General features: G+C 63.8%; 56 protein-coding genes, 2 tRNA genes, 3 pseudogenes and 1 riboswitch (2 of these 62 running past the window's edge). Of the genes and pseudogenes, 29 read left to right on the forward strand and 32 right to left on the reverse strand.

The window, feature by feature from the left end; genetic code table 11:
* The 4 genes from R2N03_RS14540 to R2N03_RS14555 form a co-directional block, all read left to right on the forward strand.
* On the forward strand, window positions 1–792 hold the end of the coding sequence (locus tag R2N03_RS14540; RefSeq protein WP_316658283.1) for a glutamine--tRNA ligase/YqeY domain fusion protein. Its footprint begins 957 nt before the window's first position; 792 of the gene's 1749 nt are visible here — the last part of the coding sequence; its start codon lies beyond the left edge, outside the window; its stop codon occupies window positions 790–792.
* 44 nt (window positions 793–836) lie between these two features.
* Window positions 837–1400 carry a YceI family protein gene (locus tag R2N03_RS14545; protein ID WP_316658284.1) on the forward strand — a complete coding sequence of 188 codons (564 nt, stop codon included), beginning with the start codon at window positions 837–839 and terminating at the stop codon, window positions 1398–1400.
* 28 nt (window positions 1401–1428) lie between these two features.
* On the forward strand, window positions 1429–1650 hold the full coding sequence (locus R2N03_RS14550; protein WP_316658285.1) for an RNA-binding S4 domain-containing protein: 222 nt from the start codon (window positions 1429–1431) through the stop codon (window positions 1648–1650).
* Window positions 1651–1720: 70 nt separating this feature from the next.
* Window positions 1721–2104 (forward strand): MAPEG family protein, encoded by a 384-nt coding sequence (locus tag R2N03_RS14555; RefSeq protein ID WP_316658286.1) that lies wholly within the window; start codon window positions 1721–1723, stop codon window positions 2102–2104.
* A gap of 57 nt (window positions 2105–2161) precedes the next feature.
* On the opposite strand, the gene R2N03_RS14560 is transcribed toward R2N03_RS14555, so the two are convergent.
* Both R2N03_RS14560 and R2N03_RS14565 read right to left on the reverse strand, forming a co-directional pair.
* Complete coding sequence (locus R2N03_RS14560) at window positions 2162–3484, reverse strand: DUF3999 domain-containing protein (RefSeq protein ID WP_316658287.1); 1323 nt, start codon at window positions 3482–3484, stop codon at window positions 2162–2164.
* On the reverse strand, window positions 3481–6279 hold the full coding sequence (locus tag R2N03_RS14565) for a DUF2339 domain-containing protein (RefSeq protein WP_316658288.1): 2799 nt from the start codon (window positions 6277–6279) through the stop codon (window positions 3481–3483). Before R2N03_RS14565 ends, R2N03_RS14560 begins: the two co-directional genes overlap by 4 nt.
* Window positions 6280–6443: 164 nt before the next feature.
* Between R2N03_RS14565 and R2N03_RS14570 the strand changes: the two genes are divergently transcribed.
* From R2N03_RS14570 to R2N03_RS14590, 5 genes are all read left to right on the forward strand, one after another.
* Window positions 6444–6992 carry a YaeQ family protein gene (locus tag R2N03_RS14570; RefSeq protein ID WP_316658289.1) on the forward strand — a complete coding sequence of 183 codons (549 nt, stop codon included), beginning with the start codon at window positions 6444–6446 and terminating at the stop codon, window positions 6990–6992.
* Between the two features lie 39 nt (window positions 6993–7031).
* The gene (locus tag R2N03_RS14575; protein WP_316658290.1) at window positions 7032–7385 is read left to right on the forward strand and encodes an FKBP-type peptidyl-prolyl cis-trans isomerase; all 354 of its coding nucleotides are present in this window, start codon (window positions 7032–7034) and stop codon (window positions 7383–7385) included.
* A 63-nt stretch (window positions 7386–7448) separates the two neighbouring features.
* Window positions 7449–7524 (forward strand) — tRNA-Cys (locus tag R2N03_RS14580).
* Window positions 7525–7660: 136 nt separating this feature from the next.
* Entirely contained in the window at window positions 7661–8392 is a 732-nt protein-coding gene (locus tag R2N03_RS14585; RefSeq protein ID WP_316658291.1) for a gamma-glutamylcyclotransferase, read from the forward strand.
* A gap of 13 nt (window positions 8393–8405) precedes the next feature.
* A complete protein-coding gene (locus R2N03_RS14590) occupies window positions 8406–9200 on the forward strand; it encodes an ankyrin repeat domain-containing protein (RefSeq protein ID WP_316658292.1) in 795 nt (264 codons plus the stop codon).
* Between the two features lie 27 nt (window positions 9201–9227).
* On the opposite strand, the gene R2N03_RS14595 is transcribed toward R2N03_RS14590, so the two are convergent.
* Window positions 9228–10934 (reverse strand): long-chain fatty acid--CoA ligase, encoded by a 1707-nt coding sequence (locus R2N03_RS14595; protein ID WP_316658293.1) that lies wholly within the window; start codon window positions 10932–10934, stop codon window positions 9228–9230.
* Window positions 10935–11128: 194 nt separating this feature from the next.
* Here R2N03_RS14595 and trxA point away from each other — a divergent pair, with 194 nt between their 5' ends.
* From trxA to R2N03_RS14610, 3 genes are all read left to right on the forward strand, one after another.
* Entirely contained in the window at window positions 11129–11974 is an 846-nt protein-coding gene (gene trxA, locus R2N03_RS14600; protein ID WP_316658294.1) for a thioredoxin, read from the forward strand.
* A 2-nt stretch (window positions 11975–11976) separates the two neighbouring features.
* The gene (locus R2N03_RS14605) at window positions 11977–12642 is read left to right on the forward strand and encodes a DsbA family protein (protein ID WP_316658295.1); all 666 of its coding nucleotides are present in this window, start codon (window positions 11977–11979) and stop codon (window positions 12640–12642) included.
* An 80-nt stretch (window positions 12643–12722) separates the two neighbouring features.
* On the forward strand, window positions 12723–13127 hold the full coding sequence (locus R2N03_RS14610; protein ID WP_316658296.1) for a bacteriohemerythrin: 405 nt from the start codon (window positions 12723–12725) through the stop codon (window positions 13125–13127).
* A 67-nt stretch (window positions 13128–13194) separates the two neighbouring features.
* Here R2N03_RS14610 and R2N03_RS14615 read toward each other — a convergent pair whose 3' ends face one another.
* Window positions 13195–14097 carry a tRNA threonylcarbamoyladenosine dehydratase gene (locus R2N03_RS14615; protein ID WP_316658297.1) on the reverse strand — a complete coding sequence of 301 codons (903 nt, stop codon included), beginning with the start codon at window positions 14095–14097 and terminating at the stop codon, window positions 13195–13197.
* Window positions 14098–14181: 84 nt separating this feature from the next.
* Between R2N03_RS14615 and R2N03_RS14620 the strand changes: the two genes are divergently transcribed.
* Complete coding sequence (locus R2N03_RS14620; protein ID WP_316658298.1) at window positions 14182–16464, forward strand: AsmA family protein; 2283 nt, start codon at window positions 14182–14184, stop codon at window positions 16462–16464.
* 7 nt (window positions 16465–16471) lie between these two features.
* On the opposite strand, the gene R2N03_RS14625 is transcribed toward R2N03_RS14620, so the two are convergent.
* The 3 genes from R2N03_RS14625 to R2N03_RS14635 are packed head-to-tail and all read right to left on the reverse strand — an operon-like array spanning window position 16472 to window position 19852.
* Complete coding sequence (locus R2N03_RS14625) at window positions 16472–17755, reverse strand: c-type cytochrome (RefSeq protein ID WP_316658299.1); 1284 nt, start codon at window positions 17753–17755, stop codon at window positions 16472–16474.
* A 1-nt stretch (window position 17756) separates the two neighbouring features.
* On the reverse strand, window positions 17757–19367 hold the full coding sequence (locus R2N03_RS14630; RefSeq protein ID WP_316658300.1) for a GMC family oxidoreductase: 1611 nt from the start codon (window positions 19365–19367) through the stop codon (window positions 17757–17759).
* Window positions 19367–19852, reverse strand: coding sequence for a sugar dehydrogenase complex small subunit (locus R2N03_RS14635; protein ID WP_316658301.1), 486 nt, complete (start codon window positions 19850–19852; stop codon window positions 19367–19369). Before R2N03_RS14635 ends, R2N03_RS14630 begins: the two co-directional genes overlap by 1 nt.
* A gap of 208 nt (window positions 19853–20060) precedes the next feature.
* Here R2N03_RS14635 and pdxH point away from each other — a divergent pair, with 208 nt between their 5' ends.
* The 3 genes and pseudogenes from pdxH to R2N03_RS14650 all read left to right on the forward strand — a co-directional run bounded on the left by pdxH (window position 20061) and on the right by R2N03_RS14650 (window position 23213).
* Entirely contained in the window at window positions 20061–20699 is a 639-nt protein-coding gene (pdxH, locus tag R2N03_RS14640; RefSeq protein ID WP_316658302.1) for a pyridoxamine 5'-phosphate oxidase, read from the forward strand.
* A 203-nt stretch (window positions 20700–20902) separates the two neighbouring features.
* Window positions 20903–22123: a class I SAM-dependent methyltransferase gene (locus tag R2N03_RS14645; protein ID WP_316658303.1), complete on the forward strand. Its 1221-nt coding sequence runs from the start codon at window positions 20903–20905 to the stop codon at window positions 22121–22123.
* 4 nt (window positions 22124–22127) lie between these two features.
* Window positions 22128–23213: pseudogene (locus tag R2N03_RS14650) on the forward strand (DUF72 domain-containing protein).
* A gap of 7 nt (window positions 23214–23220) precedes the next feature.
* On the opposite strand, the gene msrA reads toward R2N03_RS14650, so the two are convergent.
* Window positions 23221–23781, reverse strand: coding sequence for a peptide-methionine (S)-S-oxide reductase MsrA (msrA, locus tag R2N03_RS14655; RefSeq protein ID WP_316658304.1), 561 nt, complete (start codon window positions 23779–23781; stop codon window positions 23221–23223).
* 184 nt (window positions 23782–23965) lie between these two features.
* On the opposite strand from msrA, the gene R2N03_RS14660 reads away from it, so the two are divergent.
* Entirely contained in the window at window positions 23966–24532 is a 567-nt protein-coding gene (locus R2N03_RS14660; protein WP_316658597.1) for a flavin reductase family protein, read from the forward strand.
* 9 nt (window positions 24533–24541) lie between these two features.
* On the opposite strand, the gene R2N03_RS14665 is transcribed toward R2N03_RS14660, so the two are convergent.
* Together R2N03_RS14665 and R2N03_RS14670 are read right to left on the reverse strand one after the other, a co-directional pair.
* The gene (locus R2N03_RS14665; protein ID WP_316658305.1) at window positions 24542–24748 is read right to left on the reverse strand and encodes a DUF3079 domain-containing protein; all 207 of its coding nucleotides are present in this window, start codon (window positions 24746–24748) and stop codon (window positions 24542–24544) included.
* Between the two features lie 74 nt (window positions 24749–24822).
* Entirely contained in the window at window positions 24823–25347 is a 525-nt protein-coding gene (locus R2N03_RS14670) for an Lrp/AsnC family transcriptional regulator (RefSeq protein ID WP_316658306.1), read from the reverse strand.
* Window positions 25348–25505: 158 nt separating this feature from the next.
* Between R2N03_RS14670 and kynB the strand changes: the two genes are divergently transcribed.
* The 3 genes from kynB to kynA are packed head-to-tail and all read left to right on the forward strand — an operon-like array spanning window position 25506 to window position 28314.
* A complete protein-coding gene (kynB, locus tag R2N03_RS14675; RefSeq protein WP_428984412.1) occupies window positions 25506–26135 on the forward strand; it encodes an arylformamidase in 630 nt (209 codons plus the stop codon).
* Between the two features lie 39 nt (window positions 26136–26174).
* Window positions 26175–27428, forward strand: coding sequence for a kynureninase (kynU, locus tag R2N03_RS14680; RefSeq protein ID WP_316658307.1), 1254 nt, complete (start codon window positions 26175–26177; stop codon window positions 27426–27428).
* 49 nt (window positions 27429–27477) lie between these two features.
* Window positions 27478–28314 (forward strand): tryptophan 2,3-dioxygenase, encoded by an 837-nt coding sequence (gene kynA / locus R2N03_RS14685; RefSeq protein WP_428984416.1) that lies wholly within the window; start codon window positions 27478–27480, stop codon window positions 28312–28314.
* Between the two features lie 10 nt (window positions 28315–28324).
* On the opposite strand, the gene R2N03_RS14690 is transcribed toward kynA, so the two are convergent.
* Complete coding sequence (locus R2N03_RS14690; RefSeq protein WP_316658309.1) at window positions 28325–29149, reverse strand: IclR family transcriptional regulator; 825 nt, start codon at window positions 29147–29149, stop codon at window positions 28325–28327.
* A gap of 103 nt (window positions 29150–29252) precedes the next feature.
* On the opposite strand from R2N03_RS14690, the gene R2N03_RS14695 reads away from it, so the two are divergent.
* Window positions 29253–30446: an acyl-CoA dehydrogenase gene (locus tag R2N03_RS14695; protein ID WP_316658310.1), complete on the forward strand. Its 1194-nt coding sequence runs from the start codon at window positions 29253–29255 to the stop codon at window positions 30444–30446.
* A gap of 473 nt (window positions 30447–30919) precedes the next feature.
* Window positions 30920–32239 (forward strand): annotated as a pseudogene (locus R2N03_RS14700) (NCS2 family permease); the annotation flags it as partial.
* Between the two features lie 148 nt (window positions 32240–32387).
* Here R2N03_RS14700 and R2N03_RS14705 read toward each other — a convergent pair.
* Window positions 32388–33026 (reverse strand): peroxiredoxin, encoded by a 639-nt coding sequence (locus tag R2N03_RS14705; RefSeq protein ID WP_316658312.1) that lies wholly within the window; start codon window positions 33024–33026, stop codon window positions 32388–32390.
* A 285-nt stretch (window positions 33027–33311) separates the two neighbouring features.
* Between R2N03_RS14705 and R2N03_RS14710 the strand changes: the two genes are divergently transcribed.
* From R2N03_RS14710 to R2N03_RS14720, 3 genes are all read left to right on the forward strand, one after another.
* Complete coding sequence (locus tag R2N03_RS14710; protein ID WP_316658313.1) at window positions 33312–33638, forward strand: ElaB/YgaM/YqjD family protein; 327 nt, start codon at window positions 33312–33314, stop codon at window positions 33636–33638.
* A 141-nt stretch (window positions 33639–33779) separates the two neighbouring features.
* Window positions 33780–34157 (forward strand): phage holin family protein, encoded by a 378-nt coding sequence (locus R2N03_RS14715; protein WP_316658314.1) that lies wholly within the window; start codon window positions 33780–33782, stop codon window positions 34155–34157.
* A complete protein-coding gene (locus R2N03_RS14720) occupies window positions 34154–34678 on the forward strand; it encodes a DUF3318 domain-containing protein (RefSeq protein WP_316658316.1) in 525 nt (174 codons plus the stop codon). The genes R2N03_RS14715 and R2N03_RS14720 overlap by 4 nt, the downstream gene beginning before the upstream one ends.
* Before the next feature lie 58 nt (window positions 34679–34736).
* Here the strand turns inward: R2N03_RS14720 and R2N03_RS14725 are convergent, their stop codons facing one another.
* A complete protein-coding gene (locus tag R2N03_RS14725; protein ID WP_316658317.1) occupies window positions 34737–35111 on the reverse strand; it encodes a hypothetical protein in 375 nt (124 codons plus the stop codon).
* 534 nt (window positions 35112–35645) lie between these two features.
* Between R2N03_RS14725 and R2N03_RS14730 the strand changes: the two genes are divergently transcribed.
* Entirely contained in the window at window positions 35646–36107 is a 462-nt protein-coding gene (locus tag R2N03_RS14730) for an NUDIX hydrolase (RefSeq protein ID WP_316658319.1), read from the forward strand.
* Here R2N03_RS14730 and R2N03_RS14735 read toward each other — a convergent pair.
* From R2N03_RS14735 to ydfG, 12 genes and pseudogenes are all read right to left on the reverse strand, one after another.
* Window positions 36104–36607 carry a nucleoside 2-deoxyribosyltransferase gene (locus tag R2N03_RS14735; RefSeq protein WP_316658320.1) on the reverse strand — a complete coding sequence of 168 codons (504 nt, stop codon included), beginning with the start codon at window positions 36605–36607 and terminating at the stop codon, window positions 36104–36106. The genes R2N03_RS14730 and R2N03_RS14735 overlap by 4 nt on opposite strands.
* Window positions 36608–36689: 82 nt before the next feature.
* Window positions 36690–36765: transfer RNA gene (locus R2N03_RS14740), tRNA-Lys, on the reverse strand.
* Window positions 36766–36811: 46 nt separating this feature from the next.
* Window positions 36812–37927: a YeeE/YedE family protein gene (locus R2N03_RS14745; protein WP_316658322.1), complete on the reverse strand. Its 1116-nt coding sequence runs from the start codon at window positions 37925–37927 to the stop codon at window positions 36812–36814.
* A 6-nt stretch (window positions 37928–37933) separates the two neighbouring features.
* Window positions 37934–38626 (reverse strand): annotated as a pseudogene (queC, locus tag R2N03_RS14750) (7-cyano-7-deazaguanine synthase QueC); the annotation flags it as partial.
* A gap of 145 nt (window positions 38627–38771) precedes the next feature.
* Window positions 38772–39545, reverse strand: coding sequence for a tol-pal system protein YbgF (ybgF, locus tag R2N03_RS14755; protein ID WP_316658323.1), 774 nt, complete (start codon window positions 39543–39545; stop codon window positions 38772–38774).
* A 68-nt stretch (window positions 39546–39613) separates the two neighbouring features.
* Complete coding sequence (gene pal, locus R2N03_RS14760; RefSeq protein ID WP_316658324.1) at window positions 39614–40132, reverse strand: peptidoglycan-associated lipoprotein Pal; 519 nt, start codon at window positions 40130–40132, stop codon at window positions 39614–39616.
* A 29-nt stretch (window positions 40133–40161) separates the two neighbouring features.
* Window positions 40162–41466 carry a Tol-Pal system beta propeller repeat protein TolB gene (tolB, locus tag R2N03_RS14765; protein WP_316658326.1) on the reverse strand — a complete coding sequence of 435 codons (1305 nt, stop codon included), beginning with the start codon at window positions 41464–41466 and terminating at the stop codon, window positions 40162–40164.
* Between the two features lie 55 nt (window positions 41467–41521).
* Window positions 41522–42529, reverse strand: coding sequence for a cell envelope integrity protein TolA (gene tolA / locus R2N03_RS14770; RefSeq protein WP_316658328.1), 1008 nt, complete (start codon window positions 42527–42529; stop codon window positions 41522–41524).
* A gap of 37 nt (window positions 42530–42566) precedes the next feature.
* The gene (tolR, locus tag R2N03_RS14775) at window positions 42567–43001 is read right to left on the reverse strand and encodes a protein TolR (RefSeq protein WP_316658329.1); all 435 of its coding nucleotides are present in this window, start codon (window positions 42999–43001) and stop codon (window positions 42567–42569) included.
* A gap of 12 nt (window positions 43002–43013) precedes the next feature.
* Entirely contained in the window at window positions 43014–43709 is a 696-nt protein-coding gene (gene tolQ / locus R2N03_RS14780) for a protein TolQ (RefSeq protein WP_316658330.1), read from the reverse strand.
* Window positions 43706–44110, reverse strand: coding sequence for a tol-pal system-associated acyl-CoA thioesterase (gene ybgC / locus R2N03_RS14785; protein ID WP_316658331.1), 405 nt, complete (start codon window positions 44108–44110; stop codon window positions 43706–43708). The genes tolQ and ybgC overlap by 4 nt, the downstream gene beginning before the upstream one ends.
* Before the next feature lie 69 nt (window positions 44111–44179).
* Window positions 44180–44932: a bifunctional NADP-dependent 3-hydroxy acid dehydrogenase/3-hydroxypropionate dehydrogenase YdfG gene (ydfG, locus tag R2N03_RS14790; RefSeq protein ID WP_316658600.1), complete on the reverse strand. Its 753-nt coding sequence runs from the start codon at window positions 44930–44932 to the stop codon at window positions 44180–44182.
* Window positions 44933–45072: 140 nt separating this feature from the next.
* Window positions 45073–45202, forward strand: a riboswitch (ZMP/ZTP riboswitch).
* 136 nt (window positions 45203–45338) lie between these two features.
* Between ydfG and glyA the strand changes: the two genes are divergently transcribed.
* Window positions 45339–46586, forward strand: a complete 1248-nt coding sequence (gene glyA / locus R2N03_RS14795; protein WP_316658332.1) for a serine hydroxymethyltransferase — start codon at window positions 45339–45341, stop codon at window positions 46584–46586.
* A 130-nt stretch (window positions 46587–46716) separates the two neighbouring features.
* Window positions 46717–47181 carry a transcriptional regulator NrdR gene (gene nrdR, locus R2N03_RS14800; protein WP_316658601.1) on the forward strand — a complete coding sequence of 155 codons (465 nt, stop codon included), beginning with the start codon at window positions 46717–46719 and terminating at the stop codon, window positions 47179–47181.
* Between the two features lie 16 nt (window positions 47182–47197).
* Here nrdR and R2N03_RS14805 read toward each other — a convergent pair whose 3' ends face one another.
* The 7 genes from R2N03_RS14805 to R2N03_RS14835 form a co-directional block, all read right to left on the reverse strand.
* On the reverse strand, window positions 47198–47623 hold the full coding sequence (locus R2N03_RS14805) for a type IV pilin protein (protein ID WP_428984413.1): 426 nt from the start codon (window positions 47621–47623) through the stop codon (window positions 47198–47200).
* Window positions 47620–47832, reverse strand: a complete 213-nt coding sequence (locus R2N03_RS14810) for a hypothetical protein (RefSeq protein ID WP_316658335.1) — start codon at window positions 47830–47832, stop codon at window positions 47620–47622. Before R2N03_RS14810 ends, R2N03_RS14805 begins: the two co-directional genes overlap by 4 nt.
* Before the next feature lie 162 nt (window positions 47833–47994).
* Window positions 47995–51360, reverse strand: coding sequence for a pilus assembly protein (locus R2N03_RS14815; protein ID WP_316658336.1), 3366 nt, complete (start codon window positions 51358–51360; stop codon window positions 47995–47997).
* 7 nt (window positions 51361–51367) lie between these two features.
* Complete coding sequence (locus tag R2N03_RS14820; RefSeq protein WP_316658337.1) at window positions 51368–51934, reverse strand: pilus assembly PilX family protein; 567 nt, start codon at window positions 51932–51934, stop codon at window positions 51368–51370.
* Complete coding sequence (locus tag R2N03_RS14825) at window positions 51934–52968, reverse strand: PilW family protein (RefSeq protein WP_316658338.1); 1035 nt, start codon at window positions 52966–52968, stop codon at window positions 51934–51936. The genes R2N03_RS14820 and R2N03_RS14825 overlap by 1 nt, the downstream gene beginning before the upstream one ends.
* On the reverse strand, window positions 52965–53468 hold the full coding sequence (gene pilV / locus R2N03_RS14830; protein WP_316658339.1) for a type IV pilus modification protein PilV: 504 nt from the start codon (window positions 53466–53468) through the stop codon (window positions 52965–52967). Before pilV ends, R2N03_RS14825 begins: the two co-directional genes overlap by 4 nt.
* Window positions 53465–54112: a GspH/FimT family pseudopilin gene (locus R2N03_RS14835; protein WP_316658340.1), complete on the reverse strand. Its 648-nt coding sequence runs from the start codon at window positions 54110–54112 to the stop codon at window positions 53465–53467. Before R2N03_RS14835 ends, pilV begins: the two co-directional genes overlap by 4 nt.
* Before the next feature lie 434 nt (window positions 54113–54546).
* On the opposite strand from R2N03_RS14835, the gene R2N03_RS14840 reads away from it, so the two are divergent.
* On the forward strand, window positions 54547–54635 hold the 5' end (the start) of the coding sequence (locus tag R2N03_RS14840) for a type II secretion system protein (protein ID WP_316658341.1). It continues 103 nt past the right edge of the window; the window shows 89 of its 192 coding nt (coding positions 1–89); the start codon lies at window positions 54547–54549; its stop codon lies off the right edge, out of view.

Below are 54635 nucleotides of genomic sequence, written 5' to 3' on the forward strand. Positions count from 1 at the left end.
CCGACGCTCGTTGGCATCCGCCGCCGCGGCTATACGCCCGAATCGATCCAGCTCTTCTGCGAACGCGTGGGCGTGTCGAAAGCCGATAGCTGGATCGACATGAGCATCCTGGAAGGCGCCGTGCGCGACGACCTCGATGCGCGTGCGCCGCGCTCGGTGGCCGTGCTGGACCCGGTCAAGCTGGTGCTCGACAACGTGCCGGCCGATTTCAACGAGCCGTGCTCCGCACCTGTGCATCCGAAGCAGCCTGAACTCGGCCGCCGCGAATTTCCGCTCACACGTGAACTGTGGATCGAGCGTGAGGACTTTACCGAGACGCCGCCCAAGGGCTACTTCCGCCTGTTCCCGGGCAACAAGGTGCGCCTGCGCTACGGCTATGTGATCGAATGCACAGGCTGCGACAAGGATGCCGACGGCAACATCACCGCCGTGCACGCCAACATCATTCCGGATACGAAGAGTGGCACGCCGGGTGCTGACAGCGTCAAGGTGAAGGGCAACATCCACTGGGTGAGCGCCGCACATGCGCTGGAAGCTGAAGTGCGCCTGTACGACCGCCTGTTCAGCGACCCGCAGCCGGATTCGGGCGACAAGAACTTCCTGGATGCGCTCAACCCCGACTCCAAGAAGACTGTCACGGCCTATCTGGAGCCCACGCTGGCAACGGCGAAGGCGGAAGACCGCTTCCAGTTCGAGCGCCACGGCTACTTCGTGGCAGACCGCGTCGATTCGCAACCGGGCAAGCCCGTGTTCAACCGCGTGGTCGGCCTGAAAGACAGCTGGGGCAAGTAAGCACAGGCCCATGCACGCCATGGGCCTCTGATAACGGAGGCATCATGCGTGCATGGATCCTATTGCTGGCGGGGTTGTTCACCACTCCCGCCTTTGCCACATCATTTGCGCCGGATCTGGCGCACACATCGGTCTACTTCGGCGCATCGCATTTCGATCGGAGCACGATGCGCGGCCGCTTCGACAAGATCGACGGCGCCATCAATTTCGATGAAGCCACCAACCAGGGCGGCATCGATTTCACCGTCGACGCTGCATCCGTCAACACGCGCCTGCGGGTGCTGGACGGTGTGCTGAAATCGGAGCAGTTTCTCGACGCCGCGCAATTTCCGATCATCCGCCTGCGCAGCGACCGCTTTGTCGTGGAAGGCGGCAAGCTGGTCGCCATCGAGGCCAAGCTGACACTGCACGGCGTGACGCAGCCTGTGCGGCTGGAAGTGCGCCGCTTCAGTTGTGGCGACGAGAAGATGCCCGGCAGCACGCGCCACGTCTGCGGCGGCGATTTCCACCTTGCCATTGCCCGCAGCGCCTTCGGCATGACGCGCTTTCTGCCCGACGTGGGCGACCGCGTCGACCTCGACATCAGCGTGGAAGCCACGCCTCAATAAACCTCGCAACAACCGCTGTAATCCATTCATGCCCAATATCGATTTCGCCCTGACCACCGAATACATCGAGCTGCACAAGCTGCTCAAGCTCACGGGGGTGGTCGACAGCGGCGGCGCCGGCAAGGCCGTGGTTGCCGACGGCGCTGTCACCGTCGACGGGCAACCAGAGTTGCGTAAGACCGCCAAGATCCGCCCTGGCCAGGTCGTCATGCTGGGCGACATCCGCATCGCCGTGCACGGGTCCGACTAGCACTGCAGGTGTTTGAAAACGCCGTATGTGCTAGGGTGCGGCACCTTCATCATCCTTCCGGAGATTGACCATGCCGATCGCCCTCTGGTGCGTCCTGATCGCGGCCGTGTTGCCCCTCGTGAGCGTTGGCATTGCCAAAGCCAGCGGCCGCAAGTACGACAACAACAATCCGCGCGCATGGCTCGCTCAGCAGACCGGCCTGCCCGCCCGTGCCGCTGCCGCGCAGCAGAACCACTTCGAAGCGTTCCCGTTCTTTGCCGTGGCCGTGCTGGTGGCCATCCTGGGCGGCGGGGTGATCGACCGCATCAATCTGCTGGCGATGGCATTCATCGTAGCGCGCCTGCTGTACACGATCTGCTATCTGGCCGACTGGGCCACGCCACGCTCACTGACATGGTTGGTCGGTTACGGCATCACCATCGCCCTGTTCGTACAGCCGGCTTTCGCCCACTGACGCAGCGCGTCCGACCATGAAGAACGGCGCCCCAGTGGCGCCGTTTTATCTGGCAGGTCAGACAGACGCGTCAGGCGGGGGCGGCGCAGACGTGCGGAACAGCCTCCAGGCCATCGCGCCCAGCGCGGCGACCGCCGCAACCAATGCGCCCCAGAGCACCCACCGGCGCAGGCGTCCACCGGGCGGTTCGGCCGTGAGGGCCTCCGCAGATTCGCTCATCGCGCCGAGTTGTGCGAGTGCGACGACGGGCGACACCCCGACGAGCAGATCTGCGCGGGCGATCGGGCTGCCGTGCGCCACCTCCCCCACTGCCAGCACGAACGGCACATTGCCGCGCGCGGCGTACGTGACCGTGGCGGGACGCCACCCGATCGCCAGTCGCGGCGCACCGGCCCCTAGACCACCGCTGCGCATGTCGACCTGCAAGCGCCAATAGCGCTCGCCCGTGGCGGGCACGACGATGGGGGCATTTTCCTGTTCGTCCTGCCCGCCGGCACCCGCCAGGCGAAACAGCCGGATCGGCATGACCGGCCGCCAAGGCACATGCGGGTCGGCACGCGCAGACAGCGTGGCCTGCGCGACTGTGTTGGCCTGTGGCAGGCGAACGTTCACGCGCTCGACCGGAAACACGCCGCCCGTATCGAACTGGTAGTCGCCAGCGGCAGGCACCTGCACTGGGGCCAGGCCGGTACGCCACTGGATGGCGCGATCAGCTGGCGGTACGGGCGCGCCTGCGGCAAGTTCCGCGCGCACGCTGTCGGGCACGGGAGGTTTGTGCTTCCATGTCAGACGCAGGTACTTGGCGTGCATGTCGGTCAACTCGATGCGATCCTGCACCAGCGTACTGCCCCGGTTTGACAATCGGAACAGCGTTGCCTGGGCAACCGGACGCCAGTGCTGCAAGTCATCGCTGGCCTGCACGGTCACATCGCTCTGGAATTCCGCCGCCGGCAGGCCGACCACCAGGGCGGTGACTGTGCCATGCAACTGGCTGAGATCGACCAGCCACGCGCGCGCCGGCGCCGGCGCAGGCATCCCGCCGGTCGCACGCAGCACACCGTCAGCACCGAGCACAACACCCGCGGCGCCCGGCTTATGCGTATCGTCGATGGGCGTGGCGAACCAGTGCACGTCTTGCAGCGCGCGCGCCTGCGGTGCAGGGTCACGCGGAAACTCAATCGTGAACGGCACGGGCTCGCCGTCCCCGTTGAGGATGCGCAGGTCGGCCAGACTGGCATCGTGCGCGTGAGCATAGACGTCTTCGGTGAGGGTGACGGCGTAATAGGCGGCGCCGGGCGTGCCGGTCAAGGCAAAGCGCTCGGCCCAGGCCGAGGCCGACAGCAGCGACGCCACTGCCATCGCAAGAACGACCTTCTTCACGGAACCTCCTTGGGCTCGCCTTCCGACTGGCCCCTTGGCGGCAGCGGAGACAGATAGCCGATCAACAGTAGCAGCACGCCAATGGCGATGAACGACACAATGCGCTCCACCCCCGTGACGCGCGACAGGTCAAACAGGAACAGCTTGATGACGGTCACGCCCAACAGCGCGCCGCCGGTCAACCACAGGGAGCGACTCGCACGGCGCGTGGCCGTCACCATCACCGCGAGCGCCAGCACCGTCCAGAACATCGACAGCGACGCCTGCACCAGCATCGAATCGCCCAGATCGTCCAGCGTGTAGGGCACATGCGCCCAATGGTGCAGCGTGCGCAGCAGCACGGCGTTGGCCCAGATGAACAGCGTGGCGCCCGCGGCGTAGCCAATCACCAGCGGCTCAGGCACAAGCTTCTGCAACGCCACGCGGCGCATCCACAGTGCAACGGCCACGAACACCAGCAATTGCGCCACGTCCAGCGGGTTGAGGATGGGCAGGTAGAACAGCGGTGCGGCATTGCCGTCGCTTGCGGCACTGGCAAGACTCCACAGCCACAGCAACGCGGCTAGCGGTGCCGCCCCCCAGAGCAGATAGGCGCGCTCGAAGCGGGCGATGGGCCAGCGCATGCGCCAACCCGCGCCCGCCAGCAGCGCGAGCAGCGCGCCATAGCCGTAGGCCCAGGCGGCGAAGCTCCAGGTACCTTCCGGCACGTAGGCATCGAGGCGCCAGTAGCCCTCGGTAGCCAGCATGCCGCAGATCCACCAGAACAGAATGGTGTGCAGCGGCGCGAGGATGGCGTCTTTCACGTCGCGCTCCTGACGGCGCAGCAGCGCAAAGGTCAGCACGATCGACGCGAACCACACCAACCCGCCCCACCCTGCCATCGGCGACGGCGCCCAATGTCCGATCGCGGACAGTGCAACGAGGGCAAGCGCGGGGGACAGCGCGAGCGCCGGCCATTCGGCCAGCGCCCAGTCGAGCTTGCGGCGGATCGCATGCGCCCCCCATGCCGTCAGCACGGCGAATCCGGCATGCAGCGGAATGTCCGGCCGATCGACGACCCCGGTCGCAGCACGCCAGGCAAAACGATCAATTTCGTCGCTACCGCAGCCGAGCCACCACAGCATGCCCCACATCGACGCGGCAACCCCCAGCGCTGGGGCCGCCCTCAGCCAGTCACGCGCCTCTGCGTTGCCGTGCAGGCGCCAGCCGCTGAACACCCCTGCGAGTGCAATCAGCAGCCCCGCCATGTAGTGGCTGTTGAACACAGGCCAGTGCATCGATGCCGACGACTCGAACAGCGTGCCCAGGCTGAATGCCACGCCCGCCGCCAGTTGCATCACCAGGCCCGCCGCCAGGGCCAGACGACGCTGCTGGCGCACGCTTACCCACACCACCGCCGCGCCTTCCAGCGCCCAGACCGCACTGGTGGTGCGCCCGTCGAACGCCAGCGGGATTGCCAGGGTGATGAAGATGACGCCGAGCGCGAACATCGCCTCAAACAGCAGGCGGAGATTGGCTCGCCTGGGCGCAAGCCAGGCAGCAACGCCGAGATAGAACGCCGCCAGCGCCGCGGCGCTCCACGCCATCGCAAACGGAATATGGTGCACCAGCCCGGCCTGCAGACCGATCGCCACCAGTGGAGTACCGAACACCAGCGTGCCATCCACGTAGTCCCTGAGGCTGACGTGACGGCGCAGCGCATACAGCAGCGCGATGCCCACATACATGAGGAAGAACAGAACCAGGAACGGCTCGGTGCTGGACAGCCATGCCGGCTGATAGCGCAGCACACCCCACGCCGTGGCAATGCCGAATGTCAAGACGAAGCCCAGCAGGTTCAGCGCCCGCCACGCCCGGAACCATGCGATAGCGAAGACGCCCGCATTGAGCAACGCGTAATAGCTGAACAGCACCACGTGGCTGCCTTGTCCGGTGGAAATCAATATCGGCGCCAGGAAACCGCCTGCGCTGCCGGTCATGGCGAGTGCCGGCGCGTTCTGCTTGACGGCCAGCCCGGCAGCCAGGGCGCAGATCACCACCAGCAGCGCAAACGCGACACCCGGCGCCAGCAGCGGAACCATCCGCGTGGCGGCGAACACCGTGAGGTACAGCACGCCGACCCCGCCACCCTGCAGCACGAGCGCATAGCCGGGGCGCTTGTCGCGCAGGCGCCAGCCGATGCCGAGCAGCGCGATCGCCCCGACAGCCACGCCAGCCAGACGGAACTCCACGGGTAGCAGACTGTTGTCCGCTGCGTACTTGAGCAGGAAGGCCACGCCAAAGAACAGGATCAGAATCCCGACCCGCACCACGCTGTTGCCGCCCAGCAGCCAATCACGCGCCGCGCCGACAGCCCGCTCAACCCAGTCGCGCTCGCGCGGCAACGCAGCGGGCGACGGCATGGGCTCAGGCGTGACGGGTCCGGCCGGAGCCACGACGGGGGCTGGCACGGCAGGCGGCAGGTCAGCGGCCTCCTGCAGCAAACCCGGTTCCGCCAGCGGCTCGCCCTTGATGTCAGCAACCTGCTGACGCAGCCATGCCACCTCATGCTCGAGCCGCGTCACACGCTCCTGAAGCATCGCCGGGGCAGACGCTCCATCGGCTTGCGAACGCGCCCCGCCGCCAAGTGCTTCAGGCATGCGGCGTGGCTGGGCCCACCGCGAGCTCGCACGCTTGTCCAGGTGCAGGATCAGCGCGGCCAACCCCACGCCGATCAGCGCCCCGAGGAACGCACCCGCGACACCCCCCGAGAACGCCCCCAACAGCAGGCCCAAGATTCCGAATATCCAACGCATCGTTTTGCTCGTCCTGGTTTGGATAGGAGAGGCGCGCACTCATTGCGGCGTACGCATCGCTCATATACCGCAAACCGCGACCAATGGGAATGCGCGCGGCCGATACCGTCAGCTTCATCCGCGCGTGCGACAATGCGCGCTTTGCTTGAGAATCGCCCACCCGCATGGCCCTGAAATCCACGATCTACAAAGTCGATCTGCAGATCGCCGACATGGATCGCCACTACTACGGCAATCACGCCCTGACCGTCGCCCGCCATCCCAGCGAAAACGACGAGCGCATGATGGTGCGCGTGCTGGCCTTCGCGCGCCATGCCAGCGAAACGCTTGCCTTTACACGTGGCCTGTCCGAACCCGATGAACCCGAGCTCTGGCAGCGCGACCTGACGGACGCGATTGAACTCTGGATCGACCTCGGCAACCCTGACGACACCCGCATCCGCAAAGCGTGCAACCGCGCCGGCCAGGTCGCCGTGTATACGTATAGCGGCAACGCCACCCGCGTGTGGTGGCAGCAGATCGAAAACAAGGTCGCGCGCTTTGCCAACCTCTCGGTCTACGAAGTCGCGCCCGAGACCGTATCCGCACTGGCGGCCATGGTGGAGCGCACCATGCGCCTGCAGGTGACGATCCAGGACGGCGAAATCTGGATCGCCAACGACGCGGATAACGTCCACGTCCAACTCGACACGCTCAAGGCCGCAGCGGCCTGAGCTTTTTCTCCCACCCCGTCATTACCCACGAGGCTTACCATGACCACCGTAACCACCCCGAGCGGCCTGCAATACGAAGACGTCGTCGTCGGCGACGGCGTTGAAGCCACGGCCGGCAAGTACGTCACCGTGCATTACACCGGCTGGCTGTACGACAACGGCCAGGCCGGCAAGAAGTTTGACTCCAGCAAGGACCGCAACGACCCGTTCGCCTTCCCGCTGGGCGCCGGCCACGTCATCAAGGGCTGGGACGAAGGCGTGCAGGGCATGAAAGTCGGGGGCACCCGCAAGCTGATCATCCCGGCCGCACTCGGGTATGGCGCACGCGGCGCCGGCGGCGTGATCCCCCCGAACGCGACGTTGCTTTTCGAGGTCGACCTGCTGGAAGTCTGATCCTGCGCTAGAATCGCGCCCGTCGTGCGATGCCCCACACGGTGCATCGCGAATCCCCCCCCTGGCGGGGTGGCAGAGTGGTCAATGCTGCGGCTTGCAAAGCCGTATATGACGGTTCAATTCCGTTCCCCCGCCTCCAGTTTCCCGGTTGCAGCCTTTCCACCGTTGCGGCCGCGCCATAGCCAAACGGCTCCCGCTCGGCACAACGCGCCATTTCTGCGGGATCAGCTGACCGCCCGCGTGACCACTCGTAACGATTGCTCTATGCTTGCGACATGGCCGTCACCCGAGAGGATCTCGAACAGAACCGGTTGCGCGCCGCCCTGGGTGATTCGCCCGTCGCGTCGTCGTTGCTGACCGAGGCTGCGCTGGAAGCGTCGCTTGCGTCGACGCTGGCGCGGCTGTCGACTGCGCCCAGCGGATGCCAGGACGCCTGGGTGTTCGGCTACGGCTCGCTCATCTGGAATCCGATGATCTTTCACACCGAGGCGGCCCCCGCCACGGTGCATGGATACCACCGCGGCTTCTATCTGTACTCCCGCATCAACCGGGGCACCTGGGACAACCCCGGGCTGGTGCTCGGGCTGGACCGTGGCGGCAGTTGCCGAGGCGTGGCCTTCCGCGTGCCGCGAGACCGCGCCGAGCGTGAATTCCGCGTCCTGTGGCGGCGCGAGATGCTGACCGGCGCCTACCTGCCCCGCTGGCTTCCCACCGAGATCAACGGTCAACGCGTCTGTGCCCTGGCCTTTGTCATGAATCGCACGCACGAGGCCTATGCAGGCCGGCTGCCCGACGAGCGCGTGGTCACCTGCCTGCGTGAAGCGGTTGGGCTGTATGGCCCCGCGCGCGAATACCTGCAGCGCACACTCGTCGGACTGGCCAGCAACGGACTGCAAGATCCCTATCTGGACCGACTGTGGGCGCGCCTGCAAGCCATGGATGCCGCCAACGCGCCGAGCGCGGCTGCGGAACCGGCTGCGCAGCCCGACCCCTACCTGAGCGCCTGAGCGCGCGCCCGCCATGCTCCTTGCCACGCGTCCTGCGATCAACCAGCTCATCGGCGTCATGCTGGGGGTGGCACTGGCAGCCGGCGACGTGGCCAATGCCTGGCAGGAACAGCATCTGCCGATGCTGCGCACCGCAGCTGGTGCCAGCAGCGCCAAGGCCGCACCCGGCGCGGCCCCCGTCGCGCATCCGTCTCGTCACGGCAGCAACCCCGCCACGCGCGACCGCGACCTCATCGTGGCGGCCCAGACCGGCAACACGATGGCCATCCAGTCTTTGCTGGCGGACGGCGCCAGCCTGAAGGCGCGAGATGCCGATGGCCGCACCGCGCTCATCGCTGCCGTGTACGCACACATGGGGGCCGCCGCCCGGCTGCTCATCCAGGCCGGCGCCGACGTCAACCTGCAGGACAATGCGCAGAACAGTGCCTTCCTCCTGGCCGCCATTCAAGGCGATGCGGAAACCGTGCGCCTGGCGCTCACACACGGCGCGAACGTGCGCGCCACCAACGCCGATGGCGACACCGCACTGATACCGGCTGCGCGTCGCGGCTATGTGGAAGTGGTGAACGAACTCGTGAAAGCGGGCGTACCGCCCGATGCCACCAATAATCTGGGCCTCACCGCCCTGATCGAAGCCGTGGCCCTGGGAGACGGCAGCGAAAAGTACGAGAAGACCGTCCAACTGCTGCTCGATGCCGGCGCAGACCCGAACCTGCCTGACCGGGGAGGCGTCACGCCGATGCGCCACGCTCGCCAGCGCGGATTCCACGGCATCGGCGCGCTGCTGTTCAAGGCGCGCGGGCATTGAAAAAGGGGCCTCTCGGCCCCTTTTCATTTATGCCACAGCAGGCTTCTGCGCTGCCTCGCTTGTTGCGTTCTCCTGCTCTTGCAGCGTGCGCCACATCACCTTGCCCGTGCCGGACTTGGGCAGCGCATCGACAAACTGCACCACGCGCGGGTACTTGTAGGCCGCCATGTTGTCGCGTGCCCAATTGATGATGTCGTCTTCCGTGGTCTTGCCCTTGGCGTGTGCCTTGAGCACGACCACCGCCTTGACCGACTCACCGCGGTACGCATCGCGCGTGCCGATGATGCACGCTTCCTGCACATCCGGGTGCTTGTACAGGAGGCTTTCCACCTCGGCCGGCCAGACCTTGAAGCCAGAGGCGTTGATCATGCGCTTGAGCCGATCGGTCAGGAAGAAATAGCCTTCCTCGTCCATCTTGCCCAGATCACCCGTGCGGAAGAACTGCTTGCCCTCAAACTCGATGAACACCTCGGCGCTGGCCTGCGGCTTGCCCCAGTAACCCAGGAACACCTGCGGACCGCTGACGATGATCTCACCCACCTCGCCGGGCGGCAGCTCCCTGAGCGTCTGCGGATCGACCACGCGCGCATCGGTGTTGAATACGGGAATGCCCAGGCACTGCTGCTTGGGGCGATCGGCGGGGTTGCTGTGCGTCGGCGCGATAGTTTCTGACAGACCGTAACCTTCCTGGTACGCCAGGTTGAAATCCTTCAGCAAGCGCTCGGCCACCGCCTGGGGCATCGCCGCGCCACCTCCGCCAATGTAGGTCAGGCTCGACAGGTCAAACTCCGCCAGTTGGGGACTCGCCAGGAAGTCGATCACCATGGTCGGGATGTTCGTCCAATGCGTGACCTTGTAGCGCGAGATCAGCCGGCCTGCCACCTCGCGATCCCAACGCGGCAGCATCACCACGGTCGAGCCCATGTAAATGGGTGCATTCATGCCGTACTGCATGCCCGTCACGTGGAACAGCGGGATGATCGACAGGCTCACGCCTTCCATCGTCGAGCCTGACCACAACGAGCCCCCCACGATGTTGTGCATGACCGTGCGGTGAGGGTGCATGCAGCCTTTCGGAAAGCCCGTGGTGCCCGATGTGTAAGGCATGACGGCCAGATCGTCCGGCCCCGCGGTGTGCGGCCCCGGCACCCGGCGCTGCGCAAGCGCGTCGGTCCAGGCGACCGCGCCGGGTTGCCCCGGATGCTGTGCGGTCATCCATGCAGGCGGCGCATCTTCTGGATACTCGTACGTGGCCGGCAGCGCGTCGGCATAGGACGTGACCAGCAGGTGGCGCGTACGCTGTGCTTCGGGCAGATCGGCGTTGGCCATGCTCACGTTGGGCGCCAGATCTGCGCTGCAGATGACAGTCGCGGCGCCCGCGTCGGTGATGTAATGCTTGAATTCCTCTGGCCGGTTCATCGGGTTGACCGGCACAACCACCGCATCGGCGCGCAGAATGCCGTAGTACGCAGCGATGAACTGCGGGCAGTTCTGCATGTAGAGCAGCACGCGGTCGCCTTTCTGCACGCCCGCCACCTGCTGCAGCCAACCCGCGACGGCGAGCGCCTCGTCATGCAGCGCCTGGTAGGTGGTGTGGCGACCGTAGAAGATGATCGCGTCCTTGTCCGGGTAGCGCCGCGCGGACACTTCCAGGTTGAACCACAGGCTCGTTTGCGGCGAGTGGATGTTGTGCGGCAATCGCCGCGGCCAAAACTGGAAGTGCGGTCGTGTCATAACGTGTCTCCGTAAAGCTGTCTGTTGTTTTTACCGGATGGTATCCGAACGATCGTTCTATTTTCAACCGTTGTCAGGACAACCATTTTTTTCCGGAGGGCAGCGCACGCTCACACCCCCAGTAAAATGCGCAGGCTTCGCCGGCACGCTTTGCCGCCGGCGACTCACTTTGTTTCCCCTGGAGAATCCCGACGATGAGCGACGTCACCTCGCAGAATTTCGCGCAGGAAGTGATCGAAACATCTCGCCAAGTTCCGGTGCTGGTTGATTTCTGGGCGCCTTGGTGCGGCCCATGCCGCACGCTCGGCCCGATGCTGGAAGCGCTCGAAGCCGAGTATGCCGGCAAGTGGAAGCTCGCCAAGGTCAACTCGGACGACAACCCCGAGTTGTCGGCGCAGTTTCGTGTCCGCAGCATTCCGTTTGTCGTGGCCTTCGTGGACGGCAAACCTGTCGACCAGTTCGTCGGCGTGCTGCCCGAAGGACAACTTCGCGCCTTTCTGGATCGGGTCATTCCGCAGCCGTCCGACGTGGCCTACCGCGAAGGCCTGGCGGCGCGGCAGGCCGGCGAAACGCAGCGCGCGCGCGAAGCGTTCCAGAACGCCCTCGCCTTCGACCCGGGTTTCGATGCAGCGCGCTTCGAGCTAGTCAACCTGCTGCTCGACAATGGCGACGCACAGGCCGCGCAAGATGAGTTCACGCTGCTCTCACCGAAGGCGACGCTTGATGCGCGCTACACCCCGCTGCAGACACGCCTGAAGGCCGCCGAACGCGCCGACGCGTTGCCCGATGCAGACGTGCTGCGCAAGCAGATCGAGGATGACCCTGGCAATCTTCAGGCCCGCCTGGACCTGGCCCAGCAATACATTGCCGGCCAGCAATACGAAAGCGCGCTCGAACAGCTCCTCGCCGTCGTGGAGCGCGACCGCACGTTCCGCGACGATCTTGCGCGCAAGACCATGGTGTCGGTCTTCGACATGATGCGCGACGCGCCGCAGGCCGTTTCGCACTGGCGCCGCCAACTCGCTTCCAGACTGAACTGACCATGCGCCTCATCTATGTCGCCGACCCCATGTGCTCCTGGTGCTATGGATTCGGCCCGCAACTCGCCGATCTGCGCGAGCGCCTTGCCGACACGCTGGGCGCACCGATACCCGTTACGCTCATCACGGGTGGCCTGCGCCCCGGCCAGCGTGAGCCGCTGGCGCCCGAGAAGCGCGAGGAGATCCTCCACCACTGGCATGCAGTGGCCGAGCGCAGCGGCATGCCGTTCAACCCATCGCCGGATGTGGCCATGCGCCGCGATGGCTTCGTCTACGACACCGAGCCCGCTTGCCGCGCCACCGTCCTGGCACGAGAGCACTGGGGCGAGCACGACGAACGCGTGCTTGCGGTCTTTCACGACATCCAGCGCGCCTTTTATGCCGAGGGCCGTGACACGACGCAGGCCGACGTGCTGCGCGAGGTTGCGGTCGCCCACGGCATCGACCCAGCCCACTTCGATGCGGTATTCGACACCGAAGCGCTGCGCCATGAAACGCGCGAAGACTTCCGCCTCTCGCGCCGCTGGGGCATCAATGGCTTCCCCAGCCTGCTGACCGAACTGGATGGCACGCTGTATCAGATCGGGCGGGGTTATGCGCCGTCGGAGGCGCTCTATGCACGTGCCGTGGAAGTGCTGCAGCAGCATCCCGCGCCACGCACAAACTGATCCGTTTGCCCGGCATCAAACCGGGACGGGTCAGCCGTCGCTAAGCTGATCCCCTCGTCCACCTCATTCCACCGCCCGCCATGCCCGTGATCGAATGGTCCGAGGCGCTCCAGCTTGGAGATGCCGCCACCGACGCCAACCACGCCGAATTCTGCGCGCTGCTCAACGCCGTGTCCGACGCCTCGGACACGGACTTCATCCCTGCGCTCGATGCGTTCATCGACCACACCGAACATCACTTTGCTGAAGAGAACGGCTGGATGGATGCGGCGGATTTTCCTCCGCGCCACTGCCACCACGGTGAGCACGACAACGTGCTGGCGCTCTGCCGCGAGGTCCGCAAGCGCGCGGCCGCGGGCGAAATGGAACTGGGGCGCCGGCTGGTCGCGGAATTACCCGCGTGGTTCGCCCAGCACGTGGACGTGATGGACCGGATGATGACGATGTATCTGGCGCAGATGCGCGATACAGCGCACGCGGGCTGAAACCCGGAGCATCGATCGCCTGCGGCGTGCCAACCGCCGCCAGGCGCCTCCTGCAACAGCGGGCTTGCTATACGGCGGCCATCGCCCGCAGCACCGTCGACGCCGCCACCATGCCAAACACGGCCGTCACGCACACCGACGAGCCGAAGCCTGCACAGGCCAGGCCTTGCGGACCCTGCGCCGGCTGCGGCGCCGGCGGGACATTCACCACTTCAATCGCACCTGCCGCGGCCAGATCATCAATGCCGGCATGGCTGGACTCGACCGGCACCTCGACAGCGCACGCCTGCTGCTCGGGCTCGGGATAGCGTAGCGGTTCGTCCGAGTACACCGCATCGATGCCGAAGCGCACCTTGGGGTCCCGCGCGAAACCATGCTGGCGGCGCAGGTTACCGCGCACCTTGGCCAGCAGCGGGTCCTGGATCGTGCGGGAGAGGTCTGTCACTCGAATGCGCGTCGGATCCAGTTGGCCACCCGCCGCTCCGCATGTCACCACGCGCTTGCCGGTACGCTTGCAGAACGCGACGATGGCGGTCTTGACCTTGACTGCGTCAATGGCATCGATCACATAGTCGAACGGATGGCCGAGCAGCGCCTCGACGTTTTCCATGGTCACGAAGTCGTCAATGCGACTGATCTCGGCGCGTGGATTGATCTGCAGGATGCGCTCGGCCATGGCATCGACCTTGGCCATGCCATAGGCGTCTCCGAGGGCATGAATCTGGCGGTTCGTGTTGGAAACGGCGATGTGGTCGAGGTCGATCAGCGTGAGCTTTCCGACACCGCAGCGGGCAACGGCTTCGGCCGCCCACGAGCCCACGCCGCCGATGCCGATGACGCAAACATGCGCTGCCGCAAACCGCTCCAGCGCCTGCGGGCCGTAAAGGCGGGCAACACCGCCAAACCGGCGTGCGTACTCCTCGTCGAGGATGGGCGGATGCGCGGGCGCGCTGATTGCTACGTGGCTCATGACACAATTGGATCGGAACTGCGCCGAACTATATATCAATGCGCGCAGTCGGATTTTTGTGTGCGGCATCCCAACAAGAACATCATGCGGACTTCCGGCAAGCTCGCCCTCGGACTGGTCATCACACCCGTCGTCATCGTGGCGGCGGCGGTCATCTTCGTGCTGACCTTCGACTGGAATCGCGCCAAGCCCTACCTGAACGACCGTGTCTCGCAGGCCATCGGACGTCCGTTCGCCATCAACGGCGACCTGATGCTCACCTGGAAGAAGCCCGACGGCGAATCGGGCTGGCGGGCCTATGTGCCGTGGCCACGTCTGATCGCCAACGACATCACCATCGGCAATCCGGATTGGGCCAGGCAGCCGCATGTGGCGACGATCCACCAGCTCACGTTCGTGCTAGAGGCGCTGCCGCTGCTTGCGCATCGCATCGTCATCCCGAGCGTCACGCTCGATACGCCCTCCATCGCGCTGGAGCGCGACAAGCAGAACCGCAACAACTGGACGTTCCACCTGGCCGGCAGCGAAGGAAGCGATGGCAAGCCTTCAGACTGGAAACTGGACTTGCGTGAAATCGCCTTCAGCAAGGGCTCGCTGGCGCTGGACGATGACCTCAAGCGCATTCACCTCGCCGCCACCATCGACACGGTCGACCGCCAGGCGCTGTACGCCGCGGCCAGCGGCACGACCATCAGGGGGGAAGACCCGCCGGCCAAGGCGCCGAACGGCCCCGACGCTGCGGCGTCCGGCGCCGAGGCGCGGGAGCGAGTCGCGCCCGATCCGCGACAGCCCTACGGCATCGCATGGACGGTCAAGGGCACATATAACAACGCCGCGATCAAGGGCAGCGGCAAGGCGGGTGGCGTGCTGCGCCTGCAGGACGCGCAACGCCCGTACCCGCTGCAGGCCGATGTGACCGTCGGCAAGACGCGCATCGATCTGGCCGGCACGCTGACCAACCCCGCCAGCCTGACGGCATTGGACCTGCGACTGCACCTGTCGGGCGCCAGCATGGCGCAGTTGTATCCGCTGACGGGCGTGGTGCTGCCCGATACGCCGCCGTTCGACACGCGCGGGCGCCTCATCGGCGAACTGCGCAAGCAAGGGTCGACGTGGCGCTATGAGAAATTCACGGGCCGCGTGGGCGGTTCCGATCTGGGCGGCACCCTGAACTTTGCAATGCGAGAGCCCCGGCCGCAGTTGACGGGCGAACTGGTCTCGCATCAACTGCTGTTTGCTGACCTTGCGCCAATCATTGGCGCCGACTCCAACGCCAGCAAGGCCAAGCGCGCCGATCCGAGCGCAGACCCTGACGACAGCAAGACCGTGCGCCAGCCCGCCGACAAAGTGCTGCCGGTCGAACCCTTCCGCACTGATCGCTGGAACGCCATCGATGCCGACGTGAAATTCACCGGGGAGCGCATCGTCCACACCGCGGATCTGCCGATCGATCACCTCGTCACGCATATCAAACTGCAGGGCGCAGTCCTCACGCTCGATCCGCTCAACTTCGGCATTGCGGGTGGCACGCTCGCCTCGAACATCCAGCTCGACGGCCACGCTACCCCGATGCAGGCACGCGCGGCGCTGACGGCGCGGCACTTCAAGATCAAGCAATTGTTTCCGAAAATCGAATCCATGCGCGCGAGCGTGGGCGAGATCAACGGTGACGCACGACTGTCCGCGACAGGCAACTCCGTTGCCACGCTGCTCGGCTCGTCCAACGGCCAGCTCAAGATCCTCGTGGAGCAAGGCACCATCAGCAAGTTCATCCTCGAAGCGATGGGGCTGAATGTCGGCAACGTGATCCTGACCAAGCTCTTTGGCGACAAACAGGTCAGCATCAATTGCGCAGCCGGCGATTTTGCCGTCAGCGACGGGCTGGCGCAGGCGCGCACATTCGTAGTGGACACGCAGGACGCCGTGATCGACGTCACGGGCGCGACAAGCCTCAAGAAAGAGACCCTCGACTTCACCATTCACCCGGATTCAAAAGGGCTGCGCGTGTTCTCGCTGCGCACGCCGCTGTACGTGAAAGGCACGTACAAACGTCCGGATGTGTCGGTCAACCCCGCCGTGGTGGCTCTGCGGGCGGGCGGCGCGGTCGCGCTGGCGTTCGCCGCACCGGTGGCGGCGGTGCTGCCCGTGCTCGAACTCAAGCCTGCGCCGGATAGCCCATGCGGCAAGCTCCTGGCCGAAGTACGCCAGCGCCCGACCGCGCCTGCGCCGGGCAAGATCGAACGCGACACGAAACCGGCCCGCACGCCAAAGGGCGCCCCGGGAGCGGCGCCCGCCAATCGCGACGCCGCTCCGCCTCAACGCCCCACCGCCCCCACATCGCGTGACCCGCTTACCAGCGGAGGGTGAAGCGCCCTTAATTGGCCGAACGCCGCTTCGCGATGTCCTCTGCCGTCATCTGAGGCGTGGCCGGGTCACCGAACTGGCGCGTCACGTAGTTGGTCAGCGCGGCGAGCTGCGCGTCAGACAGCTCACGTCCGAACGCCGGCATGCCGATATGGCGGTCACCCGCCTTGCGCGCGATACCGAACAGCATGACCTGCACGAGGTTGGTGGTGTCGCGCGCGCCCACCGTGGAGTTGTGCAGCAGCGGCGGATAGTAGCCGTCGGGCGTGCCGCGCCCATCGGCCTGGTGGCACGTGGCGCAATTGCCGAGATAGAGCCGCGCTGCATTGAGGGTGGTCTCGATCGGCGTGCCGCGCAGTGCAATGACGTCCGTAGCCGGCTTGCCCCAATCCTGACGCGCACGCTCCAAGTTGTCGCTCACCGCCGGAACGCTGCGCAGATACTCGGCGATGGCCCCCAGGTCTTGCGTCGTCATGCGCGAGAAGCTGTGCTGCACCGCCTCGCCCATCGGCCCCGCTGCCTGCGCCACGCCCGACACGCTGCCGGTACGCAAGTACTGCACGATCTGTTCGGACTTCCATGCGCCAATGCCGCTGGTCGGGTCCGCGGTGATGTTGAACGCTGTCCAGCCCGCGAGGGTGGACCCGGCCAGATACCCCTTGCCGCGCTCGTCCATGGCCTTCTCTTGCATGGCGATGCCGCGTGGCGTGTGGCAAGTGCCGCAGTGCGCGAGCCCCTGTACGAGATAGGCGCCGCGGTTCCACGTCGGCGGCTTGTCGCCCCTGGGGATGTACGGTTCGCGCTTGAGGAAGACCAGGTTCCACAACTTCAGCGGCCAACGCATGTTCAGCGGCCAGCGGATCGTGCCCGGCGGTGGATCGTTCTGCACGGGCGCCACGCCATCGCGGAAGTACGCGTAGAGGTCGCGCATGTCCGCGTCATTGATTTTCGCGAAAGACGGGTATGGCATGGCCGGATACAGGTTGTTGCCTTCGTCGTCCACCCCCTGACGCACAGCCCGCTCAAAGTCTTCGTAACTCCAATTGCCGATGCCGGTCTTTTCGTCTGGCGTAATGTTGCTCGTGTAGATCGTGCCCAGCATCGGAATCTGCATCGGCAAGCCGCCGGCAAAGGGCTTGCCGCTGGGCGCCGTATGGCAGGCCGCGCAGTCCGCCGCAATGGCGAGGTATTCGCCGCGCTTGATTTGCGCAGTGTCAGCGGGCGTGTCCTTGGCCCAGGCATTGGCCACCAGACCGGTCAGCAACAGCAGAGAGAAAGAAGCGATCGTCTTCATCTCACGCCTCCTTCTTCAGTTGGTCAGCAATGCGCAGTGCCAGTGCCGCGATGGTCAGCGTCACGTTGACGGTGCCCACGGTCGGCATGGTGGAACTGCTGCTGATGAACAGGTTCGGGTGGTCGAACGTCCGGCAATCCTTGTCGACCACGGAGTCTTTCGGATCGGCGCCCATGATGGTTGCGCCGGTGATGTGGTTGTTGGGCGCGAAGTCGTCGTGGAACTCCACATTGGTGCCGCCCATCACTTGCGCTGCCGTCGCATAGACCTCGCGCGTATGCACGGCGCTGCGTTTGACGTAGTCGTCAATGTGGTACGTGATCTCGGGGCGCGGAATACCGATGGCATCGACCTCGGTCGCGCTCGGCACGATGCGGTTTTCCGGCAGCGGCAGGATCTCGTGAAAACTGTCGAACTGCACGTAGCGCGCGGCCTGGTCGCGGATGCGCGCATCCAGTTCAACGGGCTTGATGAGCTTGCCTTCCTTGAAGATGCGCTGCGTCTCCTGCTCAATGCGCGAGATGTTCGACAGGTGCAGTTTCTTGCCAGCCTGCGTGGCACGGAACGGCCCATCGCGAAAGCCGATCAGCGAGGTCATTTCCTGTGGCCCGCGCCCCGGCCATAGCTTGCGGTCGGCATAGAAGCTCACGCCGGTGCCGGGGTGGTCCATCAGGTTGCGCCCCACCATGTCGGAGCTGTTGCCCACACCCTTCGGAAAATCCTGGCTGGTGGACATCAGCATCAGCTTGGGCGTTTCGATGCCGTTGGCGGCCAGCACGAACCACTTGCCTTCCACGCGGTGCTCGGCGCCTTTCGAGTCCTTGTAGCGCGCGGCCACGATGCGCTTGTTGGGGCCGACTTCGAGCTTGAAGACCACGGCGTTCTCGATCAGCCGGGCGCCGGCCTGCTCGGCTTTCTCCACGTGCACGATGCCGTTGTACATCGCGCCGATCGGGCAGATCGGCATGCAGTTGTTATTGCCGCAGCAGGTCGGGCGGCCGTCGTACGGGCGGCTGTTGCGCGCCACCGGCTCGGTCACCACGCGGAAGCTCGCGTCGTGCGCATTGAGCGCTTCCTTGATCGTGCGCTCATTGAACGAGAGCGGCAGCGGCGCCATGGGATACGGCTGGCTGCGCGGCGAGCCCAGATCTTCGTCGTTCGGGCCCCACACGCCCAGGGCCTCTTCGGCCAGGCCGTAATAGCGTTCAAGATCCTGATACTGGATCGGCCAGTCGCGCGCGATGCCGTACACACTGCGCAGCTTGAAGTCGTTCGGCAAGAAGCGCCACGTCGATGCGGCCCAGTGCCACGTCGTGCCGCCCACCGCCCGGATGTACTGCGAGTTGAACTGGTGCTCGCCCTTTAGCACGAGGTAGTTGTTGGGCGGGCCATATTCCGGATGCGGTGCCCATGGCGTCGACGGATACGGCGCCATGAAATCCATCTTGTCGGCCTGATTGCGGAAGCGCTCGACGATCTCCCAGCGCGGCAGGCGCGGGCCGGCTTCGAGCATCAGCACCGACTTGCCCGCACGCGCCAGCTCGTAAGCCACCAGCGCCCCGGCCACGCCGGAGCCCACCACCACGATATCGGCTTGTTGGGTATCGGCCATCAGGCTTGCCTCTCGACAGGGGGTTCGGCCCAGAAGCCGGGCTGGTTGGGGCAGTATGTGCGGATGACCAGCGTGTCGGAGACCACGCTGTACATCAGCGCCTGCTCGTACGTGACGACATTGCCGTCGACCACACCCAGGTACCACGCTTCCAGAATCTGCAGCGCCGTCTTCTGCTGTGCGTCGGACAGCGAGCCCGCTGCCAATGCCTGCGCCAGCGGCCGCAATTGCGCGGCAAAGTCGGCACTGGATTTGCCCAGCGCCGCCAGCAATCGCGTGCCAACGGCGCGGTCCAGTGCAGGCCGCGCCGTCAGCGCCTGTGACAACGCCATGAAGGCATCGAGCGATTCAGTCGGGGCCTGGGCGACCGCACGCAATACCTGCGAGCCCGCCAGCCCGGCCGCGGCCAGCGCCAATGTGCCCTGCAGCCACTGACGTCGCGTCAGGCCGGCAGCGGTGTCGGGAAAATGGGAACGGGGGGCCATTTCGACATCCTGTTGAAATTTTTGTGGGGAAGATGGCAGGCGCCGCCAGCCTGACGCCCTTGACTAGCCAATATAGGCGGCGCCCAGCGGACCGCCAGAACAGACGCGGAAGCGCAAAACGTGCCAGCCTGTGCTTGCGCAGGCGCAAACGGCGGCCGCCGATGTTTGTCTATACTCGGCCCGTTTGCCCGACGATCCTTTGCCGCCCATGACATCCATTGCCGATATCCGCACCGAATACGCCCGCGCCTCGCTCGACATCGTCGATGTCGACGCCAACCCGCTGCGCCAGTTTCACCGCTGGTTCGACGAAGCCCTCAAGGCGGAGGTAGCCGAGGTCAACGCCATGGCGCTCGCCACCGTCGACGCGCACGGCCAGCCAGCGGCGCGCATTGTACTGCTCAAGAATCTGGACGAACGCGGCTTCACCTTTTTTACCAATTACGCCAGCCACAAGGGTGAGGAGCTGGCTGCCAACCCCCGGGCGGCACTGCTGTTCCACTGGGTGGGGCTGGAGCGGCAGGTGCGCATCCAGGGCATCGTCGAAAAGGTGAGCGAGGCCGAGAGCGACGCGTACTACCATTCGCGCCCGCTCGGCTCACGGCTGGGCGCCTGGGCCTCGGAGCAGAGCAGCGAAGTGCCCAACCGCGCCACGCTGGAAGCACGCGAAGCCGAATACAGGCAGCGCTTTGGCGATGCGCCGCCCCGCCCGCCACACTGGGGCGGCTACCGTCTGCTGCCTGAGCGGATGGAGTTCTGGCAAGGCCGCCCGTCCCGCCTGCACGATCGGCTGGAATACCGCAAGCAGCCCGACGGTGGCTGGACCATCGTCCGTCTGGCACCCTGATCGGCCAATCTGATAACGCGGCGCAAGAGACAATTGCGCAGCGCGGCATTCCGGCACGGCATTTGCTGCCCCAGCAAATGCCGTGGCCGCGCCCGCAAGACCCGCACAGCACAATGGAAAAGTTTGTCGTAAGCTGAAGTGATCCGCTCGGGCGGTACGCCGTTGGCCGCGCCCGAATCCGTGCACCGTAGGGAGGCATCGACATGTTTTTCCAACAGGCGATTGACCGCAAGCTCGAACAGTGGATCAAGGATATCCGCGACTCTGCCAACCTCCCGATCCGCCTGCGCCTATGGAATGGCGATCAATACGAGCTGGGCCGGTTCGATCAGCCGCGCGTCACGCTCACGGTGCGCGAGGCGAGCGCCCTGCCGCTGCTGCTCTCCCCCACCCTGAACAATCTCGGCGAAGCGTACGTCCAGGAGAAGATCGACCTGGATGGGAAGCTTCCCGACATCATCAACGTGGGCTACGGCCTGGCCGCCGCCGCAGCGGCCGGCAGCGGTAACGCGCTGGCTCGCGTGGTACGCCACTTTTCCCATACGAAAGACGGCGACAAGGAAGCGATCCAATATCACTACGACGTCTCCAACGACTTCTACAAGGTGTGGCTGGACGAAAACATGGTGTATTCGTGCGCCTACTTCGAAAACGGCGACGAGACGCTCGATGACGCGCAGCTCAAGAAGATCGACCACATCCTGACCAAGATCCGCCTGCAGCCCGGGCAGACGCTGCTCGACATCGGCTGCGGCTGGGGCGCATTGGTGCTGCGCGCCGCGCAGAAGTACGGCGCGCGTTGCGTGGGCGTGACGCTGTCGCAAAACCAGTACGACCTTGCGCGCGAGCGCGTGAAGGCGGCCGGCCTGGAAGACCGCATCGACATCCGCATTCAGGACTACCGCGATCTCACAGGCAGGTTTGATCGCATCACCAGCGTCGGTATGTTCGAGCACGTCGGGCGCAAGAACCTACCGGCTTACTTCCGGCGCATCCACGATCTGCTCGCCGACGATGGCGTCGCCATGAACCACGGCATCACGTCGTCCGATACGGCGGGCGGCGAAAGCTCGATGGGCGGCGGCGATTTCATCGATCGCTACGTCTTTCCGCAAGGCGAGCTTCCTCATATCTCGCAGGCGTTGAGCGCCGCACAGGATGGTGGCCTGGAAGCGCTTGACGTCGAAAGCCTGCGCCGCCACTATGCGCGCACGCTCGAGCACTGGGCCGAGCGCTTCGAGAGCAACCGCGAGACCATCCGCACGATGGTCGGCGAAAAGAAGTACCGCATCTGGCGTGTCTATCTGGCCGGCTGCGGGCACGCCTTCGACACCGACGAAATCTCGATCTTCCAGACGGTCCTTCAGCGAGCCGGCAAGTCGGCGGCGTCGATCCCATGGTCGCGCCGCTACATCTACGCGTGACTCATTGACAGCAAGCGCCCCCATCGACGATCTGTTCGGGTCGCCACCCACACTCGGTGACCCGGCAGCAACCCAGCCAGCCAACCTTGCCGCCAAACCCAAGCGGCTGCCGGCCCGCCAGGGCGTGCAGCCAGCCACGGTCGCGCCTGAGGTGACCGCGCTCGCGCAGCGCCTGCCGCGCGGCCTGCGCATCGGCACGTCGTCGTGGTCGTATCCCGGCTGGGACGGGCTGGTGTATGCGGGCGAGTATTCCGAATCCATGCTCGCGCGCAAGGGGCTGGCGGCCTATGCGCGGCACCCGCTGCTGCGCACGGTCAGCATCGATCGCGGCTTCTACGCGCCGATCCCGCTCGCAGACTACGTCGCGTACGCGGCGAGCGTGCCCGAAGACTTCCGCTTTGCGGTCAAGGCGCCGGCCGCCGTGTGCGATGCGTGGATCCGCGAACTGGACGGGCGCGGGCGCATGGCCAACCCAGCGTTCCTGAATGCGGAATTCGCCGTACGGGACTTCGTTGAACCCGCCACGCGCGGCTTGGGAAGGCGCTGTGGGCCGCTGGTGTTCCAGTTGTCCCCCCTCGGCGCGCTGGCTGAAGATGCCCTTGGCTTTGTTGAACGGCTTGGAGCCTTCCTGCGTGCGCTGCCGCCGCTCGACCCGCAGCTCGGTCCCGATGCGGTCTATGCAGTGGAGTTGCGCGACGCCACCCTGCTCACGCCGCGCTTCATCAAGATGCTGCGCGCGGCCGGCGTACGCTACTGCGTTGGCCTGCACGAACGGATGCCTGCCGCAGATCGGCAAGCGGCCGCCGTTGCCCTGCTGGATGAAGGCGCAGGCGGTCCGCTGGTGGTGCGCTGAAACCTGAACAGCCGCTATCGATATGCGCAGGCCGAGGCGGCCTACAAGCCATTCGACAAGCTGGTCGACGAAGATCCGTTCTCACGCGACACCCTGGCCGACATGGCCGTCGCAGCGCTGGCAGCGGGGCGCACGGTGACGATCCTGGTGAGCAACAAGGCCGAGGGATCATCGCCCCTGTCGTGCATCAAGCTGGCAGAGGCCATCGCCGCGCGCCTGCCAGCCGGTACGGCGTAAGCCTCCTCTACCCTTGCAGGCGGTGGGCGAACTGCCTGCGGAACTTCGCGACCTTGGGCGAGATGACGAAGGCACAGTAACCCTGCGCGGGATGGTCGCGGAAGTAGTTCTGATGCTCGTCCTCCGCGCGCCAGAAGGTCACCTTGCCATCCGCGGCATCCACCAGCTCGGTGACGATCGGCGCCCCAAAGATGTCCTGGGCGGCGAGCTCGGCAACGACGGCTTGCGCGATCTCCCATTGCCCGGGCGTTTGCGCAAAGATGGCGGAGCGATACTGCGTGCCGACATCGTTACCCTGACGGTTCGGCGTGGTCGGATCGTGGATGGCGAAAAAGATCTGCAGGATGTCGCGATACGGAATCACGGCTGGATCGAATTGCAGCTTCACCACTTCGGCGTGGCCGGTGCCGCCGGTGCATACCGCGCGATAGCTCGGACGATCGACGTGGCCGCCGGCATAACCCGACACCACGCTGTGCACGCCCTGCACTTGCTGGAAAACAGCCTCCAGGCACCAGAAGCAGCCTCCGCCCAGCACGGCGGTTTCAAGGGCGCGTTGTTCGGTCATTCAGGTTCTCCTGCTAGGTTGGTCGGGCTGCCATTGGTCGGCAGAGAAAGCGCATCCTGACACGAGCCGGAGCATGTGTGCACGACGTCACGCAAAGCCCTACGGGCGGGCGGCCTATGCGGCGTCCGTTACAATTGGGGTATCACTCTCGATTGTTTTCATGAACCACCACGGAGCCATTCCCATGGATGCGCGCGACAGCGGATCGCCTGCGCGCGCACCGTCTGCGCATGGCCGCGCCGCCCCGCCTGACTTTGATGCGGCGCACTTCCGGCGCGCGCTGTCCCAGTTTGCCACCGGCGTGACTGTCGTCACCACGCGCTCGGCCGCCGGCCCGGGCAAGCCGGCGTATGTCGGCGTGACGGCCAGTTCATTCAATTCTGTGTCGCTGGACCCGCCGCTGGTGCTGTGGAGCCTGGGCACCCAGGCGAATTCGTTTCCGCTCTTTCACAGCGGTTCGCACTACATGATCAACATCCTGGCAGCGTCGCAGCTGGAGCTGTGCAAGCGGTTCGCCACGCTCAAGGGCGACCGCTTCGCCGACGTGGAATATGCCCTGAGCCCGACCGGCCTGCCGATCCTTGCGCAATCGCTGGCGTGGTTCGAATGCCATAACCGCAGCCGCTACGACGAGGGCGACCATGTCATCTTCGTGGGCGAGGTGGAGCGCTGCGGCGTGGTTGATGCCCAGGGCGCACCGTTGGTGTTCCATCGCGGCGCGTTTTCATCGCTGCGGCCGATCGACGAGTAGCCCGCCGCATCATGCGGGGCCGGTCGCCTTGTGCGCAGGCTCGGTTTCGATGCCCCAATCGCCCCATTCGTACCAGTCGTCGCCGAGCAGTTCGGCGGGGTGCTGGGTGCGGCCCGAGCCATTGCCGCAGCCCAGCGCATCGGTTGGGCAATACTTGTCGCATCCCCAGCAGATCCGCTCGGGATGCACAGGATGCAGCGGGAATTTCTTGGCCATGGCCCGGCTCCGGTCGACAACATAAGCCGACTATCCGCGCACACTCGCAGTAGGGGATTGATCCTCGTCAGAAGTCAGCTCGCCTTGTCGCGCTTGCGCGCCCCGGCCTCCAACGGCCGTACGCCGCGCGCCTCCATCAGCAGGGCCAGCCCACCCTCGCGGTCCTTGATGGTCCGCAGGACGATGTTCGAGCGAATGTCCATCACGCCAGGCGTCTTGTACAACCGCTCGATGATGAACTCGGAGTAATGCTGCAGGCTCGGCGCCTGCACGCGCAGGATGTAGTTGCAGTCGCCGGTGATGATGTATGCGGCCACGATCTCGGGCCAAGTCTGCACGGCGGCCATGAACGTCTCATGCCATCCGGTCACGTCCTGCCGCATCGACACCTGCACGATCGCCTCCAGCTCCAGCCCAAGCGCTCCCCGGCCCAGTTGTGCCCGATAACCGGTGATGGCGCCGCCCTCTTCCAATAGCCGTACCCGCCGCAAGCACGCCGAGGGCGACAGCGCCACGCGCTCGGCCAGGTCCTGATTACTGATGCGGCCGTCCTCCTGCAGCGCCTGGAGAATGCGCAGATCGGTGGTGTCGAGTTGCATTTGTCGTATGAAATTGTTTATCTATTCGCTTAACTTGCATTTTATGCGAATCGAAGCGCTTTCACGCACGAATATGCAAACCCATTGCGCGCGGATTTCCCTATCATTCCGGCACGGATTCTCGTTTTTTCACACGCGTTTTCTGCATCGGAGCCGCCTTGGAACGCATGTTGTGGGACATCAGCCCCGCCCTCTCGACCGCGACCCCCACGTGGCCCGGTGATACGCCGTTTTCGCAGGAAATTGCGTGGAAGCTCGAAGGCGAGTGCCCGGTCAACGTCGGCCGCATCACCCTGTCGCCGCACACCGGCGCACATGCCGATGCGCCGCTGCATTACCGGGCCGATGGCGCGCCGATCGGAGACGTCCCGCTGGACGCTTACCTCGGGCCCTGCCGCGTCATCCACTGCGTGGGCGTTGCCCGCGTCGAACCGGAGCACGTGCGCGATGCGCTGAGCGGCACGCCGCCGCGCGTGCTGCTGCGGACATACACCCGGACGCCCCAGACCGCGTGGGACGACAACTTCACCGCCGTCGCGCCGGCAACCATCGCGCTGCTCGCCGCGCACGGTGTCCGGTTGGTTGGCGTCGATACGGCCTCGCTCGATCCGCAACGCTCCAAAACCATGGACGCGCACCACGCCGTCGGCCAGCACGGCCTTGCCATTCTCGAGGGGCTCGTGCTCGACGAGGTGCCCGCCGGTGACTACGAACTGATCGCCCTGCCGCTCAAGTTCGCCACGCTCGATGCGAGCCCGGTGCGCGCCGTGCTGCGCAGCCTGCCCTGACCCCTGAGAACCAACGCATTCATCGCCCCCAGACCCACCATGACCATCACCCGAAACGCGTGTCTTGAACGCGACGCGGCCGATCCGATCGCCCCGCTGCGCGAAGCCTTTGCCTTGCCTGAAGGCGTGATCTACCTCGACGGTAACTCGCTTGGTGCGCGCCCGAAGGCGGCACTCGCCCGCGCGCAGGAAGTCGTCGCCCACGAATGGGGCGATGGCCTCATCCGCAGCTGGAACCAGGCCGGCTGGTTTGAGCTGCCGCGGCGCCTCGGTAACAAGCTGGCCCCGCTCATTGGCGCGCGCCAGGATGAAGTGGTCGTCACCGACGCCACGTCGATCAACCTGTTCAAGGTGCTGGCCGCGGCGATTCGCGTGCAGCGCGAAGACGCGCCCGGCCGCAAGATCATCGTCTCGGAGACACACAACTTCCCGACCGATCTGTACATCGCCGAAGGCCTGGCGGATCTGCTGCGCGACGGTTACAGACTGCGCCTGATCGACTCACCTGATGCACTCGAAGGCGCGCTCGGCGACGATGTGGCGGTCACCATGCTCACGCACGTGAACTACAAGAGCGGCCACATGTACGACATGGCGGCCGTTTCGGCGCTGGCGCACAAGCACGGCGCCCTGGCCATCTGGGATCTCGCGCACTCGGCGGGCGCGGTGCCGGTCGACCTGCATGCCGGCGGCGCCGATTACGCCATCGGGTGCACCTACAAATACCTGAACGGCGGCCCCGGTTCGCCGGCTTTCGTATGGGTCGCACCAAAACTTCGCGACCGCTTCTGGCAACCGCTGTCGGGCTGGTGGGGCCACGCGCGGCCGTTCGCGATGGAATCGCGCTACGACGCCGGGGCGGGCATCGGCCGCTTCCTGTGCGGCACGCAGCCGATCACGTCGATGGCAATGGTGGAATGCGGGCTCGACATCTTCGCGCAGACGTCGATGGCCGCCCTGCGTGCCAAATCGCTTGCGCTGACCGACCTCTTCATCACGCTGGTCGAGACGCGCTGCGCCGGCCTTCCGCTCACGCTCGTCACGCCACGCGACCACGCCATCCGCGGCAGCCATGTCAGCTACGAACATCCGAACGGCTACGCAGTGGTGCAGGCCCTGATTGCACGCGGCGTCATCGGCGACTACCGCGAGCCTCGCATCATGCGCTTCGGCTTCACGCCGCTGTACACGAGCTTTGCCGACGTGTGGGATGCCGTGGAGGTGCTGCGCGATGTGCTCGAGACTGGCGCGTGGCAATCGTCCCAATTCAACGAACGTACGCTGGTGACCTGAAATGACCGACACGACTCAACCCGCCGCGCCCGCTGCATCGGGCTGCCCCATGCACGGTGGACAAGGCGAGCGCTGGCACGACGCGCAGATGGACTTCTCGCAGTCGATGAGCTACGGCGATTACCTCTCGCTCGATCAGATCCTGAACGCGCAGCATCCGCGCTCGCCGGATCACAACGAGATGCTGTTCATCGTGCAGCATCAAACCACCGAGCTGTGGATGAAGCTGATGCTGCACGAACTGCGCGCCGCGCGCGACTGCGTACGTAACGACAATCTGCCGCCCGCGTTCAAGATGCTCGCCCGCGTCTCGCGCATCATGGATCAGCTCGTGCAAGCGTGGAACGTGCTCGCGACGATGACGCCGCCGGAATACTCGGCGATGCGCCCGCATTTGGGGCGGTCGTCGGGCTTCCAGTCGTACCAGTACCGCGAGATCGAGTTCATCCTGGGCAACAAGAATGCGGCGATGCTCAAGCCGCACGCCCACCGACCCGAACATGCTGAGCAGGTGAAAGCGGCGCTTGAAACGCCTTCGTTATACGACGAAGCCGTGCGCTACATGGCCCGCCATGGCTTTACTTTCGACGCCGAATGCGTCGAGCGGGATTGGTCCCGCCCGGTCACCTATAACGCGTCAGTCGAAGCGGCGTGGCTGGAGGTGTACCGCAATCCGACGCACCATTGGGAGCTCTACGAACTGGCCGAGAAGTTCGTCGATCTGGAAGACGCCTTCCGCCAATGGCGCTTCCGCCATGTGACCACGGTCGAACGCGTGATCGGCTTCAAGCGCGGGACCGGCGGCACCGAAGGCGTGGGCTACCTACGCAAGATGCTCGACGTTGTGCTGTTCCCGGAACTGTGGAAACTGCGCACCGACCTCTGACGGAGGCGGCTCAGGCGGGCTCGACCACCTGGCCGAGCCGCGCCGCGAACTCGCGTAGCGCGGGCGCGAGTTCATCGCGGATTCGCCCGGCATCGGCCGAAGCATGCGGCGCGCTGCAGCTCACGACATAGGGCTCGCGCTGGCTGGGCGCGAAGAACGCCACGGCGCATGCGTGGATGGCCGGATGCCAGTCGCGTAGCGATACCGCGTAGCCATTGCGTACGCCGGCCTTCACCGCATCATCTGCCGCAGCGCCTTCCGCTGCCCATTGCGCCGGCTGCTGCGTGCGCAACGCCTCGTAAAGGCGCTCGCGCCGCCCCGCGGGCAACGAAGCGAGATACGCCCGCCCCATTGAGCTCGACAGCATCGAGAGCCGCGAACCCACACCCAGCCCCGACGATCCGCTCATCCCGGGGCTGTCATGGCGAATCGTTTCCAGATACACCATATCGAGGCGATCCCGCTTGCCCAACGAGATCGACACGCCATGCTTCTGGGCAAACGCGCTCATGTGGGGCCGCGCGAGCTGCACCACGTCGCTAGACGCCAGATAGGCGAAGCCGAGCGCCAGTACGCCCGCGTCGAGCCCGTACTTGCCGAGGGCCTCGTCGTAGCGCAGATAGCCGAGGGAGACGAGCGTGCCGGCCAGCCGGCTGACCGTTGCCTTGGGAAAGCCGGTGCGGCGGACGAACTCCTGATTGCCGAGGAGCGTGTCGCCAGGGCGGAACGCGCGCAGCAATTCCAACCCGCGCGCGAGCGCCGTGACGAAGTTCGGGTCCGCGGATTCAACGGGCGAGGCGGCAAATTCGGGATCGCCGAGGCGTGTCGTGCTCATGGGAAAAAACGGCTGGAAATCGTCGGTGGTTGCGCTATGATAGCTCTCAATTTCGAAACTGTGTTCCGTATAACGGAACCACAATAACTCGGAGACTATCGCCGTGACTGCTCGCAACGCCTTCAACTGGGCCGACCCTCTGCTGCTCGATCAACAACTGACTGACGACGAGCGCATGGTGCGCGACGCCGCCGCGTCCTACTGCCAGGACAAGCTGATGCCGCGCGTGCTGGAGTCGTTCCGTCATGAAAAGACCGATGCGTCGATCTTTCGCGAAATGGGCGAGCTGGGTCTGCTGGGCCCGACGATTCCCGAGCAGTACGGCGGCCCGGGCCTGAACTACGTCAGCTACGGCCTGATTGCACGTGAGGTCGAGCGCGTGGACTCGGGCTATCGCTCGATGATGAGCGTGCAGTCGTCGCTGGTGATGGTGCCGATCTACGAGTTCGGCAGCGAGGCGCAAAAGCAGAAGTACCTGCCCAAGCTGGCCCGTGGCGAGTGGATCGGCTGCTTCGGCCTGACCGAGCCGAACCATGGGTCCGACCCGGCATCGATGGTGACGCGCGCCAAGAAGGTCGAGGGCGGCTATTCGCTGTCGGGCGCGAAGATGTGGATCACCAATTCGCCCATCGCCGATGTGTTCGTCGTGTGGGCCAAGCTGCCGAACGACAATGGTGAGGACGAAATCCGCGGCTTCATCCTCGAGAAGGGCTGGAAGGGTCTGACCGCACCCGCCATTCACGGCAAGGTGGGCCTGCGCACATCGCTCACCGGTGAAATCGTACTCGACGAAGTGTTCGTGCCCGAAGAGAACCTGATGCCGGGCGTGCGCGGGCTGAAGGGCCCGTTCACGTGCCTGAACTCGGCGCGCTACGGCATTGCGTGGGGTGCACTCGGCGCGGCAGAAGCCTGCTGGCATATCGCGCGCCAGTACGTGCTCGACCGCAAGCAGTTCGGCCGCCCGCTGGCAGCCAACCAGCTCATCCAGAAGAAACTCGCCGACATGCAGACCGAAATCACGCTTGGGCTCCAAGGTTGCCTGCGTCTGGGCCGCATGAAGGACGAAGGCACGGCTGCGGTGGAAATCACGTCGATCATGAAGCGCAACTCGTGCGGCAAGTCGCTCGACATTGCCCGCATGGCCCGCGACATGTTGGGCGGCAACGGCATCTCCGATGAATTCGGCGTGATCCGCCACGTGGTGAACCTGGAGGTGGTCAACACCTATGAAGGCACGCACGACATCCACGCGCTGATCCTGGGCCGCGCACAGACTGGCATTCAGGCCTTCTTCTGATTGCCCTGTGTTTCTCTGGCGAGTTGATGCACACTCGTGCACGACTCGCCACACGCGTCGCCGCATCTCCCGCCCGTCCTGGGCACGGTTGTTCTCCCACCCTCGCGATATACCAATTTGCAAATGACCGGGATACGCCACGCCGGATGAAACGGCTGTAGGCGCGCGTCTATGCTTCGCTCCAAGTGCCAACGGATCGTTTGGTCGGCACGCCCTCACACCGATAGAACAGGCGCGCGATCCACACGCAGGTTGCAGCGCCACGCGACAAAACCAATCGCGAGACAACGGTCTGGAGAATGCCGGCGCGCGTACGCAGGCACCCGTACCGATATCAAAACCAGAACAGGACACCTTACGCGGACGACACAGAGCGGCCGGCGCGGAGTCCTGCCAGGAGACAACCCACCATGGCTGAACAGTCCATTCCATCGACGACGGAACTCGGCGCCGCCGGCTTTGCCGACGCGCGTGCCGTCGATCGCTATTTCCAGATTTCCGCGCGTGGCAGTACGCAACGCCGCGAGGTGGTGGCTGGCATCACCACGTTCATGGCGATGGTGTACGCCGTGTTCGTCGTGCCGGGCATGCTCGGCAAGGCGGGCTTTGATACCAGCGCTGTCTTTGTCGCGGTGTGCCTGACCACCGCATTTGGTTCGCTATTGATGGGTCTGTGGGCCAAGCTGCCCATCGCCATCGGTTGTGCGATCTCGCTCACCGCGTTCATGGCGTTTGGATTGGTACTCGGACAGAAGCTCTCGCCCGAAGTCGCGCTGGGCGCGGTGTTTTTGATGGGCGTCGTGTTCACCGCCATTTCAGCCACGGGCGTGCGTTCCTGGATTCTGCGCAACCTCCCCTCGGGCGTGGCCCACGGCACCGGCATCGGTATCGGCCTGTTCCTGCTGCTGATCGCGTCGAACGACGTCGGCCTGGTGGTCAAGAACGCCGGGGCCGGCCTCCCCGTGGCGCTGGGTCATGTGACCGCCTTCCCGGTGATGATGTCGGTCCTGGGGCTGGCCGCGATCTTCGGCATGGAGCGCCGACGCGTGCCGGGTGGCATTCTGATCGTGATCGTCGCCATTTCGATCCTGGGCCTGGTCTTCGATCCTGCAGTGAAGTTCACCGGCGTGTTCGCCCTGCCCTCGCTCAGCACGCCAGGCCATGCCTCGCTGATCGGCGCGATGGACATTCGCGGTGCACTGTCCGCGGCGGTCCTGCCGAGCGTGCTGGCGCTGGTGATGACCGCCGTGTTCGACGCGACCGGCACGATCCGGGCGGTGGCGGGCCAGGCAGGTCTGCTCGACGACAAGGGCCACATCACCAACGGGGGCCGCGCCCTGACGGCCGATTCCATCAGCTCGATTTTCTCGGCGTTCTTCGGCGGCGCTCCGGCAGCGGCGTATATCGAGTCGACGGTGGGCGTGGCGGCTGGGGGCAAGACCGGCCTGACGGCTGTCGTGGTGGGTGTGCTGTTCCTGGCGGTGATGTTTTTCTCGCCGCTGGCCGGCCTGGTGCCGTCGTATGCGACCGCGCCCGCGCTGATGTATGTCGGCCTGCTGATGCTTTCGAGCGTGAGCAGACTGCATATGGACGACATGGTCGACGCGCTCGCCGGCCTGGTCTGCGCGGTGTTCATCGTGCTGACCTGCAACATCGTCACCGGGATCATGCTTGGCTTCAGCACGCTGGTCATCGGCCGGCTGGTGGCGGGCGAATGGCGCAAGCTGAATGTGGGAACCGTGGCGATCGCCGTGGCCCTGGTCACGTTCTACGCGGGCGGCTGGGCGATCTGACCGCACCGCATCGCGTCGACAAACGACAAACCGGCCAGATCCGAGAGGGCTGGCCGGTTTTCATATGGCGTGGCGCACAACGGCTTGCACTCACGCAAAAAACGCCCGGCGCCAGGGCCGGGCGGCAATCACACTACCAAGGAGCCGGTTACTTGTTGGGCTGCGGCGTCAGGCGCAGATACGGACGCAAGGCCTTGTAGCCCTTCGGGAATTTCTGCTTGAGGACTTCCTCGTCCTTCAGCGACGGCACGATGACGACATCGTCGCCATCCTGCCAGTTACCCGGCGTGGCCACGCTGTGGTGATCGGTCAACTGCAGCGAGTCGATCACGCGCAGCACCTCGTTGAAGTTGCGACCCGTCGACGCCGGATACGTGATGATCAGACGAACCTTCTTGTTCGGGTCGATCACGAACAGCGAGCGCACGGTAAAGGTCTCGCTCGCGTTCGGATGGATCATGTCGTAGAGCTGGGAAACCTTACGGTCCGCGTCGGCAAGGATCGGGAAATTGACCGACGTTTTCTGGGTGTCGTTGATATCGTCGATCCATTTCTTATGCGAATCGACCGGGTCCACCGACAGGGCGATGACCTTGACATTGCGCCTGGCAAATTCGTCCTTGAGCTTGGCAGTCAACCCCAGCTCGGTGGTGCACACCGGCGTGAAGTCGGCCGGGTGCGAAAACAACACGCCCCAGCTATTGCCCAGCCACTCATGGAACTTGATACGACCTTCGCTGGAATCCTGCTCAAAATCGGGGGCGATATCGCCCAAACGTAGAGACATTGCATCCTCCATGCACTGATTGGGAACCACTATAGCCAGATTGCCATCCAACCAAAACGACTATAAATTCACAACAACATCACTTTTTGTCATTAGGCGCGGCATTTGCTGACGGAAGGGTAGAAGGCATGCGCACGTTGCCGGACAATGGCCACCGCTTTGATCCATCGCAGCATGCGCAACGTGGGCGCTTGAAGTTTCACGACACCCACACATATCCTAGCGAATAAGCGCGTCGACATATTGACGATTGCATTCCGCCGATACAAAGCAAGGTGACCGACCATGACGAACACATCCCCCAACCTGGCCGACCCCGTCAATAAGGAGAAACTGATGACCGACGTGAAGACCGTACTGTCCGACGCAGAAGCCCTGCTCAAGCAAGCTGCATCCACCAGCGGTGAAAAAGCCGCCGAGCTGCGCGAGCGCGGCATGGGCTTGCTGCGCCAAGCCAAGGAAAAGGCGCAGGACCTGCAAGACGCTGTGGTCACCAAGAGCAAGGCTGCCGCGCGTGCGACCGACGACTATGTCCACGACCATCCATGGCAAGCTGTCGGCGTGGCGGCAGGCGTGGGCCTGTTGATCGGGCTGCTTCTCAACCGCAAGTAACCTGCCGCGACTTTGCTGGCCGATGGTGCCCCACAATGGGTCGCGCCATCGGCCAGTTGCCTTCTGGCGGTCCCGCTTCGGGCACGGCGCATGCTGCGTCGGCAGCGTCGCCTTTGCCTCGCCCTTTCCCCCGGAACCTTCATGACCGACGACACCAGCCCGAAGCTGTTTGCTTCCCTGAAGAAACTGTCCGGCACGATCGTCTCGATGCTGCAGACGCGGCTTGAGCTTGCCAGCGTTGAACTGGCCGAAGAAAAGGAACGGCTGCTCGGCGTAGCTTTCCTCGGCATGCTTGCCGTGAGCCTGATCGGACTTGCCATCATGACGCTGACGGCGCTCGTGGTGATCCTGTGCTGGGATACGTACCGCTGGCAGTCGCTGGCCATCATGGCCGCGCTCTACGGGCTCGGCGCTGCCGCGTGCCTGTGGAGAGTACGCACGTCGCTGCGTCGCGCGCCGCCGCTGTTCGAAGCCACGCTGGCCGAACTGGACAAAGACCGGGAGATCCTGCGCCGATGACCGATCCGACTCAACACGCGCCATCGCCTGGCGCAGCCCCCGACGGAGCATCGACGGACAGCGCGCGGCATCATGTGCGGCCCTCTCGCCGCGGTAGCCAGACGCGCCTCCCCCTCTCCGTGCGCAAGGAACTTCTGCTCACGCGCGCTGCACTGGAACGATACGATTACGCACAAGCCCGCAGCGACGTGCACCGCGCGGCCAACCATACTTTCAGCCTGGGGGGCCTCGGCGCGTTGCTGCCGAGCGTGATCCGCCCGCTTGCCCGCCCGAATACGCTGATGCGCGCCCTCGGCATTGCGCGGGAATATCCACTCGTGGGCACAGCGATTTCACTCGCCTATGCGGGATTGCGCCGCACCGTTGTGGGCCGGATTGCACGCCGCCTGGGCAAAGTGGGGCTGGTGGCCGGAGCCGCATGGTGGGGCTACCAAAAATGGCAGGAGGCGCAAGGCGGCCAGCCGTCCGCCTCCGCACCCGAACCGGACAGCAACGAGATCATCCCGGGAAGCACTTCCTGAAGTGCGCCAACAAGAAAGGCCGGAGCGATCCGGCCTTTGTCTTTGCGACACTTGAAGATCAGTGCAATGCCACGGGGTGCCGCATGCGTTCCCATCGACGCGCCACGCTCTGGCGCAAGGCAGACAGCCCGTGCGCCTGCGGCGCGGTTTCGTCTGCCGGCGCAGCGGTGAGGCTGGCTTGCGGAGCCACATCCGTGTCATGACCCACGCGGCGGCGACCGTGCCACATCAGCACCCCGCTTGCTGTCCAACCGATGACAAACAAGGTGTCGCCGACATGCATGAGCGAGTCGGGCGAGGTGCCCGCGTGGAAGATCGCCCCCAACATGTCGGGGGGTAGCTCGGCGCAGACCCACAGAAAAATCGCAGGCGCCGATGCAAAGACGCCAGGTTGCCACCATGGGTGGGTCACCTCACTGCTCGCGGTCTCCATGGCGTCCTCCATCGCTTCTTATCGTCGTCTGATCATCGTAAGCCCGGCATGCGCAAATTGCGACCGGCCCGTCGCTGAATGCGATGTCGGATTCATCCGACATGCACAGTGCCTCGGAACACTCAGCCTGCACCATTCAGACTAGGGACTGCCCCGCATGGCATGGGGATCGCGTCGCCATGCGGAGGCCCGCATGCTCGGACCGGTGCAGCGAGAGGAATTCGGCGGAGAGCCGCTGCGCCCGCTTATATGCATAATGCATAGACGCATCGTATTCATGTCGAATCTTGCAAGACACTTCCGGCAACGCCGTGCCGGCGGCCATCCCTCGCGACCGTCGCGACCCGCAGACCGGCATCACACTACGGTGCCCGGCCAGGCATTCCGGATGCGCAACCAGCCGAATGGCGCCTGACGGTCCATATGACGCGAGCGCGGGCAAGCGGCTTTTTTTTGCATCCGGTCGGGCCAGATGGCGTGGAGAAGACATCCACATACACGGTATCCACATGTAGCACGCAGAGGAAAGCTACCATGGTGATCGCAGTGTCCTGCGGCCTCGTGCTGCTCAATGAAGACGCCGAGGTGCTGCTCGCCCACGCCACGGAAACGCGCCATTGGGATATCCCCAAAGGCGCTCCGGAACCCGGTGAGTCGTGCCTGGAGACCGCATTGCGCGAGACACGCGAGGAAACCGGTCTTGTGCTCGACACCCATACGCTGATCGAACTCGGTCGATTTCCATACCGGCGCGACAAGGTGCTTCACCTGTTCGCCACGCGCCTGCGCCGCGCGGAGATTGCGCTCGACACGTTGACATGTACATCGATGTTCAACAGCTACCACACGGGCCGGCGCATCCCAGAAATGGATGATTACCGCTGGGCCAGTGCACCCGACGTGCCGCAGTATGCGAGCCAATCACTCGCGCGGCTGTTTGCAGATGCGTTGACGCTCGCGAGCATCCATGCCCGGCTGATTGACGCCGGGCTCTAGCCGGCGGGGCACGCGCCCGCATAATGGGCTCGCATGCGTTCCAGACATGCGCGTGCGTCGCCGACAACGAGGCGACTGCTGCATGCCAGCATCAGGTTGCGTGGCAGGCCAAAATCCTCCACTGCCCAGCCATCGAGGTCGGTGCCGCCCGTGTTTGGCACCTGTGAGATTAGCGGTACTGGCGGGACGTTGTAGCACCACACGTCCTTGCCCCGCGCGACGGCATATCCGATCTCGAAAGACGTGCCGGAATCCGGCTCATAGCCGCGGAAATCCATGACGTTGGCCATCACCACATCAGCAACGTCGATCAGCGCGATGTTCTGGCGATAAATCTCGGCAGCCGTCGATGGGCCATCAGCCCGCGGGGCGACTGTGTTATCGAGCGGATATAGCCCCGTGAAGCCGTATTCGCCGCAGAGCGTCTTAAGCGTATCGCCGGGCGCAATGGGATCCGGGCGAAAGACGTCTGGGCCGGCAAGGTAGAGACGCAGAGTCATAGGCGTGGGCAAGCGAAGGGCGTGCAAGTGGAAGAGCGCCAAAAACAAAAGGCCCGACATTGCTGTCAGGCCTTCTGGAATTTGGTGGGTCCTGCGCGACTCGAACGCGCGACCAATAGATTAAAAGTCTACTGCTCTACCGACTGAGCTAAGGACCCAAAGACCGCGATTATAGGGAGATGACCGCGTTTCTGTCAACGTTCGTCAGGCGAGGCGCTCAAGCCGCCACATCTGGTAACGGAACGCCAGCACCGCGCCACACAGAATGCCCGCCAATGCAATGAACGAGCCGATGGCAAGTGTCGACACGCCGGACAACCCCTGCCCGATCGTGCAGCCCAGCGCCGTCACGCCGCCTATCCCCATCAGGATGCCCCCGACGATGTGATTGCCGGTGTCTTCGGCATTGGCGAAGCCCTCCCAACGGAAGGTGCGCGTGGCCAGCGCCACCACTGCAGAACCGCTGATCACACCCAGCACGCTGACAATACCCACCGTCAACACGCGCGATGTATCGCTGAAGAACATCAGCCATTCCAGCGTGTACGACACCGGCGCGACGAAGCTCAGTGCTTCCATGCGCCCGCTGTTGGTCGCCACGAATGCTTCCTGCAGCGTGTTCGGATCTTCCTGCACGTAGCCGATGTGGCCCGAGACGTACCACATACCGACAATGACAAGCCCGACGCCGATCCCACCCAGCAGGTTGTCTGCGGTGCGGAAATCCCGCCCCAGCAGCGCCCACAGCGACAGCGCCCCGCCAATCACCAGGGCGAGCGCCAGGCGCAGCTTGCGCACGTCGATCGACAGCGCATGGCCGAGCACGCTGGGCAGATCCTGCGATGTCGGCAACGCCACGGCGACGTTGTCCACCGTCGCCACACGCACGACCCCAAATACGCCCTTGAGAGTCATGTACGCCGACAGGCCGAGGAACACAAACACCACCACGGACTTGAGATTGCCGCCGCCGATGCGAACCAGCGTCTTGCTGCCGCAGCCGGAACCGAGCACCATCCCGAAGCCGAACAACAGGCCGCCCACCAGCGACGACAGCCACAGCAACCGGCTCGCTGTATAGATCGTCTTGCTCGTATCGATCAGGCCCAGCCAAGCCAGCACGCCCGTGCCGATCGTGGCCACGCCGATGGCCAACCCCCACATGCGCATGCGGGACCAATCGCCGATGTTGACGGCGTCGGAGACCGCACCCATCGTGCAGAAGTGCGTGCGCTGAAGGATCGCGCCAAAAACAAACGTGAGCGCAAACGTCGCCCACAGTACGGTGTGCGACAGCGCGTTGAGGTCGATATCGGGCATGGTGCGTCAAGCGTAGCGGGTCGGATCGGGCACGCCGGCGGCATCAAAGCCGGCTTTGCGGATTCGGCAGGAGTCGCACACACCGCAGGCGCGGCCGTCCTCGTCGGCCTGGTAGCAGGAAACAGTCAGGCTGTAGTCGACCCCCAGTCGTGTGCCAGCCTGGATGATCTCGCCCTTGGTCATGGCGATGATGGGCGCGTTCACACGGATGCGGTCGCCCTCCACGCCCGCCTTGGTAGCAAGATTGGCGAGCGTTTCGTAAGCCGCCACGTACTCGGGGCGGCAGTCCGGATAGCCGGAGTAGTCGACCGCATTGGCGCCAAAGAACAGGTCGCGCGCGCCGACCGCCTCGGCCCAGCCGAGGGCCAGCGACAGCATGATGGTATTGCGCGCTGGCACGTAGGTGATGGGAATGCCCGACTGTGCGCCGTCGGTCGGCACGTCGATCTTGTCATCCGTCAGCGCGGAGCCGCCGAACCGGCGCAGGTCCAGATCGATGATCTCGTGACGCACTGCGCCCAGCGCGGCAGCCACCTTCTTGGCAGCTTCGAGTTCAGACGAATGGCGCTGGCCATAGCGCATCGACAATGCATAGATCTCGAAGCCATCTGCATTGGCCATGGCGAGCACGGTGGCAGAGTCGAGCCCGCCTGAGAGCAGGACGATGGCACGTTTTTTCATGGGCAAAGCCTTGTGAAGCGAATCGGGGAAGGCCGCATTCTAGCGCGGCATGACCATGCTCGCGCCGCGGGCCGCACATGCCAGCCATTCCGATCCGGCCATGAAAAACGCCCGCCTGTGCAATCACGGCGGGCGTCCGGGCTGACGGGAAGCGATGTGCCGATCAACGCATCGTCTTCAGGCGGCTCTGGGCGGTCTTGGCCTGCTCGGTACCCGGGTACTGGGCGACAACGGCCTCAAGCGTCTTGCGTGCTGCGGCTTTCTGCCCCGATTCGCCCTGATTGGTGGCCACTTGAAGCAGCGCGTCCGGCGCCTTCGGGTGCTGCGGATTGGTACGTGCCATGTTCTCCAGCACATAGCTGGAACCCTTGTAGTCGCGCTGCGCATACAGGGCGTTACCCAGCCAGAACTGGGCCAGCGGCACGTAAGGGCTCTGCGGATATTTCTTCACGAACGCGGAGAACTGGTTGCCCGCGCCCTTGAAATTGCCGGACTGAAATGTCTTCAGGGCGGCATCGTATTCGTCCTTCTCGCCAGGCTGAACCATGCCTTCTCGGCCATCAACGGTCGCCTGCTGCGGCTCGAACTTCTTCAAGCGCGCATCGAGGTCGGCATAGTAGTCCTTCTGCTGCTTGGTGAGCGTATCGACCGCATTCTGCAGCACTTCATTCTGTCCACGCAGACGCGCCACCTCGGACTTGAGCGTCTCGATCTGGTTCTGGGCGTCGATCAGGTTCTTGCTGTTCTGGTCGATGCGCTGTGCCGCGCTGGACTGGAAGGTGTTGAACTTGTCGCGCATGTCGATGATGGCGCGACGCGCCTCATCGTCGTCAAACACCCCTGCTGCCGCCGGGCTGGCCGTGGTCAAGGCGCCACCTGCGACAAGCGTCGCTGCCAGGATGGCCCGATAGACGCGCTGTTTCATCATCGTGTTCATAGGATTGCCAACGTAAGAACGCCGGCCGCAACAACGCAGCCGGCGCGTGCACCTTCAAACTGGGCCGATCAGTAAACGATATCGGCGCGGCGGTTCTGTGCCCACGACGCCTCATCGTGACCGGTAGCCTGCGGCTTTTCCTTGCCGAGGCTCACGGCTTCCATCTGGCTGTCAGGCACGCCCATCGACGACAGCGCGCGGCGCACAGCCTCGGCACGCTTCTGGCCCAGTGCCAGGTTGTATTCGCTGGTGCCACGCTCGTCGGTATTGCCCTGGATCAGCACCTTGCGCTGATTGTGCGATTGCAGGTAGCGCGAGTGCTGCGAGAGCAGGCCCTGGTATTCCGACTTGACCGAATAGCTGTCGAAGTCGAAGTAAATGCTGCGCTTGGCCAGCGGGCTGTTCGGGTCGGTCAGTTCGTCACGGCCAACGTCCACCGGCGTCACGGTGCGCGCATCGGCGCCCGTGCCGGCACCGCCCGCGCCATTCTTCGCCGTGTCATCCAGCTTCACACCCGAGCTGCAAGCGCCCAGGGCCAGCAGCGCGGCAATCGCTGCAAGTTTGATCATGGTTTGGGACTTCGACATGTCCGATTTCTCCTAAAGGAACGGCCTTGTTATTGCATGAAAGGACCCCACGCCGGCTCGCGAACCTCGCCGGCCTGGAGGGAAAGAACCTGGCGCGTACGACCATCGGTCGACACGGCTGCCAGCACCGATTTACCACCCACTCGCGTGGAATACAGAATGAACTTGCCGTTGGCAGCAAAGCTCGGTGACTCATCGTGCGACGTATCCGTCAGCGCATTCACGTCGCCGTTTGTCAGATCCTGCACATACAGACGGAACGCACCACCCACACGCGAGATGTAAGCCAGCAGCTTGCCGTCGGGCGACACGCGCGGACTGGTGTTATATCCGCCCTTGAAGGTCACGCGCTGGGCGCTGCCGGCCTCTTCACCCTCGGCAGGCATGCGATAGATTTGCGGCGCACCACCACGGTCGCTGGTGAAATAGATGAAGCGGCCATCGGGCGAGAACGACGGCTCGGTGTCGATCGCACTGCTGCGGCTCAGGCGGCGCAGGCCCGAGCCATCCGCATTGACGGAATAGATCTGCGTGTTGCCGTCACGCGAGAGCGCCACCGCCACGCGCCGGCCATCCGGCGACCACGATGGCGCCGAGTTGTTGCCCTTCTGGTTCGAGATGACCGTGCGGCGCCCGGCCACCAGGTCATGCACGTACACCACAGGCTTCCTGCTCTCGAACGACACGTAGGCGACCTTGGTGCCATCCGGCGACCACGCAGGCGAAATGATTGGCTCGTTGCTCGTGAGCGCGACCTGCGGATTGGCGCCATCCGAATCGGAAATCTGCAACTGGAAGCGGCGGCCGACCTTCGAGACATAGGAGAGGCGCGTCGCAAAGACACCGCGCTCGCCCATCAGCTTCTGGTAGATGTAATCGGCAATCTCGTGTGCCGCCAGACGCAATTGGTCTGGACGGCGCGTCAGCGACAGGCCACCGAGGCTTTCGCCTTTGGCCGTGTCATACAGCCGGAAGCGGATTTCATAGTGGTCGCCGTTCCGGGACACGCTGCCACCCACGAAGGCCGCCGCCCCACGAGTCTTCCAGGCCCCCAGGTCGGGGGTCGGACTTTCCGGCACCACCGCACCGGCCACGTCCACGTTCGAGAAGCGCCCGCTACGCACGAGGTCCGCCCGAACGATGGCCGAGAGGTTCTGCGGCGCCTGCGCTTCACCCTGGAAGTTGGCGATGGCGATCGGGTACTGGCTGGCGCCGACGCCCGAGATCTCCACGTTGAGCTGTGCATGTGCCACACCTGAACACACCGCAGTGAACAGCATGGCCTGTACGGCACGCCGGAACATCGGAATCCACATCTTTCGCATCATGTTCATCGTTCGTCTCGAAACTGAGAACTGGAGCCAGCGCCGCCGAGGCGATGCTGGCGCGTTATTCCTTCGGCCTGAATGTCAGCGTGACGCTCGACGGCGCTTTGCCATTCGTGTCGCGCGGCAGCGGATCGGAGCGATCCACCGCTCGCAGGACGGCTTCGTCATAGGCGCCATTGCCGCTCGACTTGGTCAAGCGCTTGGACAGAATCGAACCGTCCGGCGCCATCTGCACCGCCACGACAGCGGTCGGGTTGCCGGAGATGGCCGACGGGTCGAACACAATGTTCGGCTTGACCTTGGCGCGCACACGCTCCGCGTAACCGGCCGACGCCGTACCACCCGTGCCCATGGCATTACCGACACCACCGCCCGACCCGGCCACGGTGCCTGCTGCGCCCGCGCCGGCCATCGCGCGCAGGCGATTCAGCTGGGCCTGCCGCTGTGCATTGGCACGCGCTTCGCTGGCCTTGCGTTCGGCATCTGCCTTGGCCTTGGCTTCCGCCGCAGCCTTGGCTTTCAATTCTTTTTGCTTGGCCTCGGCTTCGGCCTTGGCCTTGGCTTCCGCCTGCGCCTGCAATTGCGCGTTCTTGCGGGCCTGCGCCTCGGCCGCAGCCTTCTCCTTGGCTTGCTCTTCGGCCAGGGCCTTACGCTGAAGTTCCGCCTGACGAGCCTGCTGCTGCTTGAGCTGTGCCTGCCGCTGCTCCTGGGCACGCTCTTCCGCGGCACGGCGGGCCGCCTCGGCCTCGCGAGCCGCGGCAGCCTCCTGCTCGCGCTTGCGCTTCTGCTGCTCCAGCGCGATGTCGGCCTCCTCTTCGACCTTGGCCGGCGGCGCCTGGACGACTGGTTCAGGCTTCACCTCGGGCGGCGGTGCCGACTGCACGGCCTGCTGGACCGCAGCCTCATCCCACAACTCGGCTTCTTCACCGCGCGGTGTGCTGCTCTGCCACTGCACGCCGAAATACAGGAAGGCAATCAACAGCAGGTGTGTCAGAACCGCCAGCCCGAACGCGCGCAGGGTACCGCGCTCGCGCACAGGCTCATAACGGTGCAACGACGTCGTAGCCATGACGCTCAGGTTGCCTCGCCTTGATTGTTCAACACGCTCATGACGATTTCACCATCAGGCCGACACGCTTGACGCCGTCACCTTTGAGCACGCTCATCACGGTCAGCACGCGGTCGTACTGAACGGACTTGTCTGCGGCGATGACCACTGGCTGATCGGGATTCTCGTCGGTGCGCTGCTTCACGAAGGCGCGCAGCTCGTCGTTGTTTGCGAGCTTCTGCTCGGTCGCCCCGGAAGCCGTCTTGATCCGAGCAAGGATCGTGCCGTCGCTCTTGATGGTCACGACAATGGGCGGCTGGGTCTGCTGTGGCGTGGCATTGGCCACCGACGGCAGGTTGACCACGCCCGGATTGACCACGGGCGCCGCCACCATGAAGATGACCAGCAGCACCAGCATCACGTCGATGTACGGCACGACGTTGATATCTGCCTTGGCCCGTCGGGCACGGCGTGTTCGCTGGATGGTAGCCATGGTGGTCCGTCCTTAGCGCGTCTGGCGCTGAAGGATGTTCGAGAATTCTTCCATGAAGCTCTCGAACCGGTTGGCCAGGCGGTCCATTTCGGTGGCGTATCGGTTATAGGCGATCACGGCCGGGATTGCCGCGAACAGGCCAATCGCGGTGGCGACCAACGCCTCGGCAATCCCCGGCGCGACGGCCGACAGTGTCGCCTGCTGCACGTTGGACAGACCGCGGAAGGCGTTCATGATCCCCCACACCGTACCGAACAGACCAATGTACGGACTGACCGAGCCGACCGACGCCAGGAAGGGCAGGTGCGATTCGAGGGAGTCCATCTCGCGCTGGTAGGCGGCACGCATGGCACGACGCGCCGCATCGAGAATGGCGCTCGGATCGGAGACGGCGCCCCGCTGCTGTTCACGCGTCTTGAGGTATTCACGCATCCCAGCTTCAAAGATGCGCTCGAGCGCGCCGGTGGTGTGGCGGTTGTTGGCTGCGCTCTGATACAGCGCCTGCAAGTCTCCGCCAGCCCAGAAATCGCGCTCGAACGATTCGGTCTGGCTGCGTGCCGCGCGCAGCGCAAAGGCTTTACGGAAGATGTATGTCCAGGAAAACAGCGACATCATCAGCAGCAGGCCCATGACAAATTGGACCAGGACACTGGCGTGCAGCACCAGCGAGACGATCGACAGATCTTGGGTGACCTCGACGGGATTCATGCGGCAGCTTTGATGGTTGCGAGTACGGGGGCGGGAATCGGGGTCGGCCGGAATGTGAGCTTGTCGACACATCCGACACGGATCGTGCCTGCAGCGAGCAGAACGTCGCCGCGCCAACTTTCCTGGGCGAATTGGACCGACGCTGACCCGACGCGTTCCATACGCGAACGAATCTGCAACCAATCATCCAGGCGAGCAGGTGCGCGGTAGTCCACTGCAGTGCTTCGCACCACAAAAATGGCTCCGGTCGTGTCGGCCAGCAGTTGCTGGTCGACCCCCAGCGCGCGCAGCCACTCGGTGCGGGCGCGCTCAAAAAATTTCAGGTAGTTGGCGTAGAAGACCACACCCCCTGCATCGGTATCTTCCCAATACACGCGCAGGTTCCAGTCAAAAGAAGACATCCGGCGATTTTACCAAGGCGCAAGTGACGGCCAGCCATCCGCCGGCCGGGCGAGGGCTTGCACTGGGATTCAGGCCATGCCCCGCGTCACGCTTGTGGCGGAGAAAGACTGGCAAACGGGCATCAGCTCGATTGCGTTGACATTGAAATGCGCCGGAAGCGCCGTCATCCAGTAAACCGCCTCGGCGATATCGTCGGCGGTCAGGGCTTCGGTGCCTTCGTAGACCTTCTCCACGCGGGCATCATCGCCCTTGAAACGGACGTTGGAGAATTCGGTGCCGGAACACAGGCCGGGCTCGACGTTCGACACGCGCACGCGGGTGCCGGTGAGGTCCGCCCGCAGGTTCAGCGAAAACTGGCGCACGAACGCCTTGGTCGCACCATATACATTCCCGCCTGGGTAGGGGTACGTCCCGGCAATGGAGCCGATGTTGACAATGTGCCCGCGGTTGCGCTCGACCATGCCAGGAAGCAACGCGCGCGTCATATGAACCAGGCCGGAGCAGTTCGTGCCGATCATGCGATCCCAGTCGGTCAGGTCTGCCCGCTGGGCGGGCTCCAAGCCCAGCGCCAGACCCGCGTTGTTGACCAGAACGTCAACCTCGCGCCAGCCCTCGGGCAACGAACCCGGCAGCGCGGCGACGGCGTCTTGGTCCAGCACGTCCAGGATGATCGGTAGCAGCGCGTCGCCGAGCTCGGCCTTGAGCGCGTCGAGACGCTCCTGCCGGCGACCAGCCGCGATCACGCGATGCCCTTCTCGCACGAAACGCCGCGCAATGGCTGCACCGAAGCCGGCGGTCGCGCCGGTCACGAATACGATCATGGGAGTGTCTCCGAGCCTGAGAAAAAAACGAAGAGCAGAGTTTACCTGAAGCATCGGCCACTGTTGCTGCGGAATGTGCGGATCTGCGCGCCCGCTTCTTGCGGCGGCCATAGCGCTGTCGTACACTCGCGAGCAACCATTCCACCTTGCGCGACTGGCGAATCCTGAGACTGCTCCAAGCAGCCTCGACATGTGGGCAGCGACCACGAGGAAGCGCAAGGTTTCTGGCGTCATGCACAACGACGCCTGCCGCTCGCCTGGGCAGCGAATGGGAAGCAGGGTGACTTGGGCACCCGCTGCCATCGGCCAACGCCGACGCAGTGTCCAAGCCGCGCGCGTTTCCCGATGCCCGCCCGCCTCGCCCGACCTCCGCCGTTTCCGTTTCGTTTTTACCAAGACACTCGCCATGTTCGAACGCAGCCGCTACACGATCGACCAGATCGACCCCGAAGTCTTCGCCGCCATCCAGAAGGAAAACCAGCGTCAGGAAGACCACATCGAGCTGATCGCCTCCGAGAACTACACCTCGCCGGCGGTGATGGCCGCGCAGGGTTCGCAACTTACCAACAAGTACGCCGAGGGCTACCCCGGCAAGCGCTACTACGGCGGCTGCGAATACGTGGACGTGGTGGAACAGCTCGCCATCGACCGCGTGAAGCAGCTCTTTGGCGCGGAAGCCGCCAACGTGCAGCCGAACTCGGGCTCGCAGGCCAACCAGGGCGTGTTCTTCGCCGTGCTCAAGCCGGGCGACACGATCATGGGTATGAGCCTGGCCGAAGGCGGCCACCTGACGCACGGCATGGCGCTCAACATGAGCGGCAAGTGGTTCAACGTGGTCAGCTACGGCCTGAATGCGCAAGAAGACATCGATTACGACGCGCTCGAGGCGCTGGCGCAAGAGAAGAAGCCGAAGCTGATCATTGCCGGCGCATCGGCCTTTGCGCTGCGCATCGATTTCGAGCGCATCGGCAAGGTCGCCAAGTCGATCGGCGCGTATTTCATGGTGGACATGGCGCACTACGCCGGCCTGATCGCCGCGGGTGTGTACCCGAACCCCGTGCCGTACGCCGACTTCGTCACGACGACGACGCACAAGAGCCTGCGCGGACCGCGCGGCGGCGTGATCCTGATGAAGGCTGAACACGAGAAGGCCATCAACTCGGCCATCTTCCCGGGCATCCAGGGCGGCCCGCTGATGCACGTGATCGCCGGCAAGGCGGTGGCGTTCAAGGAAGCCCTGTCGCCGGAGTTCAAGGCCTACCAGGAGCAAGTGGTGAAGAATGCGCGCGCCATGGCCGAAACGCTGATGGCTCGTGGTCTGCGGATCGTGTCGGGCCGCACCGAAAGCCATGTGATGCTGGTCGATCTGCGCGCCAAGAAGATCACCGGCAAGGAAGCCGAGAAGTTGCTGGGTGACGCACACATCACCGTCAACAAGAACGCGATTCCGAACGATCCGGAAAAGCCGTTCGTGACCTCGGGCATCCGCCTGGGCTCCCCGGCGATGACCACGCGCGGCTTCAAGGAAGCCGAAGCCGTGAAGGTGGCTCATCTGATCGCTGATGTGCTGGATAACCCGCACGACGAGGCGAACATTGCCGCCGTTCGCGCCAAGGTGGCCGAGTTGACCAAGCAGTTCCCGGTCTACGCTTGAGGCATCCAACCCCGGTCGGGGCCCACACACCCACGGCCATGCAGTACCCTGCCGCGATGCGCCTCAAGGCCATCGCGGCGTTGTTTTTTTAGCGCAGTGCGTGTTTGAGGTTGCCGAGGAGACCACCGGCATGAAATGCCCCTTTTGCGGCCACGCGGCCACCCAGGTAATTGAGACCCGGATGTCGGAAGAAGGCGACACCGTGCGCCGCCGCCGTCGCTGCGAATCCTGCGACCGGCGCTTTACGACCTACGAGCGCATCGAGCTGTTCTTCCCGGCAGTCGTCAAAAAGAATGGCAGCCGCGTCGACTACGACCGCAACAAGGTCAAGGATTCCATGCGCCTGGCGTTGCGCAAGCGCCCCGTTTCCGCGGAGGCCATCGACGAGGCCATCGCCCGCATCGAAGAAAAGCTCCTCAGCCACGGCGACAAGGAAATCGGCAGCGACCGCGTCGGCGAACTCGTGATGCGCGAGCTCAAGCGGCTGGACAAGATCGGGTACATCCGGTTTGCGTCGGTGTACCGGAGCTTTGAGGATCTGGCGGAGTTTCGCGACGTGCTGGACGAGGTCGCGGCGACGAATGTGCGCAAGTAAGGTTGTGCGGCCAACCCTACCAGCAACTTGATGCTGTTAATGTGCCCCCCGAGACGGCCTTGTTTCCGGCCTGATCGTAGCTGAACGTGCCACAGGCATCTGTCGCTTGCCCGCCCTGCGGAGCAGCCTGAATCGTGTAGAGCGTCTGCGTGGGCGCCACCGAAAAGCTCAGCGCGTAGTAGCCATTCTCTGACCTGCTGGCGTAGACGCCGCTGGCGCCCAGCGTTGCCCCTGCGTAAGAGTTGCTTAACGAGCGGTATTGCTCCATTTTTTGGGCCACAGCGAGCAGTGCTGCCTTGGCGTCCGCGCGCCGCGACTTCTGTATGTAGCTCGTGAACGACGGATAGGCTATGACCGCGAGAATGCCCACAATAGCAACTGTGATCATTAACTCAACCAATGTGAAGCCACGAGGGCGAGCACTTCCGCGTTCTGTGTTCATCGCAGATAAATAATGGAAATCGTTCGCTCGGAAGCGTCCTTCGGATCGAGGAGAAAGTGAATTTCCTGGCCCACACGCAGCGACGAAAGGCGATCTTCGCTACCTGCAGCGTTAAACACGCGCACAGCCGGGCTGAGACGAAGATGATTGCCGTGAATGACGATCTCAGCGTGATTCAAATTGAACGATGTGATCACGCCATCCAGCATATGCGGCGCCTCAACAGAATGAGACTGCACCCTCCCGGACCCGAAGTGGGGGATTGCGTGGCCAGACTCCCCGCCTCCCAGTGCGAGGGCGGCATGTGAGGAGTGACTCGCCAACACGAAAGTGGCAATCACAAATAGTCTCTTCATATTCATCCGCTCTCTTCAATTCAATTGGCGCCAGGCCACTCGACCTCGAGATCCTTTGCCAGCGGTCTCGCCAATGACCTGAATCGCGCCGGCAGAGGTATTCACGTACTTGTTTTCGAACGGCGCAGCTCCCGGCGCCTGAATAGGCTGCAGAAAACCCGGGGCAGCCGGGATCGACCCGACTTGGCGGCCACTTGTGTTGGCGGGCGCGTTGCCATATTGGAGCAAATCGGCGCTGTTGATGACCCCATCGCCATTCGTATCGAAGGTTGGGCTGTCGAGGCGATTCCCCGTAAAGACATCGAGTTCCATCACCCACCCTGTACCGCCGGCACTGCATTGAGCCGTGGACGGGATAACCGTATTGAAGATCACGCGTCCTGAGCGGATCGTGGCATCGGTCACCGAGCGCTCTCCCGTGGACGGGAGATTGATGTACCACCCCAGCTTTGCGCTGTTGTAGGAGCCGAGCGAGATCACCCCATCACCGGACCGCAAGGTGTCCAACCTCGGCGTTCCGACCGCGTGTGTCGTCATGCGATACGTGTTGCCGTCAGGACCTACTGCTGTGCCCAGCACGGTCTGCTGCTGGAGGTTCGACAAACCACCGATGGTCGCACCTTTGTCGATGATGCCGTAGAACGTCTGGGCGGAAGTGGATCCGGTGTCGCTCGTGGTGAAGTACTGCCCCGTACCGAAGACCAGAAGGTAGTTGCCTTGTAAGTTCCTGGTCACGTCGGGGCGCACCGTGATGGGCTGTCCACCCGTGCTGAACAACGGCTGCGGAGACGCGGCAGTTCCGTAAGCGATACCCCAATTGCTGACCGAACTGCTCGACAGATCGAACTTCCACATGTTGCCCGCCAGATCACCCGCGTAAACAACGTCGGCAACACCATCTCCGTTGGTATCAACGGCGGTAGGCCCCGACAGACCATTGGGGGCGGCAGTAGTACCTGCATTCGTGTCGATCTTCGCGGTGATCGCGCCTGTCTCTGCGTCCAGCACAAACAACGCAGCGTGTCCGGTCGTACTCGCGGCGCCATCGGGTTGCGTACTGTTATAACCGTTCGCCACAATGACAGACCACCTGCCATTGTTCGTCTTGACAATCAACGGCTGCCCAAAGCTGTAGCCCATATCGCGGTCGTTTGCGTCGGTGAACTCCCAGCGAGCGACTTGACTTGCGGTCGACTCGGAAAACTTCGACGGATCCGTTACGTCAAGCGCAAAAACGCCTTGCCCTCCCGCGGCTAGCGCACCCGATAGCAACGTGTGCCACGCCCCCTTATAAAACGTGTCGCCCACCGTAACGGAGCCGTCAACGTAATACTGGTGCGTGTAAGCGGGCGCCGTCAGCATGCTCAGATTGCTGTAGACAGCGGCCGGAACATAGGCCATCGACTCCTTACCCGTCGACGCATTGATGCCATGCAGCATGCCATCGTTGGCCCCGACATAAATCATGGGCGACCGGTTGCGCCAGGTCGATACGAACGCCGAATACGGGACGCTCTCCATGTTGTCAGGATAATTAAACGCCGGTGCGCCCACGTAGTTTGGCGACGAGTGGATGATGTCGCCCAACTTGCTCGTTGGCCGGTTGCGAAACGACGGCGTGCATGAGCCGCAAGTGTTGGCTTCATTAGCGCTACTTCCACGCAGATAGCTCACTCGCTGCGCACCATAGCCATCGTTCGCGGTTTGAGCGGCGTTGTAGTTCAGCTTCGTCGACTGGGCTGAATCCATCTCGGTCGCCTTTGGTGAGCTTGGAGATGCCGGCCAGCGAAAAGGAATACCGCGCGCTCCGAGCGCGGCAGAAGGCTTATAGGTCAGTATCTGGCGCCCCGCGTCCCAATTTTGCGAATTGATCTGCTGACCCGCGTCCCAGAGCTGACTGCCTAGCGAGCCGTCCGCGTTGATGGCATATGCCAGCAACTGCCCGGACCAGTCCGCGCTGCTGAACTTTGCCTGATACAACGCAGTACCCGTTCCCCAGGAGCCCGCGTTCAGCGAAACAGCGGAAGCCGCAGCCACCTTGGTCGTAATGTCGGCCGCAATACTTTGAAACTGCTGCTGCAGGGTTGCCGCGTCCGACGCCAAGTAGGCGTTGCGCGTACCTCCCAAACTCGCCATCTGATTCAACACGGCCACTGAAGCGGGGTTGGACACGGTACTGCCCATCCCCACAACGTATGTCTGGATATCAAATGGGCTGGCGAAGCCCTTCACCGTTGTGCTGCGCAACGCGGTGAGCTGGTTGAACACGTCGTTCGCGGCGTTAGAGAAAGTCCACTGTCCCGTGCTCGCGTTATAGGTGCTTTTCTGATCGGCGAGGGACCACATTGAACCGTTGGTCTTGCCCGTAGGGTTGCCGTCGGTCGCCAGAAGAACGAAATTCTTCTGGCAGCTTTGCGTCACAGGCGTCGTGTAGCCACTCTGCGACCCTGCGAAGTAGCTCTTTGCCGTTTGCAGACTTCCCGACAGGGGCGTAGCTACTGCTCCGTTCTTGAGTTCCAGTTTGCTGTGGCCGCTCGCCGGCGAATTGGAATTTGTCTCCGGGGCCAGATAGTCCATCAGATTCTGATAGTGCGAGGTCGAATCCGCCTGCACTGCTTCCACCATCTTGCCGGTCCCGCTGATGTTGGCATAGTAGCCCCACGCACGCTTCGCCCAAACCATTCGCGAATACGGAGGGTTGCCCGGCAGAAACCCGGCGTCCGTCGGAGTGAAACCAACTTGCTGGCAATTCGAAAAATCCCTGGAATTCCAGGTCGAAACGTCGGCGTGCGTCGTACAACCGTTGTAATTGGTATTGGGGTTGCCGGTAGTCCCGCCGGATAGGCCAATGGCCCACGGATATGGCCACGTACCGTTGTAGTAGAGGACGTCGTTGATGGCAGGGTCATCACCACTGAGTTCGTAGGTCAGATACGAATAAGAGGCACCCTGCTGGGGATTCTGAATACAACGCAGCCCCGCATTCGATGCGGAAATGCCATTCACACAGTCATTGGTGAACACCATGGTGCTGGCGCTCCCAAAGAAGTAGGCATAGGTGTTGTACAGACTGGGGCCCGGAGCATCGAATGTCGCCAGCCCCCAGTTGAACTGAGACCGGTAGTTCGAGATCGTCGATGTGATGACCGAGCGCGCAATGTTGCCACGGGTCGTCGGATCGCTACCTGCGATCAGTTGGCCCGCCATCGTGCCGTCCATGGACTGCGAGTTGTCGTAGACGACCAGAATATTGGGCGTGGCCGTGTTGCTCGATAAGAACAGCGGATACTGAGCAATCGTCAGCAATGCTGCATGAGTCGTCAGAGGCAAGAGCGAAGAAAGCAACAACGCGAGCGCCCTGCGTAGGAGAGATCGTTTCATCGTAGCCTCAGCGCTTGACGTAAATGGATTCGAGAACAACATGTGTTTCGGGACGCCCCCCGGTCGCATAGACCGTGATCCGATAGGCTGTCCCGCCTGCCGGCGGCTTGACTCCAATCCCGATGCTTTCGCCCGCCGGCACCGACAAGCCTGAGAGCTTTTCGATGACGTACAAGGGCTGAGAAGCAACATTCGGCAACGCAGGCGCGCCTGTATAGGCGCCGTAGCTGCGCGTATTCGCGCTATTAGTCCAGTCGATCAGCGTGGAAATCGACGCGGATTTCGGATTTGTCCAGGAGGATGGCGGGGTGCAGAGACCGGTTGTGCAAGCCGGTACGAACGCCGTTGTCGAGGTGATGTTCTGAGCAACATCCAACTCGGCATCACGAAGCGCAGTCTCCGCTGCTTGAAACGCCAACTGACTGTCCTTGGTGTTGCCCAACATCATTTCCTGCATCACCGAACCGTTGACGAGCGCCAGCCCCAAAAGCGTCAGAAGCACAAGGAACACCAGCGCAACGGGCAGAGCAACACCGCTTTCTGCGCCACGCGGCCTGTTCAAGATCACTCGCATTACATCACCCGATTACGCAGCGTAATCACGCTCGTGAAGACCGACCGTATCCGTCTGTCGGCAGCCGTCGCGGAAGCGCCATTGAAGGTATACGTTTGAGTAACGGGCGACACGCCGTTCTGGACCGAGGCCATCAGGAGTTGCACTCGTACGCTAACCACGTTATTCCAGTTACCGACCTGATCAGCCGTAACATAACGGTTCGCGGCCTGGTCACCGTCCGTGTCCTCCCCGTAGAGAAGCACCAGGTTGTCGACCCCCTCCACCAGTTCCTGAGGCTGGCCGGCGCCTGTGTAGTCGGGCACGCTGTACGACCACAAAGACTTGACCGCCCCATTCCTGCCGCTCTGGGCTACGTAATAGGTTTTGGTCACGACACGATAAGCCGATGCATCCGTATTGAAGACATGGGTGAGATCGGCACTGGCATTGCCCGGTGTCGGCACGGCGATCGCAGCGTGCGACAGCGAACCGGCCGTTGGGCTGCTGGCGACCTGTGTTGCCTGGAAGACCGCCTGAGCCTCGCAATCGGAGACCAAGACGTAGTCACCCTGAGCAAATGGTGCACTGGCATCCACGGTCACGACCCCTGTCGTCCCGGTCATCTGCGCGGTCAATGCGGCACCGTTGTCGTAGGTCCGCTTGATGGCAATGACGTCCGTCCCCGCAGCCGGCGGGATCGGCAGGTTGCTGATGCTCGTATCCAGCGCTGGCGACCACGTCGATCCGCTACCGTGGAACCCGAAGAGCGTTTGATCGAATCGATTGTTGAAGGAACCAGGCGAGTTCAGCGTATTGACGGGCGAATTGGCCACGCCATTACAACCGCGAAAGCCGGTCATACGAATGTCCTGCTCGATCGATTCGACGGCAAAGCGAGCACTCTCTTCCAAACGGCCCACCGTATCCACCACGCGCGACGTCTGGCGGCCCGAGAGATAGATCGAGACGGCCACGCCGACAAGCAGTAAGCCCACGGTCAGCCCAACCATGAGTTCCACTAACGAAAAGCCGGTTTGTCGTCTGTTCATCATGGCCTGAAGCTCTGAGAGAGCATCTGTTGCTGACCGTTCTCGGTCCACCAGACCATGATGGCGTACATGGTTCCGCTGCCGTCACAACCGGGGGCTGCAGGCGTAGCGGTCGATGAAATCGTGCTGGTCAAACAAACCACACCGGCTCCCTGCGGAAGCTGCGTGCTGAGCTCACTGGACCACTCGTAGTAGTCGTTCTGGGCAATCTGCGCTGCCGAACATCCCGTTGATGTCGACACGCAATTTGGATTTGTGGCGGTACCCGACAACTTGCTGTAGGCGCCCGCAGAATAGCCCGAGAGATTGGCGCGTATCCTGTCGCCAATCTCATAAGCCAGGTACACAGCCTTGCTTCGTTGTGTGGAGATGTTGGAGCTCGACATCCCGACCAATTGCAAGCGTGAAATCCCGACGAGACCAATAGAAATGATGAGGAGCGCAATCAACGCTTCCAGCAGCGCGTAGCCGCGAGATCTGAGATCCAAATCGGAGGCATTCATGGGCACGTTGCGCTAGCAGAGTCGACCAGCCCGTTCGGTTGAATCGTGATCTGATATCCCGGCGTGCCTCGAGGGGTGGAGCAGACTTTCAACTGCCGTAACACGGCGGGCGAGAGAAAACCATGAGCATCGAACTTGATGACGCCGCTGTTTGGCACGCCGATCGTCAACCCAGATGGCGAGGCCTCGTGGGCACGCAAAACCTCTCCACTATCGACGGTTCCGTTGGCATTTTGGTCGACCCAAACAGACCAGCCGGCGCCCCACTCGTTGCCTGAAACCGTTCCGGACGGAGCGCTCGGGATAACACTGACTGGAATGCCGCGCTTAGCCGCCTCGCTCCGAGCCAAGGCGAGCGAAGACATCAACTCGGTCTGCGTGGCAAAAAGTCGGTTGCTGCGTAGCGTGGGGGCGAACGAAGGGATCGCAACCACCAACAGAATGCCAAGGATGGACAAGGCCACCATCAACTCGATCAGCGTGAAACCGTGGACTGTCGGCGTAATTCGAGTGCTGTTTCTAGGCAGGCAACGCATTTCGTGCGATGCAACACGACAAACGCGTAACGCCTGGTGGCTCGAAACGTCCTGACCTATTTCGCAAGACCGAAGGGCAAAAAGAGAATCGCGAACCCATGCGCGCATCTCTATCTCTCAGCCTAGGTGGCGCTGCCGGACCGCGTGCCGATACTGCCCGATGGGCGAACTCCCATTGTGCATGTGACCCCCGACTATTTTTTTATGTAGCACCCACGGCGCAATCGATTTCGCGCGCGCAGAGAAATTAGTGCTGATTAAGTTTTTTCTTGCCGCACTCGCCCCCGCGAATGCGACATTCGGCCCGGCGAAAAAAGCCCAGGCAGCTGAATTCCTGAAATAGTGAGGAATTAGTCAAAAAGTGTCAACAACGCACGCCTCCAATGCCGAGTAGCGCGAACGCCAGCGGTGGTGAAAAACCAACGATTCACCCCCACACCCGCCACGTGCCCGACCGCAGAAAAGGGTATTGACCAGATATGACAGTAATGCGGCCGAACTCTCTCTAACTTGAACGGCTGACTCCACGCGACAGCCGAATCATGTCCGCACATCACCATTTACTCCGCCAGCACGGCGCCATCCTGATCGAATCCCTCGTCGCCCTCGCCCTCCTGTCGCTCGGCGCGGT

This window comes from Ralstonia condita (assembly GCF_958405655.1).
GTDB lineage: Bacteria > Pseudomonadota > Gammaproteobacteria > Burkholderiales > Burkholderiaceae > Ralstonia > Ralstonia condita.

What these genes read in the sequence shown, in the direction of transcription:
- tolB (WP_316658326.1), bottom strand. Translation starts at nt 41,466, where the DNA reads ATGAACATGATGCGAAAGATGTGGATTCCGATGTTCCGGCGTGCCGTA.
- pilV (WP_316658339.1), bottom strand. Translation starts at nt 53,468, where the DNA reads ATGAATGCCTCCGATTTGGATCTCAGATCTCGCGGCTACGCGCTGCTG.
- R2N03_RS14620 (WP_316658298.1), top strand. Translation starts at nt 14,182, where the DNA reads ATGCGGACTTCCGGCAAGCTCGCCCTCGGACTGGTCATCACACCCGTC.
- R2N03_RS14730 (WP_316658319.1), top strand. Translation starts at nt 35,646, where the DNA reads ATGGTGATCGCAGTGTCCTGCGGCCTCGTGCTGCTCAATGAAGACGCC.
- R2N03_RS14815 (WP_316658336.1), bottom strand. Translation starts at nt 51,360, where the DNA reads ATGAAACGATCTCTCCTACGCAGGGCGCTCGCGTTGTTGCTTTCTTCG.
- kynA (WP_428984416.1), top strand. Translation starts at nt 27,478, where the DNA reads ATGCACGGTGGACAAGGCGAGCGCTGGCACGACGCGCAGATGGACTTC.
- R2N03_RS14555 (WP_316658286.1), top strand. Translation starts at nt 1,721, where the DNA reads ATGCCGATCGCCCTCTGGTGCGTCCTGATCGCGGCCGTGTTGCCCCTC.
- tolR (WP_316658329.1), bottom strand. Translation starts at nt 43,001, where the DNA reads ATGGCTACCATCCAGCGAACACGCCGTGCCCGACGGGCCAAGGCAGAT.
- R2N03_RS14550 (WP_316658285.1), top strand. Translation starts at nt 1,429, where the DNA reads ATGCCCAATATCGATTTCGCCCTGACCACCGAATACATCGAGCTGCAC.
- R2N03_RS14665 (WP_316658305.1), bottom strand. Translation starts at nt 24,748, where the DNA reads ATGGCCAAGAAATTCCCGCTGCATCCTGTGCATCCCGAGCGGATCTGC.
- R2N03_RS14710 (WP_316658313.1), top strand. Translation starts at nt 33,312, where the DNA reads ATGACGAACACATCCCCCAACCTGGCCGACCCCGTCAATAAGGAGAAA.
- R2N03_RS14820 (WP_316658337.1), bottom strand. Translation starts at nt 51,934, where the DNA reads ATGCGAGTGATCTTGAACAGGCCGCGTGGCGCAGAAAGCGGTGTTGCT.
- ybgF (WP_316658323.1), bottom strand. Translation starts at nt 39,545, where the DNA reads ATGAACACGATGATGAAACAGCGCGTCTATCGGGCCATCCTGGCAGCG.
- nrdR (WP_316658601.1), top strand. Translation starts at nt 46,717, where the DNA reads ATGAAATGCCCCTTTTGCGGCCACGCGGCCACCCAGGTAATTGAGACC.
- R2N03_RS14660 (WP_316658597.1), top strand. Translation starts at nt 23,966, where the DNA reads ATGGATGCGCGCGACAGCGGATCGCCTGCGCGCGCACCGTCTGCGCAT.
- R2N03_RS14595 (WP_316658293.1), bottom strand. Translation starts at nt 10,934, where the DNA reads ATGACACGACCGCACTTCCAGTTTTGGCCGCGGCGATTGCCGCACAAC.
- R2N03_RS14825 (WP_316658338.1), bottom strand. Translation starts at nt 52,968, where the DNA reads ATGATGAACAGACGACAAACCGGCTTTTCGTTAGTGGAACTCATGGTT.
- R2N03_RS14735 (WP_316658320.1), bottom strand. Translation starts at nt 36,607, where the DNA reads ATGACTCTGCGTCTCTACCTTGCCGGCCCAGACGTCTTTCGCCCGGAT.
- glyA (WP_316658332.1), top strand. Translation starts at nt 45,339, where the DNA reads ATGTTCGAACGCAGCCGCTACACGATCGACCAGATCGACCCCGAAGTC.
- R2N03_RS14575 (WP_316658290.1), top strand. Translation starts at nt 7,032, where the DNA reads ATGACCACCGTAACCACCCCGAGCGGCCTGCAATACGAAGACGTCGTC.
- R2N03_RS14545 (WP_316658284.1), top strand. Translation starts at nt 837, where the DNA reads ATGCGTGCATGGATCCTATTGCTGGCGGGGTTGTTCACCACTCCCGCC.
- tolQ (WP_316658330.1), bottom strand. Translation starts at nt 43,709, where the DNA reads ATGAATCCCGTCGAGGTCACCCAAGATCTGTCGATCGTCTCGCTGGTG.
- tolA (WP_316658328.1), bottom strand. Translation starts at nt 42,529, where the DNA reads ATGGCTACGACGTCGTTGCACCGTTATGAGCCTGTGCGCGAGCGCGGT.
- R2N03_RS14610 (WP_316658296.1), top strand. Translation starts at nt 12,723, where the DNA reads ATGCCCGTGATCGAATGGTCCGAGGCGCTCCAGCTTGGAGATGCCGCC.
- R2N03_RS14570 (WP_316658289.1), top strand. Translation starts at nt 6,444, where the DNA reads ATGGCCCTGAAATCCACGATCTACAAAGTCGATCTGCAGATCGCCGAC.
- pdxH (WP_316658302.1), top strand. Translation starts at nt 20,061, where the DNA reads ATGACATCCATTGCCGATATCCGCACCGAATACGCCCGCGCCTCGCTC.
- R2N03_RS14615 (WP_316658297.1), bottom strand. Translation starts at nt 14,097, where the DNA reads ATGAGCCACGTAGCAATCAGCGCGCCCGCGCATCCGCCCATCCTCGAC.
- trxA (WP_316658294.1), top strand. Translation starts at nt 11,129, where the DNA reads ATGAGCGACGTCACCTCGCAGAATTTCGCGCAGGAAGTGATCGAAACA.
- R2N03_RS14645 (WP_316658303.1), top strand. Translation starts at nt 20,903, where the DNA reads ATGTTTTTCCAACAGGCGATTGACCGCAAGCTCGAACAGTGGATCAAG.
- R2N03_RS14745 (WP_316658322.1), bottom strand. Translation starts at nt 37,927, where the DNA reads ATGCCCGATATCGACCTCAACGCGCTGTCGCACACCGTACTGTGGGCG.
- R2N03_RS14670 (WP_316658306.1), bottom strand. Translation starts at nt 25,347, where the DNA reads ATGCAACTCGACACCACCGATCTGCGCATTCTCCAGGCGCTGCAGGAG.
- R2N03_RS14625 (WP_316658299.1), bottom strand. Translation starts at nt 17,755, where the DNA reads ATGAAGACGATCGCTTCTTTCTCTCTGCTGTTGCTGACCGGTCTGGTG.
- R2N03_RS14705 (WP_316658312.1), bottom strand. Translation starts at nt 33,026, where the DNA reads ATGTCTCTACGTTTGGGCGATATCGCCCCCGATTTTGAGCAGGATTCC.
- R2N03_RS14630 (WP_316658300.1), bottom strand. Translation starts at nt 19,367, where the DNA reads ATGGCCGATACCCAACAAGCCGATATCGTGGTGGTGGGCTCCGGCGTG.
- R2N03_RS14605 (WP_316658295.1), top strand. Translation starts at nt 11,977, where the DNA reads ATGCGCCTCATCTATGTCGCCGACCCCATGTGCTCCTGGTGCTATGGA.
- ydfG (WP_316658600.1), bottom strand. Translation starts at nt 44,932, where the DNA reads ATGATCGTATTCGTGACCGGCGCGACCGCCGGCTTCGGTGCAGCCATT.
- pal (WP_316658324.1), bottom strand. Translation starts at nt 40,132, where the DNA reads ATGTCGAAGTCCCAAACCATGATCAAACTTGCAGCGATTGCCGCGCTG.
- kynU (WP_316658307.1), top strand. Translation starts at nt 26,175, where the DNA reads ATGACCATCACCCGAAACGCGTGTCTTGAACGCGACGCGGCCGATCCG.
- R2N03_RS14715 (WP_316658314.1), top strand. Translation starts at nt 33,780, where the DNA reads ATGACCGACGACACCAGCCCGAAGCTGTTTGCTTCCCTGAAGAAACTG.
- msrA (WP_316658304.1), bottom strand. Translation starts at nt 23,781, where the DNA reads ATGACCGAACAACGCGCCCTTGAAACCGCCGTGCTGGGCGGAGGCTGC.
- R2N03_RS14690 (WP_316658309.1), bottom strand. Translation starts at nt 29,149, where the DNA reads ATGAGCACGACACGCCTCGGCGATCCCGAATTTGCCGCCTCGCCCGTT.
- ybgC (WP_316658331.1), bottom strand. Translation starts at nt 44,110, where the DNA reads ATGTCTTCTTTTGACTGGAACCTGCGCGTGTATTGGGAAGATACCGAT.
- R2N03_RS14590 (WP_316658292.1), top strand. Translation starts at nt 8,406, where the DNA reads ATGCTCCTTGCCACGCGTCCTGCGATCAACCAGCTCATCGGCGTCATG.
- R2N03_RS14565 (WP_316658288.1), bottom strand. Translation starts at nt 6,279, where the DNA reads ATGCGTTGGATATTCGGAATCTTGGGCCTGCTGTTGGGGGCGTTCTCG.
- R2N03_RS14585 (WP_316658291.1), top strand. Translation starts at nt 7,661, where the DNA reads ATGGCCGTCACCCGAGAGGATCTCGAACAGAACCGGTTGCGCGCCGCC.
- R2N03_RS14810 (WP_316658335.1), bottom strand. Translation starts at nt 47,832, where the DNA reads ATGCTGGATGGCGTGATCACATCGTTCAATTTGAATCACGCTGAGATC.
- R2N03_RS14805 (WP_428984413.1), bottom strand. Translation starts at nt 47,623, where the DNA reads ATGAACACAGAACGCGGAAGTGCTCGCCCTCGTGGCTTCACATTGGTT.
- R2N03_RS14635 (WP_316658301.1), bottom strand. Translation starts at nt 19,852, where the DNA reads ATGGCCCCCCGTTCCCATTTTCCCGACACCGCTGCCGGCCTGACGCGA.
- R2N03_RS14720 (WP_316658316.1), top strand. Translation starts at nt 34,154, where the DNA reads ATGACCGATCCGACTCAACACGCGCCATCGCCTGGCGCAGCCCCCGAC.
- R2N03_RS14725 (WP_316658317.1), bottom strand. Translation starts at nt 35,111, where the DNA reads ATGGAGACCGCGAGCAGTGAGGTGACCCACCCATGGTGGCAACCTGGC.
- R2N03_RS14835 (WP_316658340.1), bottom strand. Translation starts at nt 54,112, where the DNA reads ATGCGCGCATGGGTTCGCGATTCTCTTTTTGCCCTTCGGTCTTGCGAA.